Genomic DNA, 57671 nt, shown 5'->3' on the forward strand with positions numbered 1-57671 from the left:
GCGTGCTCCTGCAGCGCCAGCACAACGCGGACGCACTGCCAGCCGGCATGGTCACGGCGACCGCCTATTGATTCTCCCCCCGAAACAAACGGGCCGGCGGTGGGTTCCCTGGAACCGCCGCCGGCCTTTTTTCTCTTTTTTCCCGGTTTGCGGATGATTTCGGATGCGGAGTGCGTTTTTCCGGATAGCATTGACGGTGACCGCTTCACGATCTGCCGTGGGACGCGGCAAATAAAATTATCCCCCGTGGCATAAAAATTGCTGCAATTTTCAAAAGAGACTCTTAAATGACGTCGGGCATCAGCAGGTGCCCGCGTCATCCATGGCCGAAGCTTCTCTACACCAGTCACTTTCCCAGCAGCAAACGCTTGCGCCTCAGATGCGCAAGAGCCTTGAGATCCTCCAGGCAAGCACGCTGGAGCTGACCCAGGTGGTGCGTATGGCGCTCGAAACGAATCCGGTGCTGGAGGACATCACCGAATCCGTTTCCCTCGACGAGGAAGCTCCGGATGCGGAGGAAGCGGACTCGATGGAGTATCTCAACGAGACGGACGATGACTGGCGGGACCGCTCCATCATGGAAGGCCGCTCGTCCCCATGGACCACCGAGGACGAGGAACGCCGCCAGCGGCTCTACGACTCCATCGTCGCGCCGGAGACGCTGCAACAGCATCTCCAGAACCAGCTCGATCTTTCGATGGTGGATCCGGAGGTGAGGGAAGCCGCCCAGGCGATCCTCGGAAACCTGGATGAGCGGGGCTTCCTCGACATGCCGGTGAAGGATCTGGCCATGCGGATGGACATCCGCCCGGCGAACATGAACGCCGCGCTGAAGCTGGTGCAGTCCTTCGACCCCGCAGGCGTCGGCGCGAATGGCATTCCGGAGTCCCTGCTGCTGCAACTGGAACGCGCCGAGGGGACGGAAACCATCGAATACAAGATCGTCCGCGACCATCTGGAGGATCTCGCCCGCAAGCGCTACCCGCAGATCGCCAAGGCGCTCGGGACCAGCATCGAGCGGATCACGGAAGCGGCGTCCCGCATCGGCCGCCTGAGCCCGAATCCGGGCGGGGATTTCGATCCTACCGGCAACCCCTACATCCTGCCGGACGTGATCATCGAAAAGGATGACGAGGGCGACTGGAGCGCACGCCTGACAGGCGAGCATCTGCCGAACCTGCGCATCAACGATTTCTACAAGGACATGATCGGCCGCAATGGCACGGACTCGAAGGCCCGCCAGTTCCTCCGTGACCAGATCCGCGAGGGCCGCAGCCTCATCCGCTCCATCTCCCTGCGGCAGGAAACGATCCTGGCGATCGCCCACCAGTTGATCAAACACCAGCCCCAGTTCCTCACCAAAGGCCCGCGTTTCCTGCGCCCGCTGACGATGAACGACGTGGCGGACGAACTGAGCCTCCACGCGACGACCGTGTCACGGGCGGTGGCCGGCAAGTATGTCCTCACCCCGCACGGGTTGATGGAAATGCGCGCGTTCTTCGCCACCGGCTACCAGACCAGTTCCGGGGAGGAAGTCTCCAATGCGGGCGTGCGGGAGGCCATCCAGCAGCTCGTGTCCCAGGAAAATCCGTCGAAGCCACTCTCCGACGACGCGCTGGCGAAAAAGCTGGCCGCACAGGGCATCAAGGTCGCCCGCCGCACGGTGGCGAAATACCGGGAGCAGCTCAACATCCTGCCATCCCATCTGCGGAAGTCGTTCTGATTCACGTGCGGACCCAGAGGGGGCTAATGTGGGAAGAATTCAACCACAGATGAACGCAGATGGACGCAGATAAGAGATGGGATTAAGTTTTTCAAGATGCTCTGGTGCGCCGAATCAGCCGCATTTTAGGCAGGGACCCATCACAAGCCACGGTACGCCGACCTTGCGGATTCCGTGTTGCCATCTACGGTAGCGCGCCTCCGGAATTTTCCCCGGCCACCCGTCCAGCCATGTTCGTCATCTCCATTCCCGCGCTCCAGCGGAACACCGCCATCCTCCGTGAAGTCCGGGAACAGTCCGGCGCGCGCCTCGTGCTCGCACTCAAGGGGTTTTCCTGCTGGAAAGCGTTCCCCCACATCAGCGCGGATCTGGACGGTTGCTGTGCCTCCGGCCTGTGGGAGGGCTTGCTGGCGCACGACCATTTCAAGAAGCATGTGGTGACCTACTCCCCGGCCTATGATGACGAGGACATCGCCGCGCTCTGCGAGTTCACCGACCATCTCGATTTCAACTCCCTCTCCCAATGGTTCCGCTACCGTGACCGGATTATGGCCCACCCTCGCTTCATCAACGGGGAAATGAAATGCGGGCTGCGTGTGAACCCGGAACACTCGACGGGGGAAACGCCGATCTATGATCCCTGCATCCCCGGCTCCCGCCTGGGCATCACGGCGGACCAGCTCCAGGGCGCGGACCTCACCGGCCTGTCCGGACTCCATTTCCACACGCTCTGCGAACAGAACTCCGACGACCTGGAGACGACGCTGGCCGCGGTGGACGCGAAATTCGGCCACCTGCTGCGCTCGGAGCAGTTCACCTACCTGAACATGGGCGGCGGCCACTGGATCACCAAGCCGTTCTACGACCGGGAAAAGCTCGTCCGTCTGGTCCGGGAAGCGCGGGAAAAATACAACGTCGAGGTCTGGCTGGAGCCGGGCGAAGCCATCGCCATCCACACGGGCGTGCTGCGCGCGACGGTGATGGATGTCTTCGAGTCCGCGGGGCACAAGCTCGCCATCCTCAGCATCTCCGCGACCGCCCACATGCCGGATGTGCTGGAGATGCCCTACCGCCCGGATGTTTTCCTGGTGGAACCGAGCGCGGAACAGGACGCATCCGCCGCCACCCCTGCGGTCACCTTTGCCGGGGAATCCTACCTCCCCGCCGCGGAGGAAGGCGCACACCTCTACCGCCTGGGCGGGCCGACCTGCCTCGCGGGGGATGTCATCGGCGACTTCGCCTTCCCCCGTCCGCTGGAGACAGGTGATGTGCTGGTGTTCGACGACATGGCGCACTACACGATGGTGAAGACCACCACCTTCAACGGGGTGAAGCACCCGCCCATCGTCCTCCAGCATGAGGATGGCACGCTGGAGACGATCCGTGAGTTCGGCTACCCGGACTTCCGCGACCGACTGTCCTGACTCGCCGTCCAGGGCCACCTCATTTCGGAAGCTCCATCCGAAATCTGAAAAGAATTACCACTGATTACACTGATTTACTGATTTGAAGAAGAGAGGAATGGACCGTCTTCAGAAATATTGCCGGATTCTGAATCAGTAAATCAGTGCAATCAGTGGTAATCCAACGGCTTTCCTCCAGCAATGCCCGAAATGAGGTGGCCCTGAAGGTGCCGTCCGTTCCCACTTGATCCCCCGGCCCACCCGCAGCACATTCCCGCGCGCGATGTCCTTTTCGGAAGTTTTTCCCCAGCTCATGTCCAGCCCGACGCCCCTGATGCGGCGGTTCATGGCGATGATCTCCGAGGAAAGCGGTCCGCCCCTGGAGACGCTGGCAAGGCAGAGCCAGCAGGTCACGCGCCGCCACTTCGGCCGGACGATGCGGCTTTTCGCCCCGCTCTACGTTTCCAACGAGTGCGTGAACAACTGCAAGTACTGCGGCTTCTCGCGGGATGCCGCCATCCTCCGCACCACCCTCACCGTGGACCAGGTGGTGCGGGAGGCGAAGCACCTGCACGGCCTCGGCTTCCGCAATATCCTGCTCGTCGCGGGAGAGCACCCGAAGTTCGTCTCCGACGGCTACCTGCAGGAATGCCTGGACGCGCTCAAGCCTTTCATCCCCACGCTCGGCCTGGAAGTGGGTCCCATGGAGGATGACCAGTATGCGGAGATCGTCAGCCACGGCGCGGAGGGTCTGGTGGTGTACCAGGAAACCTACCACCGCGAAACTTACGAAACGCTCCACACCGCAGGACCGAAGCGGAAGTTCGGCTGGCGGCTGGACTGCCCGGAGCGCGCGTATGCGGGTGGGTTCCGCCGCATCGGCATCGGCGCGTTGTTCGGGCTGGCATCATGGAAATATGAGGCCCTCGCCCTCGCCGCGCATCTGGAGTATCTCTACAAGCACTGCTGGAAGGCACAGTTCACCGTCGCCTTTCCGCGCATGCGTCCCTACGCCGGAAACTACGAGTATGAGCCGGACGCGGCGCTCTACCTGCCGGACCGGGCCTTTGTCCGCCTGATCTGCGCGTTCCGGATCCTTTTCCCCCAGGTGGGCATCGTCGCCTCCACCCGCGAACCGGCCGGACTGCGCGATGCCATCGCCACGCTGGGTGTCACCCATATGTCCGCCGGTGCCCGCACGGAGCCGGGCGGCTACACCGGCGCAGGGCATGATGACCTGCATCTCACCGTGAAAGGCCGGCGTGTGGAGCTGACGGAAAAGTCCGGCTGCGAGAAAGCCACCGAGCAGTTCCAGATCACCGACCACCGCTCCGCCGCGGAAGTGGCGGCGATGCTCCGGGAACAGAAGCTTGATCCGGTCTGGAAGGACTGGGATGAGTCGTTGCTGGGCGTGTGACGCGCCTGCGGAATCACTTCCAATGCCTCCAAGGATTGGAATCCGATGGTAGGAGGTCCCTTTTTCCAGCGCAGATCAAGGGGACTAAGAATGGATTCCGCGGATTTAGGAAGAAGAAGGAATCATCGCGCGGTCAAAGCAAACTCTCCGGAGAATCAGAATCTGCGAAATCCATTCTTAATCCTTTAATTTGGCTCAACTACCAAACTCCAGTTCGCCCATCTCCGCTGCGCTCCGATTGCGGTTCGAAAAATGCCGCTTTGCTATGATGGTTACCCCTATTCCCAAAGGCATTGGGGATCACTTCCGGAACTTCAGCACCTTCTCCCCTTCTCGGTAGAGGCCCCAGCGGTCGCGGGCGTGGACTTCCAGGAATTCGGGATCTTCGCGGAGAGCCTTGTGCTCCGTGATCATGTTGTCCCGGTCAGCCAGGGCCAGCCGCTCCTGCTCCTTCGCCTCCTTCAGGCTTTGTTCCATCTCATCCAGCCGCTGCCGGTGGGGGAAAGCCATCGCCACGCAGGTGAATCCGGACGCGGCACAAAACACGACGAAAAGCATCCGGCGGAGGCTGTTGAACGCCTCCGTCCTCGCTTCGATCCGGGCCAACTTGCCCATCACTGGTTTCTTCACCGCCATGGTCTCCACCGATTGAAGCTGAACCTGCCGGGATTGTCAAGATTGCCTGAGTTTCCCGGTCGGGATTCATCTCCCGGCCTGCTCATGGACAAGAGGAAAGGCACCGCGCATCGCGCGGAAAGGAAGAGCTTTCTCCGAAAGCTCCTGTGCGACGGCCTCCGCCCCATCCGGCCCGGGGGGAAAGGGAACGTATCCAACTTGGGAGGCATCAAGGGCGATGTGCCATCCACTCACGGCCCTTTCGGAGAAAGCGCTTCCGTTCCCCGTCGGCTTCGCCGCGGGGGGCAAGATGGCACCCCTCCACCCGGCCGGGACGGCGCAGCCGCTCCGCTACGGAAAGGCCGCACAAAGGCCTTTTCATGGTTCCCTCCGCTCCACAGAATCCGCGGCGATGCAACCAACCCTCCTCGTCCTCGCCGCCGGCATGGGCAGCCGCTACGGCGGACTGAAGCAAATGGACCCGATGGGACCGAACGGAGAAACCGTCCTCGACTACTCCGTCTTCGACGCGATCCGCGCGGGTTTCGGCAAGGTGGTCTTCATCATCCGCGAGGATTTCGCGGAAGCTTTCAAGCAAGGGATCGGCTCGCGTTTCTCCGACCGCATCGAGGTGGGTTACGCCTTCCAGAAGCTGGATGACCTCCCCGCCCCGTTCAGTGTGCCGGAAGGACGCACGAAACCGTGGGGCACCGCCCATGCCGTGCGCGCCGCGAGGGATGTGGTGAAAGAACCCTTCGCGGTCATCAATGCGGATGATTTCTACGGCAGGGACGCCTACCGCGCAGCGGCCGCATTCCTCCTGGATCCCACGCCCTCCCATTATGCGATGGTGGGCTATCCGCTGGAAAACACCCTGTCCGATCATGGCGAGGTCAACCGCGGGATCTGCTCCCGGGATGCCGCCGGGCTGCTCACGAACGTGGAGGAATACGTGAACATTTCACGCGGCGAAGACGGCGTGGTGCGTGGCACCGCCTTGGATGGAGAGCGAAAAGTGATCGCCGATGGTACGCCCGTTTCGATGAATTTCTGGGCGTTCACCCCGGACTTCTTCCTTCATCTGGAATCCCACTTCACCTCCTTCCTGGAAAGCCAGGGCGATGGCGGGAAGACGGAGTGCTACATCCCAACGGTGGTGGACGCCCTCATCCGCCCCGGCGTGGCGGACTGCCGCGTTCTGGACACCAGCAGCCATTGGTTCGGGGTGACCTATCCGGATGACAAGCCCCATGTGGTCGCCTCCATCAACCGCCTCATCTCGGAAGGGGAATATCCGGCGTCGCTCTGATCCGCGCGACGGTTCACGCCTGACCGGCGGTCCCAATGAAACGGTGAGGAAAGACAGGTGGCTCCTCCCGGCAGGTGGCCACGTAGTCGTCCCACGCGGCCAGCTTCGGCAGATCCCTCGCCGCTCCACGGGCGATGATCCGGCGCTTCCGCTCGTCCGGCGGGCACCAGATGAAGTGAAACTCAGGCACTACCCCCAGCCGCCGCTCCAGATGTGAGGGCCAGTCCGCCTCCCCGCCCTCCCGGGTGAATGGACCGGCGATGACGACAGGCACGTTCGGCAAATTCGAAACGGCCAGATCAAAGAGCGTCTCATAGACCGGGGCCCGGAATGCCTGCTTGTAGGCCGCCGAATGGCGGTCGTCCGGATCAAAGCCCGCGAGTTCCAGCCCCGCCCTCACCATCCGCTCGGTCACCTCATCACTGTCGAGCAGGCAGGCTCCAAGCGTGGCCGCCAGTTTCCGGGCATAGACCGTCTTTCCGGCGGCAGGAGGCCCGAAAACGATATGAAGTCTGCCGGAAGCGGGCGTGATCACGGGCGCAGCGAACCCCGGATGCCGTGCGGGGAAAAGTCAAAAGGCGCGGACCGTTTCCGATCCGCGCCTTCAAATGAACATTCCCCCCAAATGACCCCGGCTACTTCACTGTTCCATCGCCCGAATTCCCCCCGGATATCGAACGACTCCTACATTGCTATGACCGGAATCTGGAAATGTCTGAAAGGCATTGCTGCCTTCCGTTGACAAAGAGAATGCGATAATCCGGGTGTCTTTAAAGATCTAAATTATCCCAAAATCGGCCATAAGGACTCAAAAACGGCCATTTGTACCATTATTTCCCAATATGGGGTCCCTTCCGTGGATTCCCCGGCATTGCCGGGGGAATTTCCACAAATGCGTGCAATAATCAGGGAGAGCTTTCCGTATCCATCATGCCCACCGTGGGATTCCAACCCCATCGGGAGTTTCCGAACCATCGCATGAAGCCCGCCTTTTTGATTTTCTTCCAACTGTCCGCCATGATTTCCGGAGCTTCCGGGGCGACCTTGGCCACCTACCTGACCGGCACGCAGAGCTTTGCGGCGAGTGATGTGGCGGATGGGATCACCGCGGGAAACATGACCACCACCGGCGGGGAATGGCGTAATTCCTACGGCACCCCCGGGAACACTCCCGCCGGTCCGAACCTGGGCACCGGCACCGGCACCTACTGGCGGTTGTTCCATGGGAACGTCACCTCCACCACCCTCAGCCCGACGTCCTCCGCGCTTTCCGCCACCATCGCCACATCCGACGGGTATTCCTTCGTCCCGGCGACCCTGACGTTCGATTTCGCCAATGCCATCCACGCGGCGGCGGCTTCCTCCGTCACCTCCACGGTGGGGGTTTATGTGAACGGCACGCTGTTCACCCCGGTCTTCACGCTCACCAATACGGACAACAACAAATACAAGGTCCAGACCTACAGCGTGGATCTCAGCAGCCTGGGCGAGATCACCAGCCTGTCCTTCGCGATCGCCGTGGCGGACGACTATACCCCAACCACGGGGAACGTGGGCAATTTCATCCAAGGGGTGAAACTCGAAGGCACCATGGTGCCGGAACCTTCCGGAGTCCTGTTGCTGGCGGGCTGTGCCGTCCTGCCCGCCCTGCGCCGCCGCCGCGGAAGGGACGCCTGACTTCCCCGCTACCGCGTCCAGCGTTCGCTTTTCAGCAGCCCCCAGCTCCAGGTCGTCCGGGCGGCACGGGTGAAACCGGCCCGGCCCAGCGCGTCATCCGGCGGATGGAGCTTCCGCGCCGTGACGCCCGCCACCATGCCGAAGAACAGATAGAGCGACCGGAGGATGAACCGGCCCCGCCACCGTGCGGCACCCCGCTCCGGCAGGTCGAACTCCGCGATCCACCATTCCGCCTGCGGGGCCGCGCATCCAGCGAGCTTTTCCACCGCTTCCTCCATCCCGCGCCGCGGCAGGCAATCCAGCAGGAAATTGGTCACGATCAGATCAAAGCGCCGGTCCGTCTCCCAGTCCTCCAGGCGGGCATGGACGAAGGCCACTCCCGTATCGTCCCCCAGCCTGCGGCGTGCGATCTCCAGCATTCCCGCGCTGCCATCCACCACGGTGATCTCCGCATCGGGAAACCGTGCCCGGAATGCCTCCAGGAAACGTCCCGGTCCCTCCCCCACCATCAGCACCCTTTCAGGACGGTGGCTTCCTTCCATCAGCCAGAGACGGGCACGCTGCATGCACCACCCGGCCAGGAGATGTTCCATCGGACCATAGAATGGCGCGATGCGGTCGAAGCTCATTCCGCGGCTTCCGCATCCCTTTCCGCGCCCCCTGTCTCCCGCAGGCCTGAGCGGAGACGCTGCAGCAGTTCACAGGTTTCCGGGCAGAGGGACGCCTCCCAATCCCGCACGCCGGGGTCCTGTGCCATCGCGGGGACCGTGGCGGTGGTGAGCCGGTGGCCTGCCAGGAACTGCTCCGCCTCCGCCCCGGTCGCGGTGCTGAAAAGCCCGGCGTAGAACCACGGCTTGGGATCTCCTCCCTCATTCCAACACCGGATCATCTGCCGGGCGGCATCACAGGAGGTCCGCAGGCGCAGCGGGTCCGTCTCCGCCAGATGGTTGATCCAGTCCTCCGCCCTCTTTCCCAGGCCCCGGTGGACGATCCACCGCTGGTTGATCCTGGTGGCCCACTCCACGGGGCGCTTCATTTCATCCTCTTTCATTCAGCTCCGGGTTCGACCGCAATCCAGTCACCCTGAGCCAGAAGATCCTTCGCGTCAAATGGTCCGATCCATTCCCATACCCATGCGGAAAGCGTCTTCCCGCCCGGCCGGAACACGACGGCCTTCACGCGGCGGTATTCACTGCCCTCGATCTCGCCCGCGGACAGGCCCTCGAAAGCATCCAGCTCCAGCAGTTGGCCGGCATCCACGGAATAGACCTCGCCTTTCACCTCGCCCTCGTCCCCCAGCACCAGCCCCGGATACCAGGAGATGCGGTAGATCCTGCCTTTTACGATCCCCTCCGTCACCAGGTCCGCGCCGGACATCCGGAAGTGGTTCGTCCCGCCGCGTCTCAGCGTGCCATAGACGAACACCAGATCACGGGTTCCGGACATGGGCGTGGGAAATCAGCGGCCGCCAGGGCGATGGCCGACCTCGTTGTCGAGCATCTGCTTCAGGTCATCCAGGCCTTCTTCCAGGTCGGCGGAGATGGGCAGTACCTCCGCCTTCGGGAAACGGTTGCGGAACGCTTCGAGGTTCTCGGCGGCTCCTTCGAGGTCCATCTTGTTCGCCACCACCTTCCATGGGAAGCGGGCGAGTTCCTCGTCATATTCCTTGATCTCCGTGCGGAGGATCTCGAAGTCGGAAATGGGATCCCGTCCCTCACTGCCGGCCATGTCCAGGACGAACAGGAGCATCTTGCAGCGGGTGACGTGGCGGAGGAACTCATGGCCCAGACCGCGGTTGTCATGCGCTCCCTCGATGAGGCCGGGGATGTCCGCCACCGTGCAGCGGCGGAAGCCGGGAAACTCCACCACCCCCACCATCGGTTGCAGCGTGGTGAACGGGTAGGAGGCGACCTTCGGCTTGGCCGCGGACAGCTTGCCCAGCAGCGTGGATTTCCCGGCGTTCGGGAAGCCGACGAGACCGGCGTCCGCGATGCGGCGCAGCTCGAGATAGAAAACTCCCTGGTCGCCGGGCGTGCCGAGCGTGTGCTCCACCGGCGCACGGTTGGTCGGCGTCTTGAAGTGCCAGTTGCCCTTGCCGGGTTCGCCACCCTTGCAGAGCACGAACTGCTGGCCTTCCTCGGTCAGGTCGGCGATGGGTTCGAGATCGATGCCCTCGTCGCTTCGTTCGGACTCGACGGCTTCGTTGATGGTCACAGCGCTGCTCCGATAAACCACCGTGCCCGGAGGCACCTTGCCGATGATCTTTTTTCCGCCCTTGCCGGTTTTCCGGGTGCCCGCACCGTTTTTCCCGTTCTCCGCGATGAGCTTCGGATCGTAGTGGTACTGGCGCAGGTTGTCGGTCGAGTTGTCCACGATCAGAATCACGTCTCCGCCCGCGCCTCCGTCTCCGCCGTCAGGGCCGCCGCGTGGGACGAATTTCTCCCGGCGGAATGCCACGACGCCGTCTCCGCCGTCGCCCGCCTTGGCCAAAATCCGGATGTGATCAATGAACATGCACGCCTGCCATGCCATCCCCTTCCGCCGCGGTCAACGGGAATGAGGCGTCCTTTCCACACCAAGGCTGCTCATTTCAGGACCGGACGGAACAGGAACGGAAAATCCATGGTTTGGGGAAAGCCATGAAACCACTGATTACACTGATTTACTGATTCAAATACTGATTTCAGAACCGGAAAATGCGCTCACAATCTTCAGCTTATGGTGATGAATCTCCACTCTTCAAATCAGTTGAATCAGTGCAATCAGTTGTAATCCAACTACTTTTCCCGGCAGACTCCGAATTCAACTGCCCTGCCGTCCACCGCCGTTTTTGCTTTCCGGCGTCCGGTCCTGCCGGTTGAATCCCGCCATGCTCCACCGGATCAAAACCCTCGCCGCGCTTTTCCTGCTCTGCCTGGCCCCCGCCGCGGATGCCGGCGGAAAAAAGGAGGACACTCCGGTCATCTCGTTCCACATGGAGACGGATGCCACGGACAACCCGAAGATGATCACCCAGGTGCCCATCGGTGGCAACCAGGTCAAATATTTCCGCCGCCTGTCCGAGATCACCATGAAGGATGTGGTCGCCTTCGGCCCGTTTCCGGATGATCTGGGCGGCAACACCTACGGCATGGCGCTCGTCCTGAAACCGAACGCCAAGCGCCGGTTGGCCGCCAGCACCGCCGTCAACATCGACCGCTGGATGATCGCCCGCGTGAACGGCACCGTCCGCGACGGTGTCCGCATCGACAAGCCCGTCGAGGACGGCGTGCTGGTCATCTGGAAAGGCGTGTCCATCGACGAAATCAACCTTCTGGACAAGACCCTGCCCCGGATCGGCGCTGAGGCTGCGAAGAAGGCGGAAAAGAAGAACAAGGAGGACTGACTCTCCCATGGCCTTCCGTTTCCTCTACCCGTTCCTGGCGCTCACCCTGTCCGCCACCGCCCAGCCGGTCCCCACGGACACCCCGCCGCCGATCGACCTGCGCCTGCCCACGGAAAACACCCACCTTTTCTCCGGTGAGCCGGAGAAGTTCTACATGTATGTGGACCGGAACTTCGAAGGCCAGCACACGAAGCCATGGGAAGCGGGGGCCTTCGGCTTCGTCCGCACGCCCATCCGCGTGAATGAGGAGATCGTCCTCACGAAATTCCACGAAGGCATCGACATCGCCCCCATCAAACGGGACAAGGCGGGAAATCCGCTCGATCTGGTGAGCAGCATCGCCGATGGCACGGTGGTCCACATCAGCCCGCTGGCGGGCCGCAGCAACTACGGCAAGTACGTGGTGGTGGAGCACCGCTGGGAGAACTCCTCCGTCTATTCCCTCTACGCGCACCTTTCGAAGATCACGGTGAATCCCGGTGACCCGGTGAACTCCGGATCCGTTCTCGGCCAGATGGGCTTCACGGGTGACGGCATCAACCGCGAACGCTCCCACGTGCACCTGGAGATCACCTTCCTGATGAGCCGTCATTTCGACGACTGGCAGAAGAACAACGGTGGCGGCGTGAACTACCAAGGAGCCTTCCATGGCATGAACCTGTCCGGAGTGCCCGTGGCGGAGTTCTACCTGGCCCACAAGGCGAAGCCGGAGCTGACCTTCAGCGAGTATGTCCGGTCCATCCCGGTCTATTTCAAGGTGTCCGTGCCTGCGCCGCAGACGGGCACCTTCGACTTCATCGAGCGCTATCCATGGATCGTGCAGGGGGATGCGAAGGACGCGGTCTCCTGGGACATCGCTTTCAGCGCGACGGGCCACCCCATCGCCTTCATCCCGGGGACAAAGCCGGTGGTCGCCCCCATCCTGTCCAGCATCCGTCCCTCCGCCGTCCCCCACCGCCTGCTGACACGCGGGCTGGTCATCGGAGAGGGCAACCAGGCCTCCCTTTCGCCCAACGGGAAGAAACTCGTCGCCCTGCTGACGGATGATTTCCCGAAGACCCCGGCCCAATAATCCTCTATGTCCACCATCACCGATAAACTGGCCTCGCTCGGCCTCACCCTGCCCGCCGTCCCCGCTCCCGTCGCCGCCTATGTGAACTGCGTCCGCACCGGGAACCTCCTCTTCCTTTCCGGCGGTCTGCCCATCGACGGCGACAGGAAGGTGATCGGCAAGGTGCCGACGGACGTCTCCATCGAGGAAGCGCAGGAAGGCGCCCGCATCATCGTCCTCAACAGGCTGGCCATCATCCAGGAGGAGATCGGCTCGCTGGACAAGCTGAAGCGCATCGTCGCCCTCAACGGCTTCGTCAGCTCCGAGCCTGACTTCTACGGTCATCCACAGGTGGTCAACGGCGCGTCCGAGCTGCTGGTGGAAATCTTCGGTGACAAGGGCAAGCACTCCCGCACCGCCCTGGGCGTCGCCGCCCTGCCGCTGAACGTCGCGGTCGAGATCAACCTCATCGTCGAGGTGGAGGATTGATGCATGGCTGAAGCCGGAAAGCGCAGGGGCTTTGAATTTTCCGAAGCCACGAAGGCTGAGATCTTCGCCCGTGACCGGGCCACCTGCGCGTTTTCCGGCAAGTCCCTCTGGATTCTGGATTACGGGATCTCCCCCCTCTACGACGTGGACTGGGCGGACCACCGCAAGCCCCGCGCGAGTGGCGGGACGTCCACCGTTAGCAACGGCATCTGCGCTTCCTCGTTCCACAACTCGAAGAAGAGTTCGAACGGCCGGGATAACTGTTACCTGTTCGATGAGGGGGAGCCGACCGATTACCACTTCTGGAATGTAGGCACCGTTTCTCAGGATCAGCTCCGGCAGTTGAAGCGGCTCTCGCGGATCCAGGCATCCGACTGGTATTTCAACCGCGCGATTTACCAACTGTTCAAAGCCGCCGGAGGTGACCGGAGCCATCAACGGGGCGTGGCCTACTACAAGAAAGCCGCGCGGACCTTCCTCGGGAAATTCATCCAGCTCAACCAGAAGGCGGACCTTCCGGATTTCACCGAGCGGAAGCTGGTCCTCCATCCCGCCCAAAGTGATGTGAAACTCCTCCTCCAACTGCAGGGAGGCGAAGCGCCGAAGTTGTTCGATTCCATCATCCGCATCTATCGGTTCAATCTGAGGACGATGGAACGGTTCTGGGATTGCGAAGAAGCGGACGCTATGCGGGAGGTGATCGAGCAAGCCGCCGATCATCGTGATTTCTCCCCCCTCGTGGCGAAGGCTCTCCGGAGCCAGTTGGAATTCTGGAAAGATCAACCGGCCGACCCCGCCCCGTGAATGTGGATCGACTCCCACAACCATCTGCAGGATCCCCGGTTCGCTGATGGGTCGGAGCTGATCCGCGCCATGCGGCGGGCGGGAGTGGAACGCTGTGTGGTGAACGCAACCCGCGAGGCGGACTGGGCCGCCGTCAGGCAGTTGGCGGAAGACCACCGTGACTTTGTCCTGCCCGCCTACGGCATCCATCCGTGGTACGCGCACACCGCCACCACCGGCTGGCAGGACCGCCTGCGGAGCCTTCTCCTCGCGGATACGCGTGCGACTGTCGGGGAGATCGGCCTCGACCAATGGATCGCGAAACCGGACCTCGGCACGCAGATGCCGGTGTTCCTGGACCAGTTGGAAATCTCCAGGGAACTCGACCGGACCGCGACGATCCATTGCCTGAAGGCATGGGACGCCCTTTTCACGGCGTTCAAGGAACAGCCTCCGCCCGCCCGTTTCCTGATGCACTCCTTCGGTGGCTCCATCGAGGTCGCGCGCAGGCTCATCCCGCCCGGCGCATTCTTTTCCTTTTCCGGCTACTTCCTCCAGCCGAGGAAAGCGAAAGTGCTGGAGGTTTTCCGACAGTTGCCGGAAGACCGCATCCTGCTGGAGACGGATGCTCCGGACATGGCCCCTCCCCCGGAAGCCATCACACACCCGCTGCCGGAGGGCCACAATCATCCGGCGAACCTGGCGTCCATCGCCAGTGGGCTTGCGCGTGGTTTTGGGGTCTCTCCAGAGGAGCTGTCGCGCAGGACCGGGAATAACTTCCGGCGTTGCTTTCCTTGATGATCCTTCCCAAAGGGGAAGTCCCCAGACGCGGCAGCGTCATGGAGTGCGGCGGTCCTCCGCCGCTTTGGGGAGAGAACATCACCTGCCGGACAATGTGGGAGGCCCCCCCACGTCCCAACTTGCGAATGGCATGTTCACTTGAGGGAAAATCTGGCCCACGACCGATAGCGGCAGAGACTGCCGCACTCCATGACGCTGCCGCGCCCGAGGTGAACGCCCCGGATCGACAGTAACAATAATCCAGCGTTCAAGGTTGGACGTCACGCGTCTGATGTTCATGCTCCGGCCATGAACCTCGCTGATTTCCGCAAAGAATATTCCGGCCGCGGCCTGCACCGGTCCGAGATCCATGACGACCCCATCGCGCAGTTCTCGGCATGGTTCGCCCAGGCGGTGGAACTGGAGGTCCATGAGCCAAATGCGATGACGCTGGCGACGGTGGATGAGACGGGCATGCCGTCCCAACGCACCGTCCTGCTCAAGCGCTTCGCCGCGAGCGGCTTCACCTTCTTCACGAACTACCAGAGCCGGAAGGGCCGGGAACTGGCGGGCAACGCGAAGGCCAGCCTGCTCTTTCCATGGCTGACGCTGGAGCGGCAGATCATCGTCCAGGGAACCGTGGAGAAAACCAGCGAGGAGGAGTCCAGGGAATACTTCCTGGCACGCCCGCGCGAGTCCCAGATCGGTGCGTGGGTGTCGGAGCAGAGCGAGGTGATCCCCGGCCGGGAGTTCCTGACGGAGCGCCTCGCGGAGTTCGGCGAGAAATTTTCCGATGGCCCCGTGCCCCTGCCCCCGCACTGGGGAGGCTACCGGGTGATCCCGGAAACCATCGAGTTCTGGCAAGGCGGTCCGGCACGACTCCACGACCGCTTCCTCTACCAACGGGACGCCGATGGCTGGAAAATCGAACGTCTCTCCCCCTGACCCTCCACCCGCTCCCATGACATCCCTGTTCTCCCGAATCCCACTCCGCTTTCTGGCGGTCATCGCATTGCCGGCTCTCTGCGTCCTGCTCCCGTCCTGCGCGGGCGAGGACGAACCGATCCCCGTCACGAAAAGCGGCGAGGTGATGCGCCCGCGGTTGGTCGGCAGGGTCGCCAGCGTGCCAGCCGACAAGCGCTTCATCCTCATCCAGAGCTACGGTGAGTGGAAGGTCGCCGCCGGCACCGTCCTCATCGCCCACGGTGCGGGAGGAAGCACCGCCAACCTGCTGGCCACCGGCGAGGTGATGGGGCAGTACGCCGCCGCCGACGTGCAATCCGGCGAAGTCCAGCGCGGCGATGCGGTCTATATGAGGGAGCTGGGCAAGCCGCTCGCTCCGGAAAACCCTGCGCCCCCCACCTCCGGGGCACCGGAGGTTCCAGCCGCTGCTCCCGCAACGGACGAGGTTCCAGTGCCTTAATATTAATTTTAAAAAATAGTTAGCTTTTCCCAATTTCTTTTCTTTCCAAATTAGCTGCTTTTTTATAAAAGGTTTTCGTCCCGATTGAAAACAGTGCAGCCATTTTGGAAATCCTTTAACTTTAGGGTTGATAACTATCCGGTTCTCCGGGTAGCTTCGGTTTCGCAATGGCTGTGCTCCCTTACATGTCCCCAAACATGAACACTACAACCAGCCATAATGAAACTGAGTACATCGAGCGCCCCGGCCTCGTCGGTGAAAGCCGACGCAGACCGACTTGCTGACTTCGTCCTGTTCACACAACGAAGCTGCATCCTGAACCTGTCAACAGAACTCAACAAAGGTAACATCTCGTTTCCGCAGTTCTTCCTCCTCACCTATCTGTCCAGCGAAGATTATCTGACCATGTCCGACATCGCGAAGAAGATGGGCCACTCGACCGCAGCCGCCACCGGCCTGGTCGATCGGTTGGAGAAACTGTCCTATGTTGAGCGCATGCATGCCGCTGAAGACCGCCGCAAGATCATGGTGCGCATCACCAACAAGGGAACCGAACTGGTTTCCAAGATGCGCAAGGAGATTGCGACCGATCTCGCCGGTATTCTGGCAGGGATGGATGAAGATGAGGCGGAAACCGTCGAGCATACGAAGCGTGCCATCCATGGCCGCGCGATCGCATGACCGCCGCCCGCCCCTGAAAACAGCTTGGCGAAGCTTCAGTGCCTCCGTTACGGTCCCCGCGTGACGGAGGCGCTCCCATTTTTAGACCCTATCAACGCCATCCCCGGCGTGCGGGCCGCATGGATCGGCCGGATCCCCGGACTGGAGATCATGGGTGACCGCACCGTGGCGATGGAACAGCTCCGGCCCATCCATGAAGCGGCCGTGGAGGAGTTCGCGGGCATCGGGGCAGCTTGGTGGCGTGCGGAGCAGGTCCACGGCACGGAGGTGGCCATCGTCCCCGGCACCGCCACGATGGACGCTCCCGACGGCCTGCCGGTGGTCTCAGGTGTGGACGGCCTGCTCACCAACGAACCCGGCGTGGTGCTGGCGATCTACGTGGCGGACTGCGGTCCCATCTGGCTCGCGGACAGGGCGACGGGTGCCATCGGGCTGCTGCATTCAGGGAAGAAAGGCACCGAGGGCAACATCCTCGCCCATGCGCTCGAAACCATGCGCCTGAAATTCGGAACACGCCCGGAAAACGTCACCGTCGTGCTCGGTCCGTGCATCCGGCCTCCGCAGTATGATGTGGATTTCGCCGCGGAGATCGGCAGACAGGCGGGTGCCGCCGGCGTCCGGGATTTCCACGACCTCGGGGAAAACACCGGCGCGGATCTGGAAAAGCACTACAGCTACCGGATGGAGAAAGGCATCACCGGACGGATGATGGCGCTGATCCGCAAGGAGGAGGTCCACCACCTGCCATGACGCCTCTCACCCTCGACGCCCCCGCCAAGCTCAATCTCTCCCTGCGCATCCGCGGGAAGCGCCCCGATGGCTACCATGAGCTGGAGACGCTGATGGTGACGCTCCCCGGACTCGCCGACCGGCTCACCGTCACCCCTGCGGAGGCATTTTCCTTCACCTGCGATGATCCTTCCCTGCCGGTGGACGGGACCAACCTCGTCGTCAAAGCCGTGCGCGCCTTTGAGGCCGCCGCCGGCAAACCCTGCCCTTTCCACCTCCATCTCGAAAAGCGGGTGCCGCATGGTGCCGGTCTCGGCGGCGGCAGCAGCGACGCGGCCCACACGCTCATCGCCCTCAACACCCTGCACGGTGACCCACTGGACATGGCGGCGCTCATGGACATCGCGGGCGGGCTCGGCTCGGACATTCCGTTTTTCCTCACCCCGGAGCCATCCTGGTGCACCGGGCGGGGTGAGATCGTTCAGCCCGCGGCGGCTTTTGATCCCCTCCCCGTCCTGCTTTTCAAACCATCCTTCGGCGTGTCCACCCAGGACGCCTACGGACGCTTCGCCAGTGGCACGGCCATCCCGGGCATCCGCTATCAGCCCATGGAGTTTCCCTTCGGGGAACTCGTCAACGACCTGGAACGGCCGGTCTTCGCGAAGCACCGCTTCCTGGCGGAGCTGAAGCAATGGCTGCTGGATCACCCCGCCACCGAAGGTGCCCTCATGAGCGGTTCCGGCTCCACGGTTTTCGCAGTCCTGAAAGACCCATCCCATGCGGAAATCGTCGCTCATCAGGCCCGCGCCGCCCTGGATCCCCATCTGTGGTCATGGAGCGGTCTCACCGGTGCCTGATGCGGGAGTTCCACCGTTTCCGTGCTCATTCCAGATGGCGCGGTTTTCGATCCGGATCGGGCGTTTTTTTTGAATCGCGGGTATGTGCGGGGGAAAAGTCGGGGATCGACACGGATGGAAAGCACTCCTCGGGCAATACCCCCCCTCCCCCCATGGGACAGTGACCTGCCTGCATGGAGTTGTGGAAGAGGGTGACCCTCCGCACCTTGTTTAGGGTGGCGTGCGGACCTAGCCCCTGCCACTCGGTTGTCCTCCCGTTGATGTTGTCGAGGTGGGAGGGATATGGAACTCGGCCGGTTTCCCCGCGATGTCATTGAAGGCGGGCCAACTCGCTCGGAACCCGTCTCCCTTGAACGAACCGACCCGTTTTCACGGGAAATGCGGGCGTTCGCGGGAAGCTCGTCGCGATGAATCCATTGAACCCCAATCCAAGCGCCGCATCAACGGAAACTGATCAAAAGAACACTAATCTTATTCACACCTGCGGCCGCCCATGCAGAGGCATCGCTGTAGGAAGCATCCGGAAAGTCCCATCAATCTATTTGCTTCCAGTGAAATGGGGATTCTGTTTTACTGCCCGGATGCCTGAGTGCCCTTGATTGCACGGTTCACCCCCAAGTGACCTCCCGCCAACCCAAGGCCATGAATACCCTGCCAAAGTATCTATGTCGGATGGTGAGTTTCCTGGGACTCGCATGTGCGCTGTTCTGCCTCTGGTATGTCGCTGTCGCCGCCTCCAGCATCTTCTCCTCGCCACCACCGGATACGCCTCCCCGGTTCACTGAGTGGTACGTGACCCTTTCAACGATCGCGGCAATCATCGCGATCGGTGTGGCGGTCGGCAGCATCGGATTGATGCGCCTTCATATTCGGGGCGTTCGGATTCTGACGATTTGCTCGCTTCTGCCACTTGTCCTCCTGGTGATTGTAGGCATGTCGTGGCTGTCGCCCATGGGCATGAGTATCGCCGCAGCCACAGGAGTCAGCTTGGGCGGCCTGATGCCGATGATGCTCTCTTTGCTTCCGGTATGGGCAGGCCTTCTGTGGACTTTCGCTTTCCGCCCACATCAGCCTCTGAAGCCAAGCAACTCATGACAGCGACTTTCCCGAAGCAGCCCTCAAACACAGCCCACACGGGCTAAATCTCCGAAAACAAAACAACCTGAACCCATTGAGGTTCAGGCCTTTGAAATGGCTCCGGCGGTTGGGATCGAACCAACGACCTATTAAACATCAAGCCCTAACTACCTGCTACTTATGAACCATGTAGACACTTTTTGGTTCATTTTTGTTCATTTGTGTCTACAGATTACGGGCATGGCGACGCTCTACAAAAGACCCGGTGGCGAGACGTGGATCGCCAAATTCAAAACATCGGATGGGATCCGTACTTCGAGAGATACCGGATGCTCGGGCAAACGGGAAGCGCAACGGATTGCTGCAGGTTTTGAGACGGAGGAACGAGATTCCGCCAGAAAAGCATCAACCCTTCCACGCGCTTTCGCCAGGATCATCGAAACAGCTGCTCGAGAAGCCGCAGCCGGTGAGCTGACTTTATCGCGTGCCGAGGAACTGGTGACTCGCCTTCATCGACTCTCAAATCCGAATTTCAGGGTCGTGAGCCTCGCGAACCACCTTGAGAACTGGATTCAGCAACAGAAGCCCAATGTTTCTGTCAGCACCGCCGGAGTCTACGCAGACATGAAACGCCACGTCACCAACGCGCTCGGGCCGAAGACGTCTGCGGCCGCCGTAGGTGATCTTACCACAATCCAGATCCAGAAAGCACTGGCGAAACTCAAGGAGTCAGGCCTGAAGGGGTCAACTGTGAACATGGTCCTTGCCGCACTGCGGCGTGCTCTCCATACGGCGGTGACCGCCGGGTTGGCCAACGCCAATGCAGCGACGGGTATCAAGCCTCTCCCGCAGGACGATTCGACCGAACGAGCACCGTTCACCGCCGAAGAAGTTCGGAGAATGATCGATCATCCGCAAACATCCACAGAATGGCAGGGGGCTATCCTTGTTGCCGCTCACACCGGACTTCGGCTCGGAGATGTGGTTTCCCTGTCCCGCGAGCACATAGATGGCACGAAAATCGTCATCCGTCCCCAAAAAACAAAGCGCAGCAAGAAGACCATCACCGTTCCTCTGACTCCCCCCTGCCTGGCGTGGATTGCAGGTAAGCAGGGGCATTTGTTCCCCGTTCTCTCAAAACGGGTTCCCGGCACCCTGAGCACAACCTTCACACGCATCATGAAAAGCGCAGGTGTTCCCCGGGACGTGGTGCTGCCGGGCGGAATCAAGGCCAGACGCTCGTTCCACAGTCTGCGGCACACGTTCGCGTCATGGCTCGCCGAGGCCGACGTCCACGCGGATGTCCGCCAGAAGCTTACCGGTCACGGGAGCAGCAAAATACACGCAAAATACACCCACCACGACGAGGCATTAGATCGAGCAATTTCGGTCCTGCCGGATCTTGGGATGCCGCTTGAGACCGGATTCGGGTCGGGCCATTGATCAAGCAGATAACCTCTATGTCGGGGCCGGTGACCATATGCTCAAGCCTAGGAGGATGATGATGGTCAACCGGGCGGAAAAGCCTGTCCCTTTTAAACCAGCCACAGCCAGGAGCGGCAGAGATTCGCTCTGGATGCATTCTAGCATTCTCCGGTTCCTCTAAATTTCGTTCGGACTTTCCAACGCGTCCTTTGTCACCTCTTTTCCCGCATGACATCCTTAACACGAGGAGGAATGAACTCGTCGGATCGAGAAATTCTTGAATCACCATTGAAGCCGAAGCTGGGGAAATAACGCGACCATGTATGCATGGTCGCCCAAACTGCGGACACTTTATCAAGACCATTGACACTCTTTTTAGTTCATTTTCACATGGTGGCTTGAACCCTCCCTCACTAGGGCAAATTATTTCCCTATGAAAAGTCACCTTTGGCAGGCCAGCGAAAATACACGAGGAGGTGTAGTGTGAGCATGGATGATGCCCGCTTGAAAAATGCACCCGAATCGCAAACGACGATCCTTATCGCCAGCTTGCAAAAAATCATACGGCGCTTCAACGGACCTCCGGAATCCTGGTGGACTGAGGAAGAGTTGCGCTGGGTCGCCAGTCTTGAAGGTTTCGAGGACGTGACCAGATTGAAAGACTTGGCGAAATCTGAATTGGAACCGGAAGAGATCGACGAAGCGAGGACCCGGTTCGCACGAGGAATATGGCGAGCTGTTTTGTACAGGGAGGCCATGGCACGAGGGGCGCCTTTCCCAGAGAAGACTCTCGGGGGACGGGAAGACGGGCACTTTACTCTGGACGAAGCGAAAGAGGCACTTCGGATTTGCGTGAAAGATGGCATCATCGCTGAAAGCATTGCGAGATCGATGAGCCTGGCAGAACTTGCCGAGACTTTAGAATGCAAAATACCGGAAGGCTCGTTCGAAGGTAACATGCCCGCGTTCACCGGACTCACTACTCTGCTTCCGAAAATCGAAGATCTCGTCAGTCATGCGGATGCAGTATGTGGTATGAGCGCGGCGTTGGGCCTGCGGTGGGGCGAATTCAAGCGCGCCATGATTGAGAAGTGTCAGGCGAGGAGCGTGGTAGCACTTCGTGAAATATTCTTGGTTCCCGAATGGTTGCACGCAGAAATCACCGAAGAGATCGTTATTTATGCCATAACCGGTGATCCAAAAATCTTAAAACGCCAGATTGGTGGGCTTGATCATCCCGTCCCTCTCTATATCCCGTGCGCTAGAGGAAATGATCAAAAGTTAGTAAACTTCGATATAGGACGATCAACCGAATTCTTCGGCTGGAGCATCTTAGAACTTCAAGAAAAGGCGGCGAAGAACAATTCCACCGCGAAGCGATTTCTCAAGGTGATTTCAGACCCTGCAACCTTCGATGAAAAGCTTGGAGAATTCCTTGCAGCTTGGAAGGAGCGTTGCAGAAAAATAGGCAACGTTACCCCGGGCAGGTTACTTAAGCACACCCGTCAACTACTGGGGCCAACAACCGATTACCAAAAACTTCGGGATTTCATGTTTGTTGTGAAACCGTCAACCGGAGAACTGTTCGTCGGTCCCGATCAGGTGCACAAGTACACCTTGGCCAATGAAGCCACCCTCCGCAGAGCATTCAGGGACGCATTCGGCAGAATGCCGGATTGAGTCAAGAACTGATTCGGGGAGTTTTGCCGAAGGCGGGCTGATTGACAAATAACTCCCCTACAGTCGTTTCGATCCCTCCGGATAATACCCGCACCTTTCTCCCGTGAGATTCAAAGAACGAAAATCGGCATCTGTTGAAAGAATTGAGCCCGCATTCTTCTCTATACCTCAGGCTGGCCGGTATTCGGGCTTTAGCACGCCCACGGTTTCGGCAGCGATAAAATCCGGCATGCTGAAAGCCTATCGTGTTCAACCTTCCGGACCGGGAACACGTGCCTCCGTGCGGATAGCACGCGACGACCTCGATTCATGGATACGGAGCGAGATCATAGACTGAATAAGATTAATGTTCATACGAATCGTTCTCCTGAAAACGACACCATATCCAGAAGCATCCGGACCCACAGCCCCAAAAAATAAAAGAGGTGATAAATATTGAAGCTTCCCGGAGCATATCTTGACTACAATCTATTTGCCTTATCTACTTAGTCCACCGCGCGATTCCCGGTTGGGCGAGCGATAAAGGGCGGGCGCAGATCTCTCAATGCCCCGCGGGGTCCGACCCATATCGGACATTGTCACCACTGCGCACTGCTTACCCAGGCGCACGGGTGACAGGGAGGAGGTTCCGCACCCTGAAGGAAGTTGAAGGTGCGGGTAATCAGTGTGACCGCTTGAATTGCTTGAATCCGGAATACCGCCACAGTCCCCGGATAGGTTCGAGTGCCTGCTATCACAGGTGTGCTTAAGGGTTCCCATTGCGGCTCCATTATACGGAACGCTCTCGGCATTCGCGCAGTTTGGCCAGCAATGGTCGAACTATGCCCGAGAAACCCTTGCTCACCATTACCGGTGGACAGCTGAATGACCGGCAACTTACCAATGAAGAAAGAGCAGCACGGAGGAACGATTCAACTAGCCGATCAGAAAAGTATACTGCTATAAGAAGACCGCCGTAAATTAGCATCGATCCGATCCTATCGAACACAGAGAATCGCCTATTGATGTAACGGGCGATCCGGTGCGCATGACACCATCCTCCTAGGTTGAATCGACATTCACTTTAGCCAGATCATAGTCGCTGCGAGATGAAGGACTCCCATGAAATGGCAATCGAGACGGTCAAACCGTGTGGCGATGCGTCTGAAATGCTTGAGCTTGTTGAAGCATCTCTCCACCAGATTCCGTTGTTTGTAGATCTCCTTGTCGTAACGGATGGCACGCTTCCGGTTCGCCTTTGAAGGGATCACCACGCGCATCCGTTTGGCGCGCACAAGATCGCGCAACGCCCGGCTGTCATAGCCTTTATCGGCGATGACGGCCTTTGCTTTCAGCCCTGCCAGAAGCTCGGGTGCGCTGGTAATATCAGCCGCCTGCCCCGGAGTGAGAAGGAACCTCAACGGGCGGCCCGCACTGTCGGCCACCAGATGGATCTTGGTTGTCAGTCCTCCTCGGGAACGCCCCACAGCCTGGTCCGAGCCCCCCCTTTTCCTGTGACTGCCTGCTGGTGGGCCTTCACGATGGTAGAATCAAGCATCAGATACGGATTGTCCCTGTCCTTGACGAGCGATGCGAAGACTTTCTCCCAGACCTCCGCCTTGGCCCAGCGGGTGAAGCGCTTATGCGCGGTTTTCCATTTGCCGTAGCGCTCAGGCAGGTCGCTCCAGCGTGCCCCGCTGCGCAGGACCCAGAGCACTGCATTGACGAAGTTGCGGTTGTCCACCGCCGTCCTTCCCGGATCGCTCAACTTGCCAGGCAACAACTCCCGGATCTGCACCCATTGCGTCTCACTCAGTTCATAGCGTTTCGCCATGACGAGGTTGAAGCAAAGCCACGGGTAACGTACAAGTCTGAATGTCGATTCAACCTAAGAATGGCGTTGCCCGACATTCAATGAGCGGATTCAACAGTTTTCCGATCCTTGGTGATCCGTGGGCAAATTAGCCATCGACCCGCGCAGAGAAAGGATCGGAAACCTCTGGCCGCCGTTGAGTTTTTGGTCCAGGCGGAGTGAGAAGATTCGGGGATTCATCTACGCTGGATGACCTTCCGGTTCAAGCTTCCTCTTGGCCCTCGATGAGGCCGGGCGGAGGGGCTTGCGGCGAGAATGGGTTCCATCGACTCGTCGGAGCCGGAAGTGCCGCAGCCCGGCCGGCCAACAATCCCAGCGGCACATTTCGCCGCGAATTCCGCGGGTGTCAGCATTCCCAGGCTCCGATGCGGACGCACGTGGTTGTATTTCCTCCGCCAGTCCCCGATCACCACCCGGGCTTCCCCGAGCGTGTAGAACAGCTCCCTCGCGAGACATTCGGCGCGGAATTTATCGTGGAAGCTCTCCACGAAACCAATTCTGCCAAGGGCTGCCCGGCTCGATATACAGCGTCCGGATCCGATTCCACCCCAGCCATTCCTGCAGATGCCGGGCCACGAATTCGGGGCCGTTGTCCGAACGGATGTAACCGGGAGGTCCATGCTCGGCGATCAATCCCTCCATCACCTCACGCACCTTGCGCGAGCCGATGTGCCGGTCCACATGCAACGCGAGCACCTCGCGGGTGTGTTCGTCCACCACGCTCAGCACCCGGAACGCCCCGCCTTTCAGCGTCCAGTCGTGGATGAAATCCCACGTCCACACATGACCGCGGTGCGTCGCCTTCTGTGGATGCCTTCCGGTCGATTCGCCCCGCCGGCTTTCCTTCGGCTTGCGCGGCGGAACCGCCAGGCACTCCTCACGGCGGAGCCGGCGGGCACGCTGGTTGCCAAGACGATGTCCCTCGCGTCGGGCCATGCTGGCGATCTTGTCGGCTCCGAGCTCCGGGTGTTCCAAACTCAGGGCGACCACCGCCTCGTCGGCGGCGGCGCGGGGCGGACGGGGAAGCTTCGTCCGATAGCGGAAAGTGGCGCGGTGCAGCGAAAACAACCGGCACGCCTGCCGCTGGCTGCATCCCCTGCGGACCGTGGCCTGACGAGCCATCTCACGTCGCCGCCCCGCGCTCAGAGCTTTTTTTCCAAGGCTTCCTTGAGGATCTTGTTGCCCAGCATCGCTTCGGCATACATCCGTTTCAGCTCGGCGTTTTCCTTCTCCAGGGCCTTGAGACGTTTCGCATCGGCGACGTCCATCTGGCCGTATTTCTTCCGCCAGCGGTGCAGCGTCGGAACCGAAATCTGCTTCTGCTGGCAGAACTTTTCCTGGCTCAATCCGCTCGCCTCGCTCTCGCGAAGCAGCCGGATGATTTCTTCGGGTGTGTGTCTCTTCTGTTTGCTCATGGTTCGGATTTGAGTTCATCAAATCCTCTCACTCGCCGTGGACCAGTTTTTCAGGCGGCGGCCAATGGCATATCGAATCCTTCATCGGCGGGATGAAGCGTCTGTGTGGATCAGCCCTGACCGCACGTCTCGACATTACCCAACGCCACGAAACCTTGCTTCGACTCCTTGCCTACACCCTCTACCGGTAGAGGCATCAAATCTCACAGAATGGTTTCAACACACCAAGGTTCCTTCTCATTCCTGGGCAGGCGGCCGACATCAGCAGCGCACCCGAACTGCTTGCAGGCATGAAAGCCAAGGCGGTCATCGCGGACAAAGGCTATGACAGCCGGGCGCTGCGTGATCTGGTGCGCGCCAAACGGATGCGTGTGGTGATCCCTTCAAAGGTCAACCTCAAGCGCGCCATCCGCTACGACAAAGAGATCTACAAGCAGCGGAATCTGGTGGAAAGATGCTTCAACAAGCTCAAACACTTCAGGCGCATCGCCACACGGTTCGACCGTCTTGATTGTCATTTCATGGGCGCACTTCACCTCGCAGCAGCCATGATCTGGTTGAAATGAATGTCGATTCAGCCTAGTAGCTCTGCGCTCCGGGAACTCCCTTGATGGTAGGATTTTTCAGGATGTCTTCGTAGGATGTGATCCACCTCCCGCCTGATCCGTTCTTGCCGACCGCAGGGAACTTGATGAATGCGGGCTTGCCCGACGGGAGTTTCGCGGATTCCGCCGGAGGGGCTCCATCGGTGGCGCCTGGCTCGGAAGCCACCAGCGTGTCCGCAGACGACGGCAACAGGAACTCGGGGCGGTCGAACGGTGCTTTCTCAAGTACGATCCTCTCATCCGTCAGAGTTTTCAGGAATGCCACAAGAGCCGCTTTGTCCGCGGGGGAAAGCGGCAGCGGCAGCATCTCCGGGTGCATGTCCCCGGTGGCGAATGGAAGGGGATCGGGCTTGCCTGCCGCCGGACGTTGCCCGAAATGTCCACCGGCGGCGTAAAATTCGATGACCGCCTCCAGCGTCAGCAGGCTGCCGTTGTGCATGTAGGGGCCCGTCAGCTCGATGTTCCTCAGGGTCGGCGCGCGGAAGGCGGCCGCGTCGGATATGCGTTCCTTGTTTGCCTTCAGCTTCCGGAGCCCGGCAACCTGCCGATTCCAATAAACCTTCCGCCCCCCCGTAGCCGCCGCCGCGTTTTTCACAGCCTCACCGATGGTTTCATCGATCCTTCCGACCCAGCGGCGTGCCATGGAGTAGTCCGGAATCTCATTCAGAACGGGGACAGGTTTCTCTCTTTTCAGCAGCATCTTCTCGATCTGCGACTCAGCGAGGCCCAGTGCTATCTCCGGGATCTGGGTGGAGTTAAGCGCCGTCCGAGGCAGCACGGCGCTCTGCACTCCGTCAACCTGCACTCCATCAACCTGGGGTATAAGACCGGTGAGCTCCCTCAGCTTGACCTGACGGTGCATCATAAAATCCGTCCTCGCCAGGTAGTTTTGTCCCTTCTTCCCCTCTCCCAGGATCTCCACCAACTCTTGTCCCCGGGTGCCATTCTTCAGATAGTTGCCGAACTGTTTGAAAGCCACGCCGAAGGGAGATTGGTAACCGACAGGCAGTTCTTTCGCCAGACTGGAGTACCCTGGGGGGATGAATCTGTTCCCAATGCCGCTGTCCTCCATACGTAGCTCCGTCCATGCCTCCCCCGCCGTGCCGTCGGCGTAACGGGACGCGCCCACCACGTAGTTCCCTGCATCATAGAAAGCGAGCATGCGGCCTGAGACCGCCAGCGCCTCGATGCCATATGGGGTCGCATCCACCGGGTCCAACGGTCCGTCCAATGGCTCGTCCTCCTCCACCGCAAAGTCATCCTCAACGTCTTCCTTCGAAAGATAGGGATCCACGGTCGGTCGTTTGGTGGTCATTTCTTCATCCGCCCAGACCCACGGGGGTATCAAGCCTATTTCCGTAATGCTGCCGCCGGCGAACTCCGCGCCCATGTGGCATTCATTGCAACCATGGCGGGCGAAGAGTTCCCAGCCCCTTTGTTCCTGTGCGGTGAAGCGCGGGGCTGGAGGAGCGGACGGGGCGGAACCGAGCGCACGCTGGACCTGGTCGAAGCGGGAATCGTCCGAAACCAGGGTGGACTGGTAGAGTTGCAGCGCCAGCCCCCAGAAGAGGCCGAAGTTGGCCTCCATCAGGGTGTAGTCGTCTTTCATAGAGACAGGCAGGCTTTCCAGTTCTTCAGGGGAGAGCGGTGTCCCGGTCCTTTGCCGATCCTTCATGTCCCCGGTTGCACCATCGGTGGTGGATTCCCCGGTGTGGACGTAGCTGATTTTCGGCAACTTCACCTTTGCCATATCATCCCACCATTCCTTGCGGAATGCTGTGCGGATGAGTTGCCCATACTCCACCCGGCTGGCCGCGTAGGGAGAGAGGCTGCTGTCATCCTCCGCTATCGCCCGCCCCGTGAGGATTTCGCGGCCGAGCGTGCGCCGTGCGATGTGGTGAAATCTGCGTCCGGCATGGGACATCTCCCGGTCGCTGATCACCGGTTCCACCGCCTGGGAGGCGAGTGCCGCGTTGGTGATGTAGTAGGGGTTGATGTTGTTCTTTTCTTCATTCCGCCTGCCCTGACCGTCGATCCATATCCTGAACGGACTCCACGTGGAAACCTGCTCCACTCCCGCCGTACCGGACCGATAGATGAACGGCCCTCCCAGGTTCCCGTTCTCGTCCTCATACACCCCTGCGGAGGTTTGGCCGTTGAAGATCATGCTGGCCCTGCTGTCGTGGAAGTTTCGGGTATTGAACACCGCATTGATGACGGTGCCCGCATTCCGCGGGGTGATCTGGTGGTATACCCCCTCCACCCGGGTGATGGCATTCATCACGTCAACGGGCAGGAATGTGTCCACATTCGTCTCCGGGAATGAAACCCAGTTCTCCCCGCCGCCATCCCTGACGCCACTGAAAATCCTGCGCTGGATCCCTAGGGATCCGATGATTTTACCGGTCTTGAAGCCGACCATGCTCACCGGGTCGAACACCCCCTTGCCATCGTTCGGGCGCGGCGTCTCCACGTTGCCAGCCAGGTCGCTGGCATCGAGCTTGTAAGGGGTATATCTGTTCCGGTGGTCCGGCTTTCTCATGTCCGGAAAAGGGATTCGCAGCCCCAGGTTGGCCGGCAGCCCGACCACACCATCGATTCGGTGGTCCGTACCGGCCGCATAGTGGCAGGTCCCGCAGGAGATGGCCCCATCACTGCTGAACGCAGGGTCCCAGAAGAACGCCTTGCCCAAGGCGATGGCGGCCTGCAGGGCGGCCGTCCGCTGTGCCTCATCCTCTCCGGTGTTGAGGAAGGCGTCCAGGTTGCTCGGACGGAAAACGGTCAGTTCCGTGCCGCCGGGCATGGCCACATCCTCAAAAGCTGATTGTGACCGGTCTGCTCCGCCGACGTCTTTCAGCCACTCCACGACGGAGCGGAGGTCCGGGTTATTCTCCGGAGTTCGCTTCGCCGCCATGTAGTGCATGGCCCGTTTGTGCTCTTCCCAGCGCTTTTTCTCCTCCGGTTTCTGCCCCTCTCCGGATGGCATGGGAGAGTGTGGTCTGTCGTAGATCTCCGCCTTCTTGTAGGCGGGGTCCTCCTTGAGCTCCCGGAAAGGCTTCGGCTTCGGCTCCACCGGCTTTTTCACAGGGTCTTCCGCCGCCCTGAGGAGGAACGCCGCCGAGGAAAACAGGAGGACGGTGAATGCCAGCGGAACAACACCCGGGAAACGGCCGGGGAGGAAGCAGGAGCGGGATCTCATGGCGAATCGGGGTTATAAAGATGGGATTGAAAATGTTCAGAGGCAGCGCGACAGCGTGGAGCGCCATTGCCGCGAGGAGGACTCTGCGGGCAGTGAAAGCCAGCGGTGGGTCCGGTCATTCCCCATCATGACCATGGCCGCGTGCAGCCGCGGGTCCGCATCCACCGCCGGGTCCAGGTCGTAGAAGCCGACGAAGTGGCGCAGCCGGGTGATGTCCGCCAGGGCCCCGGTCAGCAGATGCCAGTCCGCACCGTCCGGCACCGTGTCAGACGCCCACTCCACCAACGCGGCCGGGGTGTCCAGGTGTGGCTCCACGGAGACGGAGATGAAGCGGACGCGCTCACGGGTTGCAGGCCCCATGGCATGCCAGAGATCGACCAACCTGCCGGTGGTGGCGGGGCAACTGCCTTTGCAGTTGGTGTAGAAAAAAGTCAGCACGACCGTCTTTCCCTGGATGAGGTCGCGGTGGAGATCCACCACGCGGCCCTTTGCATCCGTCAGTGCAAAGTCCGGCCATGTCTCCATGCTCAACAAGGCACCCGTCGCGGGATCCAGGCGGGTGATACCCTCCGCCGGGCCGCCAGCCTGCGGGGCGGGAGGGGTGAGAGTTTCCTCCGTCTCATTCCCCGCAGCCGCCAGTACGGATGAAGCGGCCAGCCACGCCACCGGAGACAACAGTGCGCGGCGGTTCAGCTTGTTCTCAGGAAGGATCGTGTCCATGAGTGATGTCGGTGGAAAAGATAGGTCAATGATGGGCGGAGGCGTGCGGAAGAGTTCAGGGATGGGGGGACGTCACAGGTGCTGATCCCACCCACCCCAGATGGGGTGGGCTCGTGGTGTCTCATCCTTGCCGGGAGGCGGCTGGTCCCAGGCGGGGGTCTTGCCCACCTGCCCGCCTTCCAACCGGTCGGCATGCGGACGTTTGTCGTAGTCCGGGCCTTCCGTATTCCCGTTGCGGGTGAATCTCCACGGGTGCCTGTAGATCACCGGCACATCATCATTGCTATGGCGGTCGCCGTTGCCGGTAGGTGGTTGCACCGAACTCACCGGCTTCGCGCGTGGGTCCACCACGAGCATCATACGCATGTCCTCATGCTCCAGATTATGACAGTGGAAGACGAACGGACCGTCAAAGGTGCGGAAATGCATGAACACCTTCGCCCGCGTGCGCGGCCCAAGCACCGTCGTGTCCGACTTGTATCTATACCACTCCGGCACTTCGATGTCCCGCCACAGGCGGAAGTCCTCCACGCGCAGGCCTGCATCGAATTGTTTCACCACCTCATCCAGCGGTCGGATCATACCGCCCCCGGACGTGAGTGTCTGGAGCCGGATGAAGGCGTCCAACGCCCGCACCCGCTCCCGGGTGTAGCCCATCTGTGGGGAAGGATTGTCATTTTTCCCATCCTCGGGGTTTTCCCGCATCTCGCGCAGTCCGGACTCCAGATCCGAAAGGATCGCTTCGAGTTGCCTGCGGGCATCCGCATCCGCAGGCAGTTGGTTCCGGTATTGGCCGATCACTTTGCCAAAGGTATCCCGCGCCTCGTCGATCCCGGACTCCTCAAGATATTCGAGCAACTGGTGGGACTCCAGATGGATGTGAATGGGGTGCCACCACCCGCCCCCGCCATTCTCCAGCACCCAATATTCCCCGGCATCCAGCTTCGGGACGAAATTGCTCCGGAACTCATCAATGATCCTGTCATTCACTTTCCAGATACCTCCGCCGCGGTGGAACAGGACATCCCGGACACGCGGCGGTTTCCCCGGGACAGGGACATGGCTGTCATGCCCGCGGTGGGGCCGCAGGATGGCCCCGCCCTCGCCCGGTCCCTGCGCGGAGCCCAGCGCCACCGACGCGTCCGGGATTTCCGCCAGAGCCGTATAGCCCATGCCCGAAAGTGTCAGACCTTTGGGCAGACTGACTTTCTCCAGATTCTCCGTGATGATGAATTTCATGACCGGCCATGGCTGGCTGAGTTCACCCTTCGCCCCGTCACTGTCACGCTCCACCTCCGACACCATGGGGACGCCGATCGCCCCCCCCAGCCCCTGCGCCGGTTCCCGCCCCTGCGCCTCATCCAGCTTTACCTTCGGACCACGGCCGTTCTCCTGGTCAAGCAGATTGCAGAGATAGACCGCCACCTGCCTGTCCGCAGGGATCTTGCCTCCCAGCTTTGATTTCACCCAGTCCTGTATCGCGCCGAAATCCACGATCATGTCCGCCCGGTTCGCCATAGCCAGCAGGACATTCCTCTGCGCCACCGGCCTGGGGTAGAGCCAGGAGTCCGCGCCGATGCGGAACCACTCCGGCTTTTCCTTCGGCATCACCTTCCCCAGCCGGATCAGGCCCGCGTTCCCGGAACCGTATCTTCTGGTGTCCGGGTCCTTCCCGTCGATCGGGGAAGAACGGTATTTTCCATCCCTGCCTTCCAGCCTCAGAAAGAGCGCCATCTTGTAGATGCGGGCGTTCGACCCATTCAGCATCCTCAATCGCAGCTTCCTGGGCAGGACATAACTGTGGGGGGTGAGGTTTCCATTCGCCAGCACCACGTTGCCCAGGTGGCCGTTGTGCCCTTTCGCGGAATAAAGCAACTGGTTGCCGTCCACACCGGGCGTCTTCCCTTTGACGGAAAGACACTTGTCATTGAACACCATGCACAGATCCAGGAAGTTCCCCCTCTGCGCCTCGAAGATCTCATCCAGTGCGGCCGCATCCGTCCCGTCCCCCGCATCCTTGTCATGGGCACCCTTCAGGTTTTGATAGACCTTTCCTTTCCCCGGACAGAAAGGCAGAACCCCGTTTCCCAGAAACCTGAGTTCCATATCATCAAAGATGGGACAGAACCCCGCCAACCCCAAGTATGCGTGGGGCCCGGTGACATCCATGGAATGGTCATGATACCACATGGTGGAGGGACTCTCCGAATAGTCCAGATGGTCGGTGTCTTTCTGGCTGCCTGGCACCCCCTCCCCCTCCTTCCTTTCCATCCCCTGCTTCGCCGGAACGGTATGCGGGTAGAAGTAATCCCGGAAATTCGACCCATATCCCAGCTCTCCGTCCTTTGCGGAGTGTTCATATTCCTTCGGGATGACAAAGGCGGGATGACCGTCCGAATGCGCCGGCCCATGCATGCCGTGGAGATGCACGGACATGTAGTCCTGGACCCGGTTGATGAAGCGCACCACCATCGGCCTACCCAACCGGGCCTGGAACATGGGTCCCGGTGTCTGCGGTGCCTCCTTCCATCCATGGTAGCCCAGGAACGCCGTCGGCGTCTTCATATCTCCCGTGATCTTCTGCCGCTGCTTATCCGTCAGGATATGTCCTTCCCCCACAGAAATCCCCATCTGATAATATTCCACCGGCTTCCGCGCACCGCCGTTCTCCGGATGTTGACCGAACTCTTTCACCAGTGAAAGCAAACGCTGTGCCTCCTGCGGGTCATCATCATCCAGGAACTCCGCCATATCCGTCTCTCCGGAACCCGGCTCCCCCCGGTGCGGATGCGACGGGCCCCACTCTTTGGCGATTCCGCACGGCCCACCGCCAATCGCAAATCTCCCCGTCCACCCCTCCGGAAGTTCCGGCCCGATGGCCCCGCCACCCAGATCATTGAGCGCCTTCATCGGGATCTGGCGAGCTATCTCGTTCCCATCGGTAAAACTATCTGCCACCGTGGAGACGCTGCCATCGCAGGTTTCCGCCACCCTGATCTCGGCTGCAGAAAGAGAACTCACCGAACCTGCCGCAACCGAGGCGGATGCAGCCTGAATGAAACTTCGCCGGGAAATTTTCATATGCTTTTTCTCAGTGACCAGAAAGCCAATCGGACATAATTATCCAATTAATAACATCCTTCGGCCTTACAATACCACTTAACTTTTTTGCCTTAGAAAAACAATAACAATCTACAATCTAACGGTGCGGTGTCCTCCGGAGAGATCGAGTCCTACGGGACGGTGATCTGGAGGGATGGGAATCTGGTGAGAAAGGCGTGGACCGAGTGGCGGGGTTACATTGCGGCGACCGGAAAGACGCTGGTAGATTGGTTGGAGATGGCGGCCATGCATGACGGCAAAGTGTGACTGGGTTCCCATAAAGTCTCCCTTTTTCAACTCCAGGGCGAAGGAGCTGAAGGCGACCGGCCGCTTCCACCTGTCCGTAGAGCGACTTCATGTTTCAACCCGCCCCCCGTGAAGGGGCGACTGATGCATTTTTTACAGGTTCCGCGCCTTGGATAGTTTCAACCCGCGACCCCGGTGAAGGGGCAACAAAGGTGTGGACGCCGGAGGATTTCCTGCAGGTGTTTCAACCCGTTTCCCCGTAAGGGGGCGACTGTAAGCGACCAGATAGATCAGACCCTTTTTCATGTTTCAACCCGCGCCCCGGTGAGGGGGCGACCGTATGCAATCCAGGCAGCTCATGGCAACCACCTGTTTCAACCCGCGCCCCCGTGAAGGGGCGACAGAAGACGGCGGAGGAACGCGCGAAGCTGGAGGAGTTTCAACCCGCGCCCCCGTGAAGGGGCGACTCTGGGCGACCTCTACAAGATCACCGGATCCACCGGTTTCAACCCGCGCCCCCGTGAAGGGGCGACTCGCGGCGGACGCAATGAAATGGCGGTGTCGTGGGTTTCAACCCGCGCCCCCGTGAAGGGGCGACCAGCAGCCCGCGAGGAGGAGGCCAAGAAGGAGGCCGTTTCAACCCGCGCCCCCGTGAAGGGGCGACCTTCTATTCGCGGTGTTCTACGGACTCAAGAAATGGTTTCAACCCGCGCCCCCGTGAAGGGGCGACCACCGCTGATACCCGCGATATACCTTTCCTTCTGGTTTCAACCCGCGCCCCCGTGAAGGGGCGACGCCGTCCCGTGTAGTGCGAGGGCTTCCCGACGTTGTTTCAACCCGCGCCCCCGTGAAGGGGCGACGAATCTTGGCATTGACGACCGCTGGGTCCCCGATGTTTCAACCCGCGCCCCCGTGAAGGGGCGACAGGTTGGGATGCGGGAGGGGTATTCTGGGCGCGAGTTTCAACCCGCGCCCCCGTGAAGGGGCGACGTACTTATACGTCTTGGCAACCAACGTCTTACATGTTTCAACCCGCGCCCCCGTGAAGGGGCGACAAAGTCTTCACGAAGGTCCTCCTGACTATCCACCTGTTTCAACCCGCGCCCCCGTGAAGGGGCGACGAAGCCGTGAAAAGCCGATCGGACATCGCTGAAGGTTTCAACCCGCGCCCCCGTGAAGGGGCGACCGCCGGTGCTGGGATAGAGCGATGCGGTATCGGCGGTTTCAACCCGCGCCCCCGTGAAGGGGCGACCCTTGAGCGCATCATCTGCCACCCGGGGAGGGAGTTTCAACCCGCGCCCCCGTGAAGGGGCGACCGAACCACGGGCCAATGAAAGCGGAGATCTTGTTGTTTCAACCCGCGCCCCCGTGAAGGGGCGACTCCAGTCGGGCAACGGCGGCCACTACCTCGCCGAGTTTCAACCCGCGCCCCCGTGAAGGGGCGACGCTCACGAAGTCCGGCTACGTCGATGTCAGCGAGTTTCAACCCGCGCCCCCGTGAAGGGGCGACCAGTCACGCCGAAGCAGATCCTCGCCCGCGCGGAGTTTCAACCCGCGCCCCCGTGAAGGGGCGACTCCCGCGTAGCCGCGGCCATCAACGAAGAGGTTGAAGTTTCAACCCGCGCCCCCGTGAAGGGGCGACATCTCGAAAACAACGTCGTCGTCTCCATTGAGGTGTTTCAACCCGCGCCCCCGTGAAGGGGCGACCTCGACTGACGATGGATATAATGAAGGAGCGCCAGTTTCAACCCGCGCCCCCGTGAAGGGGCGACGATAGAACTCCAGCAAGCGTGAGTGCGAGATGGTGTTTCAACCCGCGCCCCCGTGAAGGGGCGACGGCGGCGTTCCTCGGCTTCTCCGTTCGGGGTGATGTTTCAACCCGCGCCCCCGTGAAGGGGCGACTCAGCCAGCCCTCGACATAACGCTGCGGGTTCGCGTTTCAACCCGCGCCCCCGTGAAGGGGCGACACGCTCACCTTGAATGCGCCCAGAACCTGGGCGAGTTTCAACCCGCGCCCCCGTGAAGGGGCGACCCGCTGCGCCGCTCACGCTGTCTCCGGAGGGTATGTTTCAACCCGCGCCCCCGTGAAGGGGCGACCCGTCGAGATGCAGGACCTGATGCTGGCCGAGGTGTTTCAACCCGCGCCCCCGTGAAGGGGCGACTGAGAGTCTGAGTCGCGACTCCTCTACGTCGATGTTTCAACCCGCGCCCCCGTGAAGGGGCGACCGCACTGTTACGTGAGAATACCCGGTGCGTCATGTTTCAACCCGCGCCCCCGTGAAGGGGCGACCGCACTGTTGCGCGAAAATACCCGGTGCGTCATGTTTCAACCCGCGCCCCCGTGAAGGGGCGACGGATCCGCCGGCGGAATGCCGTGTCATCCTCGGTGTTTCAACCCGCGCCCCCGTGAAGGGGCGACTCGAAGCCGTCCCTGCCAATGACACCGGGATTCCGGTTTCAACCCGCGCCCCCGTGAAGGGGCGACTGAAGGGGTGCCGGAAGGACGGCATCGCCCCGAAGTTTCAACCCGCGCCCCCGTGAAGGGGCGACTTTCGGCGCGGCGGAGGATCTCTGTCTCGGCATAGGTGTTTCAACCCGCGCCCCCGTGAAGGGGCGACGGCACACTTCCGCTTCGTGCATGCGGAATGCGTGTTTCAACCCGCGCCCCCGTGAAGGGGCGACGTGACGCGGTTTCCGGGATCCGGGGACGGGTGAGGTTTCAACCCGCGCCCCCGTGAAGGGGCGACCACCCTGGCCCGGGACGGGTCACGGGACAGAGTGTTTCAACCCGCGCCCCCGTGAAGGGGCGACAATACGTCACGGAATACCGGACCTGGATGAGCCAGTTTCAACCCGCGCCCCCGTGAAGGGGCGACCGTGGTCTCGTCATACGGGCCGCCGCGGACGATGTTTCAACCCGCGCCCCCGTGAAGGGGCGACCCCACCGCTGGCGGTCACACCCTGGCCCGGGGAGTTTCAACCCGCGCCCCCGTGAAGGGGCGACTTGGAAGGAGCATGGATGAGCCGGATTTCAACCCGCGCCCCCGTGAAGGGACGACCGTGAATCTCGTCATACGGGCCGCCGCCCGGACGATGTTTCAACCCGCGCCCCCGTGAAGGGCGACCCCACCGCTGGCGGTCACGCACCTGGCCCGGGAGTTTCAACGCGCCCGTGAGAAGGGGCGACTTGAAAAATCAGAGATAACGCCACCATATTATGTTTCAGCCGCGCCCCGTGAAGGCGACGAAGTAAGCGGACACCACGTTTGCATGAAGGCGGTTTCAGCCCACTTTATTGAAGGGGCGACCGTGCAGGAGGGCGAGGGAACTATTAGAAATTTGTTTCAGCCCGCGCCCCCGTGAAGAAGGGGCGACGTGGCTCGGTCGCGGAAAGCCCCGCAATACGGAATATGTTTCAACCCGCCCCGTGAAGGGGCGACGGGTGGAGAGGAGGGAGTGAGAACTCAGTGATCCCGCCAGCCGATCATGTTTCAACCCGCGCCCCCGTGAAGGGGCGACGAAGTAAGCGGACACCACGTTTTGCATGAGGCGGTTTCAACCCGCGCCCCCGTGAAGGGGCGACCGTGCGGGAGGGCGAGGGAACTATTAGGAATTTGTTTCAACCCGCGCCCCCGTGAAGGGGCGACGTGAGCGGTCGCGGAAAGCCCCGCAATACGAATATGTTTCAACCCGCGCCCCCGTGAAGGGGCGACGGAGTGGAGGGAGAGTGAGAGGACGTTGGAGAAGTTTCAACCCGCGCCCCCGTGAAGGGGCGACACCACGGTCCGCATCAACGACTCCGCCGGCCTGTTTCAACCCGCGCCCCCGTGAAGGGGCGACCCCATTGATCAGGAAAACCAGCGTTTCCCCGATGTTTCAACCCGCGCCCCCGTGAAGGGGCGACTGGACGTTTCCGCCGTTGCCATCCATTCCAAGCTGTTTCAACCCGCGCCCCCGTGAAGGGGCGACGGCGGGGAATGCTGAGGCGTAGTTAAGTCGTTAGTTTCAACCCGCGCCCCCGTGAAGGGGCGACGCGTCTTATTCGTCAATAACTCGGTTTACGCTACGTTTCAACCCGCGCCCCCGTGAAGGGGCGACCGGCGCATTGCCCGGTTCATCCATGAGACTTTCAGTTTCAACCCGCGCCCCCGTGAAGGGGCGACTTCCTGCGGCGGCCATCAAATCCTTTACGAACTGTTTCAACCCGCGCCCCCGTGAAGGGGCGACCCAGTCCTTGGTCGTCCTTCGCCGAGGCGTAGCAGTTTCAACCCGCGCCCCCGTGAAGGGGCGACGAACCCCGTCGATCCGGGATGACAGGACCGCGGTGTTTCAACCCGCGCCCCCGTGAAGGGGCGACGCCGGAAGGACTGCCACCACTGAAATTCTTGGGACGTTTCAACCCGCGCCCCCGTGAAGGGGCGACCAGGAACGGGAGTGGTCGCTCGATGGGGTCAAGGTTTCAACCCGCGCCCCCGTGAAGGGGCGACCATCATCCAGCCGAAGAACGATGACGGCGATGAGGTTTCAACCCGCGCCCCCGTGAAGGGGCGACCATCAGGATTGGGGCGATCCCGTCAGAGACCCATGTTTCAACCCGCGCCCCCGTGAAGGGGCGACTGCGGCATGCTGAATTCCTTCTGCCATCTTGGAAAGAGCAGATATCCGCGCGAACCCACCCCTTGCCAGGGCCATCGTGGGTGGTGGATTCGTTTCTGGTTATGTCAAAGAACTGATCGGAAGGCATTTACGACAAGCGCGAACCCTGCGGGAATATTATGATCACTCGGGGTTCGCGCCTACCTCTTCCGGGCATATTACCGATGCCAGACCACAGAGGTAAGAACGGCTAAATGATGAGGGGACCATCCACATCATAGCCGGGTCTCGCACCATGATGCTCCACTCTGTTCTTCCAGTTCGCCCCCAGATGGTAGAAACGGAGGCTGTCCAACTCCGGATCGATGATGTCCATGAGCTTCGATTTCACCCCCACCAGTTGCCCCGGATCAACCTTGCATTCGAACACCGAATTCTGAACCCGTTGTCCGTAATCAAGGCACGTTTTGGCGATCCGACGCAACCGGGATTTCCCCGCCGGAGTCGTGGTGTTCACATCGTAGGTCACGAGCAAATACATGTGTGATGAGGAGAGCGGGGATTATTCATTTGGACAGAAAGGCAGGGTAAGCATCCAGATCCCCGCGCAGGTGCCGGGCGAGCAGGCGCGCCTGCAGGTGGGGCAAAAGCCCCAAGGTGACCCTTTCATCCAAGAAAGGGTGGATTATCTCGTCCTGTTTGCGCTCCTGCCAGGCGGCCAGCACCTGTTTCCGTGAATCGTCTTTGAGCAGCACCGCTCCTGACTCCGCAGTCCGGAAATCCGCAAAGGTGATCTGTTTCCGGTTCAGGAGGGTAAGCGCCACTCTGTCCGCCAGGAACGCCCTGAACTCCTCCATCAGGTCCAAGGCTAGGGATGGCCGCCCGGGACGGTCGCGGTGGAGGAAACCGCACTGCGGATCCAGGCCGCAGCTCTCCAAGGCGCTGCGGCAGTCATGCATCAGCAGGACGTAGAGGAAAGACAGCAGCGCATTGACCGGATCCAGCGGCGGCCGGCGGGAGCGGCCGGAGATCCTCACCAATGGGTCATGGTTCACCAGCAGATGGCGGAACACGGAAAAATAGGTGGAGGCAGCATCCCCTTCGATCCCGCGCAGCGAATCCAAGGTCCCGGCACGCCCCAACAAGCCTATCCTGACCGCGATGGCATCAGCCGCCTGCCCCAGGGCGGAGGCCCGCTCCGGGGATTTCCCGCCGTGGTCCCGGGCGGCGCGCATGAGCACCTGGCGGGCATTCGCCAGCTTGGCCGCCAGCATGTTCGCCGCTATGGCCACGGACGCCGCCTCATCGTCCGCACGGCGGTATTGCTCCCTGCGGAGGAGGATGTTCCCGGAGGTGAACCCTCGCGTGGCGGCGAGGAATTTCCCATGGGGGGTATGGAAGGAAATGCTCACCCCGGCCTCCGCGCACGCTGCCATGAGAGCCGCTGAGGCGCCGATGTCCCAGCCGAAGCATGAGATTCCCTCCAGATTGTGCAGCGGCACGCGCATCTTCGTCTCCCCCTCATGCCGGATTTCCACCGCGGCTCCATCCTTGCGAAGATAGGACCCATCCAAGGTGACGAAGAGGGTGTTCAGGTGGCGTTTCATGTTTCCTCGGAAAGAACCGCCCGGAGGCGCTGGCCAAACCAGGCTCCGGCACCCCGGCGGAACCTCAGTGCCTGCGGTTGGCAGAGATCCAGAAGAGAGCACGCGCCACACCGTCTCGTCTCATACTCGGCGGGTGGGGTAAACCCGTCGCGAATGCAATCATGCACCGCAACCGCGGCAGCCGCCACCAAGTCCCTCAGATCAGCATCGAAAGGGATCTCCATCCGCCTGCGCCGCTCTCCGTAGTAGAGGCAGCCGCCGGGAACGGAGGCGGACAGCATTTCCTCGAGACACAGCGCCTGGGCGCAGAGCTGCACCTCGTCCGCCCGGTGGGACTTCGGCTTTCCCCTTTTGTATTCCACCGGAAGGATGCGTCCTCCGGGGTGGAATTCCACCACGTCACATTCTCCAGCCAGTCCAAGCCGCAGCGAACGTACTGGCAGGCCACGCGTGATCCGCACTCCTTGGCGGGACTCGTCCGGGCCATCATGCGCCCGGGCATGCATGACCCTCCCCTCCGCGGTGAATCGGTTCTCCGCCCAGGCCCTCTCCACATGGATCAGCGCACACTGCCGGGGGCAATACAGCCAATGCTGCAACGCCGATATGGGGATGAGCTGGTCCTCTCCGAACATGGGGTAATCCGGGCGCGGTCCGTTACAAGCGTTCGATGACTTCTACACCCGCCGGGATGGCAGTGCGGTCGATGGAAACCACGTAATCAGAGAAAGACCGGGGTGCCTCCACCCCGTCTTTCTTTTTCACGGACACCGCGTCGAACAGCTTGTGGCTGGGCGCTGCCCCGAGGGCCGTGTCATGTTTGAAAACGATGAGGCTGCGGGGGCTCATACTCCCCGCTGGGCGGGCGGCGGACTGGTCGAACTGAAACGCGTTCTCCAACGCCTGGAACAGGAGTTCCAAATCCTCATCCCCGAAGCCTGTTTGCTTCGCCAGAAACGGATTCACGAAACCGTGCGCCTTGTAGAGCCCGTATGGCACCGTGAACTTCCTGCCCATGGTCCGCTCCTTCTCCGCGTCCTTTTCGTTGGTCACTGAGGAACGGGTGATGGCGTGCTCGCTGGACACGATGGGGTCGATGGAGCGCGCGAATGAGATCTGCACCGGTCCCCGGACCTGGCCGCAGTTGACATCGGTTGACATCACCGCGCCGAATGTTCGCACATCGTAGTAATTCTTCGCCATCCATTGGGTGGCCTCATCTTTCTTTCCGTCCTTCGGGGTTTTCGACTCTTTCTCGGGAATGCCCACCGCCTCATGCGCTTCCTTGTGCTGGTTGTTGAGGACGGCGCCATCGGTAAAATAAATGCGCTTCCCGTCCGCACCGTCTGCAGTCATCGCGACAAAGTTGCGGATCTTGCGCTTCAGGCAGACATCGGTGACGAGACCCTGGCCGGTCTCCACGTCGATGCGCGGCAGGTTGCCAGCGTCAGGGTCTCCGTTCGGATTGGCATCCTGCGCGTCGAAAAGGTAGAGGAAGTCGTAGCGATGGTTCATGGTTTCGGGAATGAAGTGAGAGTGGTTGCGTGATTCAGTGGGGTTGCAGGGAGGATCAGTCTCCCTTGTTTCCTTCTTTCTTGGTGAAGAAGTCCTTTCGCTGGTGGTAGTAGCCGATCGCGAAGATACCTTGGTTTTTCAGGGAGAGCTGGTTGGGGAAACCTCTGCCATCCAATCCTGCAAGAACGTCCTGAATCAATCGTTCACGGTTCAGCTTAGCACCACCGTTCAGCTTGGCCAGATGGTGCTGGTACGTCCGGAGAATCCTCGGAAAAACACTGGCCGGCGTGGCGGAGGCGCTGCTGTAGAACTTTTCGCGGATGCCTGCATTGATAGGGCCTAGAGCATCTTCCTGGGTTTTCTCCAGCACGGCGAAAAGCCTGCCAAGGCGATAGGGGGGATCGGTGTTTTCTGGATCTAACATGACGGGTATATCGATTTGATGATTGCGGACAAGGACGGCCTTCAGTGTGGCGGAGCGGAGGTAATTGATGGTCCGGTCCGCATGGATCCGGCGGATGACCGCCGAGAAGAGTCCCTCCGGATACGACGTACCCTCCACGATGGCCCGGGTGAGCGCACCGCCAAGGAGGGGCGGAATCTCATCCGCCACACGGGCGGTCTCACGCAGGATTTGCCAGATGGCGGGAAACGCCGGATCTGCGAACCTTTTTCCGATTGGCTCCGTGAACTGCCGGACCATCTCGATACAACGGTGATGCTCATGCAGTTTCTCCAGCAAATCCGCCGTGGTGGACCGGTGGAAAAAGCGGATGGAGACACGCGCCGCGTTCGGTGCCAGACCCAGGATGAAGAAGGGAGTTTCGGATTCCCCTTGTTCCACATATCCACCACCGGATCTCACAGCCTCCAGCAGGTGCCGCATCTGGTCGCGTCTCGTCGCATCCTGGGTTTCCTCCACCGCCTGGGAGCCTCCGGAAAAAACGTCCGCAAGTAGATCTTCCAGCAATGTTCGCTTCTCCGTCCAGAAAACCGCGGTGGTGTCCCCGATGCGGAGGCGATGTTTCTTCGCCTGTGGCCCGGTCAGGAGAGAGTTCAGTGCGGTGCCGTATTGGAAGGCAACCTCACCGCTGACGGGGGCATTGAAACTCTGGGTCTTCCCGTAGGATTCATAAGCGGCGGCATTGAAGGATACCAGCGATGCTCCCGCAGCCTGCGAGCCTGTCACGCCCTTGATCTTCGGATGAAGTCGGGCGGGAGACGACATACTACCGGTCACCAGACACTGCTCCGCTTCCTGATCCCCTTCCCCACCCTTCTCCAGCGTTCCGCGCCACCATTCCTGGACCTTTTTCGACTCATGCACCGCGCGCTTCTCTCCCCGGATGCCGAAAATTCCGAAACCCGTTCCAACCTCATTGAGCCTGGGATACTCCGCGATCCGCACGGGATCCCACTGCTCCAGAAATCGGCAGACCGCGGAAAACCCCGGATCCTCGATGGTTTTTTCCAACTCAAGGTGGCGTTGACGCAGTGCCTCGAAGCGCTTCTCCCCGAAGCCCGCGGGCTTGTCCTCCGGTTGTCGGCCCAGCAGATAAGTCTGGTTGTCCCATAGCAGCCCGGGATTGATGCCGGAGCCGGACGGTTTTGCCTCCCCCGGTACCAGCATCACCGTGTTCTGCGGCCTGCCTCTCTCATCCGGCGTGCGGGCGTCCTGGATGTCATGGAGAGTGCCATCCGCCTCCAGTACGATCCGGAAGCTGATCTTCTGAGGGGAGAAGCCCGGTGGGGCGATTTCATAGGCGGCATCGCCCGCCAACCGGTCGTAGAGTTCGTTGAGAGCCTGGAGGATCATGGCCTGATGGCGAATGGGAGTTCCGGCACGTGGATCACGCCGTCCGTCATCACGGGACGGAAGAAATGCGGTGTGGTGGAGCGGACCCTGTTGGTGGAACGGTCCGCATCGAACTCAATGTCATGGAGCATGAAGCCGAGATCCTTCGGCCCCATGAGTGAGACATCAGGCGGAGGAATGTCCGATTCATCCTCGATGAGTTCGAAACGCACCGGGAACTCCCGGCAGCCGAAATACGGCTGGTGGAATGCCTGCCCTTTCCGCGCCCGCCGCTTGAACATGTCCAGGTGTTTGCCCACCGCCTCATTCTCCGGCGATGGAGCGCCGCCCTTTTCCACCCGCGGGTCCAGCACCCGGATGTGCGCCCGGATCAGGTAGGCAACATCCTTGAGCAAAAGGGACGCCCGCTGCTGGCGGTCACCCGCCACGTCCAGGGTAGGTCGTATCTCCGGGTTCTTCATCGCCGCATTCACCCCGGATGCGCCCTTCACCGAAATTTTCGACGCGATCTCATTGCGGCGGATATTGGTGAACCGGATCGGGTTCAGCACATGGATCTCATCAATGGTCCACCGGATCTGTGGCTTCCAATAGATTGCCTCCAGAATGCCCCGGGCGGCGGAAGGCGTCATCACATCATAAGAAACGCGCTCCACCTTCATCTCCGGCCGCGAAAACAGGGCGTAGTCTCCGGAAACTTTGAGAAATATGCCAAACTTACCCATTTCCGATAGATCAACTGACAGGAAAGCATTCCGTCAAACAATTCCATCTCCCGATCCAACGAAATATTGACTACCAAATTTTCTACCGGAGCAGACTCGCTCGCTCCGGCAGAAAATAGGGCGAGAACCAATTAAAGGATTTACCGAACGTGTAGGGGGATCAGCAAAAGTCGCAGCCCTCTTGCCATGATTTCATATGATCAGTTTCTTTCGTGACTCTTCCGCATCATCAAAAATCAGCCCATACCCATCCGAATAATTCAATTCTCTGGAAACCAGGACATGGAACTGTCCGTCCCGCACCGCCTCAAGCGAACGGATGTTCCGGTCCCTCTCACTCTCACGAATCTGGACGGTGTATCGCTGTAGCCCGCGGAGTAGATCCCTGTTCAGCGGGACAGCCGGATTACGCAGTTTTTCAATCAGCACGTGGGCCTTCTCATCGAAATCAATGATGACAGGAACCTGACCTCCATCGATCAGCCAAAACTTCTCCGCGACGGTTTTGTATTGGAATTTGAGTGGCAAGCTACGGTCTTGGGGTTCCATGCGGAAACTGTCCCCTTCCATAATCCCCTTGGAGTCCCACCGGCCCTTCTGGCGGTAGTAGTACAGGTCAAAGTAGCTCCGGATCGCATCTTCACCCAAGAGATCGGGAAAGAGCCCAATGACCTCCTTGGCAACTTGCGCCGTGTCCCTGAAATAGGCTTCACCTCCGTCATCCTCCGGCTCGAAAACATAGGTTTGGCAAAGGGGATGGTGTCCGTTGCGGTTGCACCGGCCTGCCGCCTGCGCGATGGAGTCCAACCCGGCGAGCGACCGATAAACCACCGGAAAGTCCACATCCACACCCGCCTCGATGAGCTGGGTGGAGATCACCCTAACCGGCAGGCCGTCCTGAAGCCTTCCCCGGATTGTGCGGAGGATCTCCAGGCGATGCGCCGGGCACATGAGCGCGGAAAGATGGAAATTCCCCTCACCTTCGCCCAACAGGCGGAACAACTCCTGCGCGTGCCTCCTGCGGTTGACGATGCACAGCACCTGATGATGCCCTGCCAGACGTCCGGCAAGCTCTGCATCAGACATCCTGCCGACCGGGACCACCTCCACCCGCTTCAGCGCATCGAAGAGTGCAGTGGTGTCCCGGATGATCTCCCGGCAGCCGTCCAGGCCTATGGGAAACTCCTTTTCATCCTGCCGGATGGCCGGCTGCGTGGCGGTACATAGCACCACCGTCGTCTGGTAATGTGAGGAAAGCTCACGTAGCACACGGAGGCAGGGACTGAGAAAATCGACCGGCAGGGTCTGCGCCTCATCCAGGATCACCACGGAGTTCGCGATGTTATGGAGCTTGCGGCATCGGGAAGTTTTCGCGGCGAAAAGGGATTCGTAGAATTGCACCGCCGTCGTGATGATGATCGGCGCATCCCAATTTTCCGCAGCCAGCCGGGAACGCTCCGTATCGTGCTCCGGCGAAAGGTTCGAATGGTGCTCGATGAGCGGGAGGAAAGAGTCGATGCGGAGCGGATCGACGATACTGCGGATGACCTCCGCGTTTTGTTCGATGATCGAGGTGAAGGGAACCACGAAGATCACCCGCTTCTTTCCGTGTGTGATCGCATGGCGGAGGGCGAACACGAGCGACGAAAGAGTCTTCCCTCCCCCAGTGGGCACCGTGAGGGTGAAAAGGCCCGGCGGCCAGGATGCCGCTGACCGGCAATCCTCCGCGACGCGCTTTCGCTGGACAGCCACCACATCTTCCGGAGCAGGCTCACCGAACTCCCGTATCCTCACCTCCACTCGTTCCAGAATATCCGGTAACGCCGAATCAGGAATTCGGTTCCGAACACCCCTGCGATCCGGATCCATGAATGCTTCCGTCGCCAGGAAATCCGCATCCACCAAGCAGGAAAACAGCATGCGTGTGAAAAACCCCACGGAAAACGGATCCCTGTCGAGGAAAGGCGGGAACGGCGGGATGGCAGGAGATGTGATCTCCACAGGAAGATCCCCCACCTCCGGCAGATCTCGCTTCTTCAGCCTGGCATCCAGACACGCTTTCCCAAGCTCCCCCGACGTCGCATCCAGAAGCCCCGAATGATGGGAGGCGATCACATTGGCAAGGACCTGCCCCGCGAACCAGTGTTTCCCGACCGCGAAGCGGGCTCCGGCGGTGGCATGATCAAGCTTCCCGTTCACATCCGCCTCATGTGGATCGCACTTTGAGAGCAGATAGGCCTGCCATTCTTCGGGAAATTTACCCAAATCATGCCACAATCCGGCCAGATAACCCCAGCCTGACGCGGCTGCGGAGTCGTCTCCCCCCGGGAACAATGCTCCAGCAAATGTGGCACATAAGGATGCCACTTTATTGAGATGTCCATGATCCGGAAGGAGCAGCCGGCATGCTTCGCAAGCTCCACGATCACCGCTGCTACCGCTGTCCGCGCAGGATGTGAAAAGCGGCTCCATCTCTCCACCCTCCGGAGCGCTGTGAGCGAATCGATTCATGAAATCATATCATTGACCGAAACACTCCAATGCAAGTCTCCCTGATTCTTCGATCCGGTGAAATCCGAATCTCAATAGTTACCAATGCCCTCTATAGATCGCCGGCATTGGGTTTCGCTCTCCAAAATCACCCATGGAGTCATAACCTGGGGCACGGAACCCAGGGTCCGATGTGCTGTTCACCTTCGCTCCCGATTCCGACTGAGACTGCTTCGGCTACCTGTCCAGACCAAGGACATCACTGTATCTCCGTAGGGATAATGCGATGCCGTGGAAGGGATTGCCAGGACCGCATAGTTCCGGTCCTTCATCGTGGCGTTCCAAGCCCTGAGCGCCTCGTTGTTCAGATCCTCACGGCTTTTCCCACTGGGAGCCTCCACCTGTTGCGGGGAAGAATTTGCACTGCCAACCCCATAGAAATGGTCGAACGGAGAGCAGCTGTTACTGTTCCTGTATTCCGGATCAGGCACCGAAACATCCATTTCCTGCCCTTCACTAATGGGGCGTATGGTAGTCCCCCGGATGACCGACTCCTCCAACTGCCTGGCGTAGGCATCCACGATCCGGAGTTCATCCCTCCAGGCCATCAAATCACCGTCCTCTTCCCTCCCCTCATTCAGACCGGACACGATATCCTCACGGCTCATATGGCGCATGGCGGATCGTGTGCTCTCAGCGACCATGCTGATGTCGTCCACCCAGTTCGGTCCCGCGACGGATTGTAACGGAAGCACCACCTGGGCTCTGAACTCCCCCTCCTCAGTGAGGCTCGCAGTCAGGGTGAAAGTCAGCACCACCACGCCTGTGTACCGGCAGATGGCAGCCGCGATCCTCGCCCAACGAAGCAGTTTCTCACGGTCCAATTTCATCGACTTGGAGCGGATGTGGTTTTCGCGGAATCATCCGACAGCTTCCAGAGTCCCCAGCAGACTCCCCCGATCAGGAAGCCGATCCACGGGAAAATGAGGGAGAAGACGAAACCACCAATAGCAACGACCGTATCGAGGCCGTTGTTCTTCCGCTTGATCTTCTCGATCAGGGTTCCAGCGTGATAGGCGAGGAACACTCCTGAAGTCAGACGGAGCAGGGTCTGGAACACGTAGTAGAAGAACCCACGCTCCCCTCTCCTTTCTTCACGCTGGGCTCCTTGGTAGCCGTAGCCGTATGTTTTGCCACCGGACCTACCTGCCGCTGAGAAAAGGTCATCCAGGAAGCTGAATCTGGAGGCAAGGTAGCTAGGAACATGGACCTTGGCGGAGATGGTGCCATTTGGCCCTCCAGAGGCCTCACAAGGGCCTGTCAGGCAGAGGGTGGCACAGAGTACCACAATGACGGCCATCAGCCTGGAGACGCTGCTGCAGTCCATTCCTTGGCGCTTGGTTTCTTCGTTCGCTTTCATGGTTGATCGGTCCGTGGATTCCCCCACTTGTCCATCCGCTGACCGCACTTTTCGCAAGTCCATCCTCCCCACATGAACTCCTCCTTGTCCTTGGGCTTCCGGAAGGCGGGTGCTTCCGTTCCACATCCGCAGCATTTGACCCGCTTGAGATTCACTCCAGCCGCTCCCTTTGATCGTGTCGCCCTGACCACCAGCACGATGCCTCCCACCACCAGGGCGAGTTTCACAATGCCAATGAGTATTCCGAAGAGGTCCATAGCCGTGGTTCATTCCTCACCGAACAGGTCATCCGGAACGTCGTAACGGGCCTTCCGTCCCCTGAGTCCGTCCGAAAACCCTTCCTCAAACCAGCCGCGGTCCTCCCGTGGCATCTGTGAGAGAACTCCCTCCAATGTATCCCTCTGGGTCGTCCGATCCGCATCCTTGGCGATACCACTCAATGCCCATCCACCCCGGTAGGTCACGATCTCGTCGTTGGAGGGACCGCTGAGACGGAAGCTGCCGGTCGCGAGAGGCAGGGCGAGAACCGGAAGGAGCCGGGATCGACCCGGACGACACCAAGGCCGTGCGCCGTTTCGACAAGAAGCGCAAGGGCCGCAAGACCTCCAACGAAGAATGGGTCAACCCCCATGATCCGGATGCCAAGGTCGGCATGACCAAGCACGGAGCCTGCGACATGATCCATCCCAAAGAGAGCCAACTCGCCAACGCAGTCTGATGAACTCCTGACTGCTCGGAGAACCACTGCAGCCCTTTGTCGAAATCTCTCCTGAGCAGTTCACCGAAAAGAGGAGAGACGATGGAATGCATGCCACCATTATGTAACAGTTTCGGATCTTTGAGGCCTTCGCCCAGAGCAGCTATGAGTTCCTCATCGGAGTAGTCAGCCAACAGCTTGTTGCGTTTGTCGTGTGGGTCAGGACTCTGAATCCCAGCAGCATACTCCTCAGCAGCCCTACGGAAGTCACTTTCGTCCCATACGGCACCGGAATTAGTCTCGCGCGCCGGGCGCGGTTGTCGCCTGGTAGGTGAGCTGGATTCTTTCTTCTGATCTTCGGTTAATCCACTCCGATCGACCGAAATCCATCCGATAGCCACACCTCAGGGAAGACAAACAAGCAGCAGCGCGGCAGGCTTCACAGAGGGTTCTTTGGATCAGTAGCTGTCATATGATCACAACCTCCCTCAAGGGAAAGCTAAAAATCACATATCACCGTCTTTGCCTGTTAGGGGTTATCGTGCTGCGATTCCACATTGCTCGTCGCACCACGCCTGAATTTTGGTGGAGATCAGGCCTCTAACCTGCCGCATCCGTTCAAGCTTCTCATCGTCACCACCTTCGTTCAGAGCAGGATTGGGAAATTCCCAATGATGCCTGAAACCGTGACGAGGGAGAACGGGACAACGACCTTCGCTTGCCTCTTCGCAAAGTGAGATCGCATGAGCGAACACCTTCCCCGTTTTGACGACATCAAAAGCACGGCGTGTTGACTTGGCCGAAATATCGATCCCGATTTCGGCCATCGCCAGGACCGCGTATGGATTCAAGGCTCCCTCTTCAAGGCCAGCACTTTCGGCAACAAAGTGATCAGGACAGAAGTGATTGAGAAGCCCTTCTGCCATTTGGCTTCTGGCGCTGTTGTGGACGCAGATGAATAGCACGCTCCTCTTCATGATTTCTGGCGTTCATTGGATTTGAGGCCATCCTTTCTTCCCTCCGCATAGGCGGTGAAGACGGCCCGGATCTCATCCCTGACACGGCGGAACACAGTCATCTGTTCCTCCTCGCTGCCGGTGGCGTGGGCAGGGTCATCGAACGGGAAATGGTGGCGGTTCATCTGACCGGGGAACATGGGGCAGGCCTGGTCCGCATTTCCGCAGACCGTGATCACCGTCTCGATGTCGTCCGCCAGGAACTCGTCCAGGTGCTTCGAGCGGTGGGAGCTGATGTCGATGCCGATTTCCGCGAGCGCGCGGATGGCCAGCGGGTGGACGTAACCGGCGGGCTTTGAGCCGGCGCTTTCGATGCGAAAGGCGTTGCCGAGGGCGGACTTCAGGATGCCTTCGGCGAGGTGGGAGCGGCAGCTGTTGCCGGTGCAGAGCACAAGTAGGGTTGGTTTCATGGATCGGTGGTTGGTGCTCCGCAGCATTCCTTGCCGCGGATGCATGAACAGAGGGGAACGGCGGCCACCGCGCCGAGGCTGGTGGCGACGAGATAGAGCCAGAGATGCTGCAGATTTCCACCGACAAGGGCGGGCGCTAGGGAACGGGCCGGATTCATCGAGGCTCCGGAAATGGGGCCCGCGAACATGGCCTCGAAGGCGATCACGGAACCGATCGCCAGGCCCGCGGTGATCCCCTTTTCCTTCGCTCCGGTGGATACCCCCAGGATCACCATCATGAGGATGGCGGTGAGGATGAGCTCCAGGACCAGCGACTGCATCACCGGCCCGGCGGGGAGCGTCTCCCCCAGCGTCCCCGCACCGGGAAACAGAACCGCAAGCACCCCGCTGGCCGCGAGTGCCCCGGCGATCTGGGCGGCCACGTAGCCCGGCAGGTTCCTGGCTGGAAATCTCCCGGCCACCACGAAGGCCAGCGTGACAGCCGGATTGAGATGCGCCCCGCTGACGTCCCCGAAGGTGTGGATCATGGCCGCGACGACGAGGCCGAACACCAGTGCGATCCCGGCGTGGCCGATCGCCCCGCCGCTCACCGCATCGACGATAATCGCCCCCGTGCCCGCGAACACGAGGACGAAGGTTCCGCACGCTTCCGCCAGCCAACGGTTCATAGCCTCAGCAGCATCCCTTCGGCCCGCAGCAGGCGGAGGTTGATTTGATCTTTCCCGCTCCTGGCAGTGGCGGCAGGCCGCAAAGCTCCGGTGCCAGGCACTCGGTGTGCTTGTGGGCGAGCTTCAGCACCACCGCGTCATCAGTCAGCTCATGGCCTTCGATGGTATATTGGGAAATGACACGGTCCTCATACTCCACCTCCACCGGGATGGATTCATCCGGCAGGTAGGCACGCGCCTTGTTGAGGATGGCCGCCATCTTTCCGGTCTCTATCCGGTGGTCGTAGTCCTCCCCCACCCAGACCTGGAGCTGGCATGTCAGCGATTCCCGTAGCGTGCCGCCGCAATCGAGGAAGGTCTTCTGCACCCGGCCCACCTCCGTGACGTGGAAGGAAACGGGCACCGCAGCCCCGTCAGGAAGACTGATGCGGAAGTAACGGCCGGAGTGCTCGGCGAGCAGTTGCTTCAGTTCGGAAAGGATCATGGCTTGGTAGTGGTGGTGGAAGTTTTCCGGCTCTTGAGGAGTTTCGGCCCCGGGCAGCAACTGTCCCGACGTTGTGCGAGCCGGCTTTCCAGGCGTGCTTCATCCTCCTGGCACTCCTTCGCCCCGTCGGGAAACAGCTCCACCATCTTCAGCAACAGCTTCAGGTAGGTGGAGCGCACGCGGAAGTAGGTCCACTTCTCCGCCTTCTCGCTCTCCAGCAGCCCCGCCTTGCGGATGATCTGGACATGGCTGGACACGGAGGACTGCGGCATCCCCAGCACATCCGCCAGCTCGCAGACGCAGAGAGGCTCGTTCATCGCCATTCGGACGATCCTCCAGCGGGTCCGGTCCGCGAGCGCTTTGTTCAGTTCGACAACCGATGGCATGCGGGAACAAGAACACGCATCGGCAATTTTCGCAACGTAATTTTTCGTTACGAAATATTCAGGATCATTTCCCGGCACCTCTGGAGGCCACCTTGCCGATCAGATCCATCGCCCTCTCCCGCTCCGCGGCGTCAGGCAGGTCCATCGCCCACTTCCTCGCCTCGTCGGGACTCGATTCGGTGACGGAAGTCAGAAAAGCGGCAAAGGCCGCGTCGCGGGTGGGGCCGGGATCCGCACCCCGGAGCCAGTTGGAGGCACTCAGGTAATCCGCCTTCGTCCAACTCGCCATGAGGTTGGAAATAGTCACTCTCCCGGCGTCGGGTTGGAATTGGACACCGATCCACCCCATCCAGTCACCAACCTCCTCACCCTTCATATTGCGGTAGTCGAAGGCCGGACCATTACCGAGGCTCTGCTTGGAAAATCCGGCATCCGAGATCCAGCGACTGCCATTCCCGAAACCCTCCCGGACCGCCTTATCAAGGAGGGTGATCGTGATACGGTTCTCAAGTCTCGTGCGCTCCATCGACGGTTCCAAGGTGGCTGCCAACTTTCGCATTTCCGTGAGCACCGCTGTCCGTTGTTCCGCGGTATTTGCCTCCTGGGCCAGACTTCCCACGGCATCGTTGTCGTAATCACCAAGTTCCTCCAGCATTCTGAAACCTCGCGCCACATCAACCGATCCCGCTCCAGCCACCAATGCCGCCTTCACGGCCGGTGTAGCCAGATCCGGGCGATCCTTCAATCTCCGAATCCAGTCCAACGCGGCGTACGGATCGACTTTCGCCCACGACCGCATCGCAATCTCAACCGCATCGCGACCCATCGAGTCCCGATCTCCCGACACCAGCTCCGGAGTTTCCCGGAGGACTCGCAGCACGAACCTGGGATTCTCCTCCGCCGAGACCCTCAACAGCATAGAGAGCAAGCCCTCTTTTATATCCACCCCTACACCCGGGTGATTCTTGATCCTGTGGAAAAGCCGCACCCGGCCATCACCATCCAACAGAAGGATGCCTTCCAGAAAGCGACTGGCAACCTGGCTCATCATCTCGTTTCTGGCTGCTCTCGCCGCTACCATACGAACAGCTCTTTACTTCGATGCCCCCCTCTACCTGGTAATCCGTGAATCTCCCTTCATGCTTGCCAGGTTCGGATGGCTGATGGGGCTTCTTCTGGCTCCCGCTTTCGTCATCTCTTCCATTCTTCTCCGGCTTCCCCCGGGACACCTCCTATGGCATCGCCCACGCTGGTCATGGCTGGTTGGAGCGGCATCCGGTCCACCCGCCGTTTGGATATGGTTCCAGATCCTCCACCAAACAGGAATCGTAGAAGGAGACTTCTTCGGGAGTGCTTCATTTGAAGCGGTGTTCACCTTTACCTTGGCGATCATAGGCGGATCAGCCTTTTCATTCCTTCATTCTTACCTGGTCCGCCGCTCAGTCTGTTCGGCTGCCAGCTCCCGATGGGAATAGCACCGGATCCAGCCCATCTACAAATGTAGGCAGATTTACCTTGCCTCCATCTACAAATGTAGGTAGCGATGATTTTATGAGTGAACCCATCCTTCCCGCACTCTCCTCCGCCGAGCAGACGCTCATGGACCTGATCTGGTTGAAGCAACCGGTGACCGTGGCGGAACTCCTGCTCCATGTGAATGCCGGGCGGGAGAACCCCATTATGCGGAACACGCTCCAGACCCAGCTTGCCAGACTGGAGCGGAAAGGATGGCTGGCGAGGGAGGGTGAGCTGGGCGCACTGCGCTACCGGTCGAATGTGGCGGAGGAAAAGGGCCGCCGCAGCCTGCTGCTGGAGCTGAAGAAACGTCTCTTCGGCGGCTCGACGGTTTCGATGGTGAGGTGCCTGGTCGAGGAGTCGGGGATCACCGGCAAGGAGATCGAAGAACTGCGGGCGATGCTGAACTCCAAGGGGAAGGGAAAGGGAAAATGAGCGCCCTCTCCTCCATGCCGGCCTATTGGCTCACGCTGGTGTTCCACATGGCTCTGGTCTCCGTGGCCGTCTGCGTGCCGCCGCTGCTGTTCAGGGATCCTTCCCGGAAGGCCTTGGCCGCAGCCTGCGGCGCGGTCGTCCTGGCCGTCCTCCCATGGTTCACAGCGGTGACGGTGGATGCACGTCCATCTGCGGAAGTGCAGCGCACGGTTTCCCATGACCCACCAATGCGGATGCCGATATGGACCGTCCATATCGAGCATCCGGAGCAGGAACGCTCCCTTTCCCCCTCATCTGATGAAACCCCACGATCCTCCGGGTGGACCGGATTGCCCACCGTCCTCGGCAGCTTGTGGCTCGTTGGGGCGGCGGTGGGCATTTCCGGTGTCCTTGTCAGACGCGTGCGGCTGGGGCACTGGATCGATGGACAGCGACCACCCTCCGCGGATGAATGGGAGCGGCTGGAACCCATCACCGGATTGGTCGCCCGGAGGCACCGCATCCGCATCAGCGCGGAAACCACCAGCCCCTGCGTGGCGGGTGCACGACGTCGAACTCCTCGCGGGATGGTCCGGGACGGATGACAAGGACATCGCGGTCCATGTGACGGTGGATTTCGGCGGCGAGATGGATGCCGCCATGGTCTGGGACCGCGCGGACTCCAGTTGCCACCCCATCATGATGGGTGGGCAACGCGACGGCAGGACGCGAATCCTTCTCCTGAAAGTTGACGCGCTGTCCCACTGAAGCAGGCCGCGCGGAAAACCCCACAACCACCGATGCCAATCATGAAAACCCGGGTCATATCCGCCATCGGCGGAGTGCTGGTCATCACCGCGGCGGTGCTGCTGCTGCGGACAAAGGGCACAACTCCCGCCGATGAGCAGGGAAAGGCAGCGACGGACACCTCCGGACGCCACCCCGGCGGAAGCCGTCCCACCGCATCCGCGCCAAAGACACCCGCCTCACCTGTGGATCCCGCGAAGGCACGGCGCGAATACCAGGAGGAACTCCGCCAAAGGCTCACCAGGGATGGTCTCGCCGCGAGCCTGAAGGAGGCGGCGGAGAAGCCGATGTCGGACTACATGCGGCAGGATCTCTTCATCCAGTTCATCACCCAGTCCCTGGAAACGGATGGGCTGGAGAAGACCGTGAACGGAATCCTCGCCGGACTGGAACCCGGGACCCAGCGGGACAGATGCATCATGCTGGCCTTCGGCAACGCGAAGGATGACCTGCCCATCCTCCACCGCAGGCTGATGGCGCTGGAAAGCGAAGAGGAGCGGAAGAGTGCGATGGAAGGCATCCAGTCCGCCATCGCGGACCGCGACGTATCCCTGCGGGATCTGCTCGCCACCTTTCCGGAACCTTTCCCACGGGATATGCTCATCGCCGGGTCCGCCAATGCGACGGGATCTCCGTTCAATCCGACCACCGACCGCAGGAAATTCATCGACCGCAATGTTTCCGACCTCGTGGATGCCATCCGGAAAGGTGATGTGGAAAAGGGGGCCATCGGCAGGTTCGTCAGGGATGCCAGCATGAACGCCCGCGGTGAGGCTCCGTTCCACCTGTGGGAATCGATCAACAGTGTGGAGCGGATGGAGGGACTGAGCATCCACCCCACGACCTACAAGAAGCTCGCCGGCTCCATGATGTCGACGGATCCAGCACGGGCCTTTTCCTCGCTGGCCGCCTCCAAGGTCACCCTCCCCCCGGACGTGATCTCAGAGTCGGCGAAGAACTGGCTCAATCACCAGAACGCAAAACCGGTGGAGTGGCTGCGGACCAAAGGGAATGACCTCGATCCCGCCTTCAAGGACGCCTTCATCACCGGCCTGGTCGACTACAACCTGGAAAGGGGCGGCGTGGCCGAGAGCCGCCAGTGGTCCGACCAGATCCAGGATCCGGAACTGAAGCAGAGGATCCGGCAAAGGATCGATGGGGCGGACAAACGCTGAATCCGGAGACCCCTGCGATCACCTGACCGGCTGGGCTTTTCTCCACTCCTCCGCCGCTCCGGGATCCTTCCCTTTCCACAGGATCTCCAGACGCTCCGCACCTGCCGTCCGCATTTCTGGGTTGTCGATGGTGCCGAGGATCGACGCGGCCTGCGCGAAACGCTGCTGGGCCATCAGGCTGGTTGCGATCACCGATCCCATGGCATCGCGCTGCGGTGACCGGGGTTGTTCCTGCAGCCACTGCATTGAGACCTCCGGCTTGTTCCTCGCCCAGGTGACCAACGTCCTGCCCAAGGGCGGAGGGAGAACAGCGGAATCCGAATAGCGCTCCATCCACCATTCCAAGGCAGGTTCGTTGTATTCCCGCAGGATGGCCGCGCCGACGGCTTCGGCGTCGATGCGGGGCCGCACCTCCGGCGGAAGGTTCATGCTTTCAAGATGGTCTTTCAGATCCTCCAGATGCCCCATCAGGCCCAGCGGATCGTTCTCCGGCCACGACTTCATCAAGCCCCTGTTGAAGGCTGCATGGTCATCCGGACTGCCGGACTCCATGGACAAGGCGGAAAGCCTCCCCCTCATGGCCGGGTCTTCCACATAACCGTGCCCCCAGTGCTCCCATACCGTCTGGACATCCCCGGGACTCATCTTCGCGAAGGTCGCCTTGGCCAGTGGAAAGTCCGCCTCCGCCAGGGCGCTGACCACTTCGACGCGGAACTGCCCTTTCCGCTCCTGGAACTCCGCGATGAGATCCGGTGCGTCCAGCCACTCCAGCGCCTCCGCCGGATGGTCGGCGGCCCATCTCCTGAAGATGCTGGATGCCAGATACACTCCCCTGTCCTTTGACCTCGCGAGGGCGGCGTTCATGGCAGCCGTGGGGTCCAGCGTGGCCCACCACGCCCCCACCCTGAGGTAGAGGTCGTCGATCCCGTTCGTTTCATCGAGCGCGTCGAGTCCCTGGAATATCCGGGAAAGCTGTTCCGCGGAAAGACCGCCCAGGATCCGGTCCACCTCCGCCTGGGCATCGAAGCTCAACCAGAGTTCGTTGCGGGTCCGGTAGATGTCGAGAAGCCGGGCGAGGATCGGGCCGGTGTCGTCCGTCCCTTTCGTCGGGGACACCCTCTTGCTCCGGGTTTCATGGTCCGCCGCAGGCTTCGGTTGCTCCGGATCGGTGGATCTGAAGTACCCCGCCCTGGCCAGATACTTCGCGGATTGGTTGCTGGAGAAACCAATCGCTGCGATGGCCAGCAGCCAGCAGACGGAAACCCGGAGTGACTCACCTCGCCTGCCCATCCGCTCCCCCTTCCCTGATGAATTTCCGCATGTCCGCAGGCACCGACTCCAACCATGCACCGGCGGCTCCGGCATCCTGCTGGTGCCACGTTGCGTAGCGGGCAGGCAGATCCGCCCCGAAGCCCGGCTGCAGGCCCATCTGCCATCCATTCTCCAGCATGGCACCTCCTTGGTTCCTCACACTGGCCGCGATGAAATCCGTCCTGCCACTCCTGATGGCCCAGCCTGCCGCATCCTCCCACCGCCCCATGCCCGCCCAGGTTTCGAACAATGAAATCCGCTTCTCCGCGGAGACGCCGGCTCCCTCAGTCATCGCCCATTCCATCGCCCGCTCCTGGTCGATGCGGACCAACCGGTCGATCAGCCGGTTCTTGTATCCCTTCAGCAGATCCGCAGGCAGCCCTTCCCCGTCCAGCCCGTCCAACAGCTTTTCCACATCCTGCTCCGGCGCCGCCAATACCAACGCATAGGTGGCCTGATACCACTGCATGGGATCGCGGTACTCCGCCAGACGCTTCAAAAACTCCTTCCGTGACTCCGGTGTCGCACCCGACTTGCTCGCCTGCACCACCAATGCGGCCCGCAGCGCCTCCGGCCCGACCGCTTTCGCCTTCTCCAGCCCGCCTTCCGGATCCTGGTAGTGGATCGTCTTGCCCACGATCCGCTGATACGCCGTTTTCAGGTCGCTGGAGCCGTTCAGCTCCACCCACTTCGCCGCGTTTTCCGGATCACCGGAGATCCATGCTCCCATGATGGTGAATGCAAGGTCACGGTGCTTGGAATACGGCGGCTTCATCGACCCACGGGCCGCCGCTTCAGGTGCCAGTTGCGCCCAACGGTGGAAGACCATGAGGGCGAGCGTGCCATTGACCGCCTTTCCGTTGTCCAGCGGCAGTTCATCCAGATACGCGATGAGCTGCTGCTCGCCAAAAGTCCTAATGATCTCCCAGCACTCCCGGCTCTCTCCGGAAGTCAGGTCCATCCGGCCCGCCCGGTG

The 57671-nt window shown here is 60.7% G+C and carries 56 protein-coding genes and 2 CRISPR repeat arrays (2 of these 58 cut by a window edge); of the genes, 26 read left to right on the forward strand and 30 right to left on the reverse strand.

Annotated elements, in window-relative coordinates; all coding sequences use genetic code 11:
* From KF712_20965 to thiH, 4 genes are all read left to right on the forward strand, one after another.
* Positions 1 to 71: the 3' portion of a hypothetical protein gene (locus KF712_20965; GenBank protein ID MBX3743470.1), read on the forward strand. It extends 274 nt beyond the left edge of the window; 71 of the gene's 345 nt are visible here — the last part of the coding sequence; its start codon lies beyond the left edge, outside the window; the stop codon is at positions 69 to 71.
* Positions 72 to 379: 308 nt separating this feature from the next.
* Positions 380 to 1723 carry an RNA polymerase factor sigma-54 gene (gene rpoN / locus KF712_20970; protein ID MBX3743471.1) on the forward strand — a complete coding sequence of 448 codons (1344 nt, stop codon included), beginning with the start codon at positions 380 to 382 and terminating at the stop codon, positions 1721 to 1723.
* A gap of 230 nt (positions 1724 to 1953) precedes the next feature.
* The gene (gene nspC / locus KF712_20975) at positions 1954 to 3147 is read left to right on the forward strand and encodes a carboxynorspermidine decarboxylase (GenBank protein MBX3743472.1); all 1194 of its coding nucleotides are present in this window, start codon (positions 1954 to 1956) and stop codon (positions 3145 to 3147) included.
* Between the two features lie 262 nt (positions 3148 to 3409).
* Positions 3410 to 4543, forward strand: a complete 1134-nt coding sequence (thiH, locus tag KF712_20980) for a 2-iminoacetate synthase ThiH (protein ID MBX3743473.1) — start codon at positions 3410 to 3412, stop codon at positions 4541 to 4543.
* A gap of 300 nt (positions 4544 to 4843) precedes the next feature.
* Here the strand turns inward: thiH and KF712_20985 are convergent, their stop codons facing one another.
* Complete coding sequence (locus KF712_20985; GenBank protein ID MBX3743474.1) at positions 4844 to 5158, reverse strand: hypothetical protein; 315 nt, start codon at positions 5156 to 5158, stop codon at positions 4844 to 4846.
* Positions 5159 to 5603: 445 nt separating this feature from the next.
* Between KF712_20985 and KF712_20990 the strand changes: the two genes are divergently transcribed.
* A complete protein-coding gene (locus KF712_20990) occupies positions 5604 to 6467 on the forward strand; it encodes a nucleotidyltransferase (protein MBX3743475.1) in 864 nt (287 codons plus the stop codon).
* Between the two features lie 13 nt (positions 6468 to 6480).
* Here KF712_20990 and KF712_20995 read toward each other — a convergent pair whose 3' ends face one another.
* Complete coding sequence (locus KF712_20995) at positions 6481 to 7002, reverse strand: ATP-binding protein (GenBank protein MBX3743476.1); 522 nt, start codon at positions 7000 to 7002, stop codon at positions 6481 to 6483.
* A 443-nt stretch (positions 7003 to 7445) separates the two neighbouring features.
* On the opposite strand from KF712_20995, the gene KF712_21000 reads away from it, so the two are divergent.
* Positions 7446 to 8144 carry a hypothetical protein gene (locus tag KF712_21000; GenBank protein MBX3743477.1) on the forward strand — a complete coding sequence of 233 codons (699 nt, stop codon included), beginning with the start codon at positions 7446 to 7448 and terminating at the stop codon, positions 8142 to 8144.
* An 8-nt stretch (positions 8145 to 8152) separates the two neighbouring features.
* On the opposite strand, the gene KF712_21005 is transcribed toward KF712_21000, so the two are convergent.
* The 4 genes from KF712_21005 to obgE are packed head-to-tail and all read right to left on the reverse strand — an operon-like array spanning position 8153 to position 10658.
* Positions 8153 to 8773, reverse strand: a complete 621-nt coding sequence (locus KF712_21005; protein MBX3743478.1) for a class I SAM-dependent methyltransferase — start codon at positions 8771 to 8773, stop codon at positions 8153 to 8155.
* Positions 8770 to 9195, reverse strand: a complete 426-nt coding sequence (locus KF712_21010; GenBank protein ID MBX3743479.1) for a hypothetical protein — start codon at positions 9193 to 9195, stop codon at positions 8770 to 8772. Before KF712_21010 ends, KF712_21005 begins: the two co-directional genes overlap by 4 nt.
* Positions 9192 to 9590 (reverse strand): gamma-glutamylcyclotransferase, encoded by a 399-nt coding sequence (locus KF712_21015; protein ID MBX3743480.1) that lies wholly within the window; start codon positions 9588 to 9590, stop codon positions 9192 to 9194. Before KF712_21015 ends, KF712_21010 begins: the two co-directional genes overlap by 4 nt.
* A 12-nt stretch (positions 9591 to 9602) precedes the next feature.
* Complete coding sequence (gene obgE / locus KF712_21020; protein ID MBX3743481.1) at positions 9603 to 10658, reverse strand: GTPase ObgE; 1056 nt, start codon at positions 10656 to 10658, stop codon at positions 9603 to 9605.
* Positions 10659 to 11013: 355 nt separating this feature from the next.
* Between obgE and KF712_21025 the strand changes: the two genes are divergently transcribed.
* The 13 genes from KF712_21025 (at position 11014) to KF712_21085 (ending at position 22504) form a co-directional block, all read left to right on the forward strand.
* The gene (locus KF712_21025) at positions 11014 to 11529 is read left to right on the forward strand and encodes a hypothetical protein (GenBank protein ID MBX3743482.1); all 516 of its coding nucleotides are present in this window, start codon (positions 11014 to 11016) and stop codon (positions 11527 to 11529) included.
* Between the two features lie 7 nt (positions 11530 to 11536).
* Positions 11537 to 12601, forward strand: a complete 1065-nt coding sequence (locus KF712_21030; protein ID MBX3743483.1) for a M23 family metallopeptidase — start codon at positions 11537 to 11539, stop codon at positions 12599 to 12601.
* Between the two features lie 6 nt (positions 12602 to 12607).
* Positions 12608 to 13069: a RidA family protein gene (locus tag KF712_21035; protein MBX3743484.1), complete on the forward strand. Its 462-nt coding sequence runs from the start codon at positions 12608 to 12610 to the stop codon at positions 13067 to 13069.
* Between the two features lie 3 nt (positions 13070 to 13072).
* Entirely contained in the window at positions 13073 to 13873 is an 801-nt protein-coding gene (locus tag KF712_21040) for an HNH endonuclease (protein ID MBX3743485.1), read from the forward strand.
* On the forward strand, positions 13874 to 14650 hold the full coding sequence (locus KF712_21045) for a TatD family hydrolase (protein ID MBX3743486.1): 777 nt from the start codon (positions 13874 to 13876) through the stop codon (positions 14648 to 14650). It abuts the gene before it with no gap.
* 291 nt (positions 14651 to 14941) lie between these two features.
* Complete coding sequence (gene pdxH, locus KF712_21050) at positions 14942 to 15577, forward strand: pyridoxamine 5'-phosphate oxidase (GenBank protein MBX3743487.1); 636 nt, start codon at positions 14942 to 14944, stop codon at positions 15575 to 15577.
* A 16-nt stretch (positions 15578 to 15593) separates the two neighbouring features.
* Positions 15594 to 16055, forward strand: a complete 462-nt coding sequence (locus tag KF712_21055) for a hypothetical protein (protein MBX3743488.1) — start codon at positions 15594 to 15596, stop codon at positions 16053 to 16055.
* Positions 16056 to 16274: 219 nt separating this feature from the next.
* Positions 16275 to 16736: a MarR family transcriptional regulator gene (locus KF712_21060; GenBank protein MBX3743489.1), complete on the forward strand. Its 462-nt coding sequence runs from the start codon at positions 16275 to 16277 to the stop codon at positions 16734 to 16736.
* 24 nt (positions 16737 to 16760) lie between these two features.
* Positions 16761 to 17486, forward strand: coding sequence for a polyphenol oxidase family protein (locus KF712_21065; protein ID MBX3743490.1), 726 nt, complete (start codon positions 16761 to 16763; stop codon positions 17484 to 17486).
* Positions 17483 to 18322, forward strand: coding sequence for a 4-(cytidine 5'-diphospho)-2-C-methyl-D-erythritol kinase (gene ispE, locus KF712_21070; protein ID MBX3743491.1), 840 nt, complete (start codon positions 17483 to 17485; stop codon positions 18320 to 18322). Before KF712_21065 ends, ispE begins: the two co-directional genes overlap by 4 nt.
* 642 nt (positions 18323 to 18964) lie before the next feature.
* The gene (locus tag KF712_21075; GenBank protein ID MBX3743492.1) at positions 18965 to 19417 is read left to right on the forward strand and encodes a hypothetical protein; all 453 of its coding nucleotides are present in this window, start codon (positions 18965 to 18967) and stop codon (positions 19415 to 19417) included.
* A gap of 222 nt (positions 19418 to 19639) precedes the next feature.
* Positions 19640 to 20842, forward strand: a complete 1203-nt coding sequence (locus tag KF712_21080; protein ID MBX3743493.1) for a site-specific integrase — start codon at positions 19640 to 19642, stop codon at positions 20840 to 20842.
* A gap of 471 nt (positions 20843 to 21313) precedes the next feature.
* Entirely contained in the window at positions 21314 to 22504 is a 1191-nt protein-coding gene (locus tag KF712_21085; protein ID MBX3743494.1) for a hypothetical protein, read from the forward strand.
* Between the two features lie 1058 nt (positions 22505 to 23562).
* Here the strand turns inward: KF712_21085 and KF712_21090 are convergent.
* From KF712_21090 to KF712_21105, 4 genes are all read right to left on the reverse strand, one after another.
* Positions 23563 to 24317 (reverse strand): IS5 family transposase gene (locus KF712_21090; GenBank protein MBX3743495.1). Its coding sequence is split into 2 segments (ribosomal slippage): positions 23563 to 23978 and positions 23978 to 24317, totalling 756 coding nucleotides; the frame shifts between segments, so codons are not numbered across the junction.
* A gap of 215 nt (positions 24318 to 24532) precedes the next feature.
* Positions 24533 to 24844 carry a transposase gene (locus tag KF712_21095; GenBank protein ID MBX3743496.1) on the reverse strand — a complete coding sequence of 104 codons (312 nt, stop codon included), beginning with the start codon at positions 24842 to 24844 and terminating at the stop codon, positions 24533 to 24535.
* Entirely contained in the window at positions 24825 to 25478 is a 654-nt protein-coding gene (locus tag KF712_21100; protein MBX3743497.1) for a transposase family protein, read from the reverse strand. The genes KF712_21095 and KF712_21100 overlap by 20 nt, the downstream gene beginning before the upstream one ends.
* 20 nt (positions 25479 to 25498) lie before the next feature.
* On the reverse strand, positions 25499 to 25771 hold the full coding sequence (locus tag KF712_21105) for a transposase (protein ID MBX3743498.1): 273 nt from the start codon (positions 25769 to 25771) through the stop codon (positions 25499 to 25501).
* 200 nt (positions 25772 to 25971) lie between these two features.
* Here KF712_21105 and KF712_21110 point away from each other — a divergent pair, with 200 nt between their 5' ends.
* Positions 25972 to 26337, forward strand: coding sequence for an IS5 family transposase (locus KF712_21110; GenBank protein MBX3743499.1), 366 nt, complete (start codon positions 25972 to 25974; stop codon positions 26335 to 26337).
* A gap of 13 nt (positions 26338 to 26350) precedes the next feature.
* Here the strand turns inward: KF712_21110 and KF712_21115 are convergent, their stop codons facing one another.
* From KF712_21115 to KF712_21125, 3 genes are all read right to left on the reverse strand, one after another.
* The gene (locus KF712_21115) at positions 26351 to 29575 is read right to left on the reverse strand and encodes a hypothetical protein (protein MBX3743500.1); all 3225 of its coding nucleotides are present in this window, start codon (positions 29573 to 29575) and stop codon (positions 26351 to 26353) included.
* A 36-nt stretch (positions 29576 to 29611) separates the two neighbouring features.
* Positions 29612 to 30295 carry an SCO family protein gene (locus tag KF712_21120; protein ID MBX3743501.1) on the reverse strand — a complete coding sequence of 228 codons (684 nt, stop codon included), beginning with the start codon at positions 30293 to 30295 and terminating at the stop codon, positions 29612 to 29614.
* 72 nt (positions 30296 to 30367) lie between these two features.
* Positions 30368 to 33316 carry a multicopper oxidase domain-containing protein gene (locus KF712_21125; GenBank protein MBX3743502.1) on the reverse strand — a complete coding sequence of 983 codons (2949 nt, stop codon included), beginning with the start codon at positions 33314 to 33316 and terminating at the stop codon, positions 30368 to 30370.
* Between the two features lie 189 nt (positions 33317 to 33505).
* On the opposite strand from KF712_21125, the gene KF712_21130 reads away from it, so the two are divergent.
* Positions 33506 to 33664, forward strand: coding sequence for a hypothetical protein (locus KF712_21130; GenBank protein MBX3743503.1), 159 nt, complete (start codon positions 33506 to 33508; stop codon positions 33662 to 33664).
* A 91-nt stretch (positions 33665 to 33755) separates the two neighbouring features.
* Positions 33756 to 36830: a CRISPR direct-repeat array (repeat unit 31 nt; unit sequence GTTTCAACCCGCGCCCCCGTGAAGGGGCGAC).
* A gap of 90 nt (positions 36831 to 36920) precedes the next feature.
* A CRISPR array of direct repeats spans positions 36921 to 38260; the repeat unit is 31 nt; unit sequence GTTTCAACCCGCGCCCCCGTGAAGGGGCGAC.
* A 229-nt stretch (positions 38261 to 38489) separates the two neighbouring features.
* On the opposite strand, the gene cas2 is transcribed toward KF712_21130, so the two are convergent.
* The 9 genes from cas2 to KF712_21175 all read right to left on the reverse strand — a co-directional run bounded on the left by cas2 (position 38490) and on the right by KF712_21175 (position 47812).
* Positions 38490 to 38780, reverse strand: a complete 291-nt coding sequence (gene cas2, locus KF712_21135) for a CRISPR-associated endonuclease Cas2 (GenBank protein MBX3743504.1) — start codon at positions 38778 to 38780, stop codon at positions 38490 to 38492.
* A 25-nt stretch (positions 38781 to 38805) separates the two neighbouring features.
* Complete coding sequence (gene cas1c / locus KF712_21140) at positions 38806 to 39846, reverse strand: type I-C CRISPR-associated endonuclease Cas1 (protein MBX3743505.1); 1041 nt, start codon at positions 39844 to 39846, stop codon at positions 38806 to 38808.
* Positions 39843 to 40481, reverse strand: a complete 639-nt coding sequence (gene cas4 / locus KF712_21145; protein MBX3743506.1) for a CRISPR-associated protein Cas4 — start codon at positions 40479 to 40481, stop codon at positions 39843 to 39845. Before cas4 ends, cas1c begins: the two co-directional genes overlap by 4 nt.
* Before the next feature lie 22 nt (positions 40482 to 40503).
* On the reverse strand, positions 40504 to 41361 hold the full coding sequence (gene cas7c / locus KF712_21150) for a type I-C CRISPR-associated protein Cas7/Csd2 (protein ID MBX3743507.1): 858 nt from the start codon (positions 41359 to 41361) through the stop codon (positions 40504 to 40506).
* 55 nt (positions 41362 to 41416) lie between these two features.
* Complete coding sequence (gene cas8c, locus KF712_21155) at positions 41417 to 43177, reverse strand: type I-C CRISPR-associated protein Cas8c/Csd1 (GenBank protein ID MBX3743508.1); 1761 nt, start codon at positions 43175 to 43177, stop codon at positions 41417 to 41419.
* Positions 43174 to 43902 (reverse strand): type I-C CRISPR-associated protein Cas5, encoded by a 729-nt coding sequence (gene cas5c, locus KF712_21160; protein MBX3743509.1) that lies wholly within the window; start codon positions 43900 to 43902, stop codon positions 43174 to 43176. The genes cas8c and cas5c overlap by 4 nt, the downstream gene beginning before the upstream one ends.
* A gap of 192 nt (positions 43903 to 44094) precedes the next feature.
* Positions 44095 to 46269: a CRISPR-associated endonuclease Cas3'' gene (locus KF712_21165; GenBank protein MBX3743510.1), complete on the reverse strand. Its 2175-nt coding sequence runs from the start codon at positions 46267 to 46269 to the stop codon at positions 44095 to 44097.
* 323 nt (positions 46270 to 46592) lie between these two features.
* Positions 46593 to 47282, reverse strand: coding sequence for a hypothetical protein (locus tag KF712_21170; protein ID MBX3743511.1), 690 nt, complete (start codon positions 47280 to 47282; stop codon positions 46593 to 46595).
* Positions 47279 to 47812: a hypothetical protein gene (locus KF712_21175; protein MBX3743512.1), complete on the reverse strand. Its 534-nt coding sequence runs from the start codon at positions 47810 to 47812 to the stop codon at positions 47279 to 47281. The genes KF712_21170 and KF712_21175 overlap by 4 nt, the downstream gene beginning before the upstream one ends.
* Before the next feature lie 565 nt (positions 47813 to 48377).
* Here KF712_21175 and KF712_21180 point away from each other — a divergent pair.
* Positions 48378 to 48530, forward strand: coding sequence for a hypothetical protein (locus KF712_21180; protein MBX3743513.1), 153 nt, complete (start codon positions 48378 to 48380; stop codon positions 48528 to 48530).
* A 515-nt stretch (positions 48531 to 49045) separates the two neighbouring features.
* Here the strand turns inward: KF712_21180 and KF712_21185 are convergent.
* The 6 genes from KF712_21185 to KF712_21210 form a co-directional block, all read right to left on the reverse strand.
* Complete coding sequence (locus KF712_21185; GenBank protein ID MBX3743514.1) at positions 49046 to 49486, reverse strand: arsenate reductase ArsC; 441 nt, start codon at positions 49484 to 49486, stop codon at positions 49046 to 49048.
* Complete coding sequence (locus tag KF712_21190; GenBank protein ID MBX3743515.1) at positions 49483 to 49962, reverse strand: arsenate reductase ArsC; 480 nt, start codon at positions 49960 to 49962, stop codon at positions 49483 to 49485. Before KF712_21190 ends, KF712_21185 begins: the two co-directional genes overlap by 4 nt.
* A complete protein-coding gene (locus KF712_21195) occupies positions 49932 to 50603 on the reverse strand; it encodes an aquaporin (protein ID MBX3743516.1) in 672 nt (223 codons plus the stop codon). The genes KF712_21190 and KF712_21195 overlap by 31 nt, the downstream gene beginning before the upstream one ends.
* Positions 50604 to 50607: 4 nt before the next feature.
* Positions 50608 to 51087: a hypothetical protein gene (locus KF712_21200; GenBank protein MBX3743517.1), complete on the reverse strand. Its 480-nt coding sequence runs from the start codon at positions 51085 to 51087 to the stop codon at positions 50608 to 50610.
* Positions 51084 to 51473 carry a winged helix-turn-helix transcriptional regulator gene (locus KF712_21205; GenBank protein MBX3743518.1) on the reverse strand — a complete coding sequence of 130 codons (390 nt, stop codon included), beginning with the start codon at positions 51471 to 51473 and terminating at the stop codon, positions 51084 to 51086. Before KF712_21205 ends, KF712_21200 begins: the two co-directional genes overlap by 4 nt.
* A 64-nt stretch (positions 51474 to 51537) precedes the next feature.
* Entirely contained in the window at positions 51538 to 52461 is a 924-nt protein-coding gene (locus KF712_21210; protein MBX3743519.1) for a hypothetical protein, read from the reverse strand.
* Positions 52462 to 53024: 563 nt separating this feature from the next.
* Here KF712_21210 and KF712_21215 point away from each other — a divergent pair.
* From KF712_21215 to KF712_21230, 4 genes are read left to right on the forward strand one after another with little or no spacing between them, the layout of a single operon-like run.
* Complete coding sequence (locus tag KF712_21215) at positions 53025 to 53423, forward strand: BlaI/MecI/CopY family transcriptional regulator (GenBank protein ID MBX3743520.1); 399 nt, start codon at positions 53025 to 53027, stop codon at positions 53421 to 53423.
* The gene (locus tag KF712_21220) at positions 53420 to 54007 is read left to right on the forward strand and encodes a hypothetical protein (GenBank protein ID MBX3743521.1); all 588 of its coding nucleotides are present in this window, start codon (positions 53420 to 53422) and stop codon (positions 54005 to 54007) included. The genes KF712_21215 and KF712_21220 overlap by 4 nt, the downstream gene beginning before the upstream one ends.
* Entirely contained in the window at positions 53964 to 54170 is a 207-nt protein-coding gene (locus tag KF712_21225) for a hypothetical protein (GenBank protein ID MBX3743522.1), read from the forward strand. Before KF712_21220 ends, KF712_21225 begins: the two co-directional genes overlap by 44 nt.
* Positions 54171 to 54211: 41 nt before the next feature.
* Positions 54212 to 55384, forward strand: coding sequence for a hypothetical protein (locus KF712_21230; protein ID MBX3743523.1), 1173 nt, complete (start codon positions 54212 to 54214; stop codon positions 55382 to 55384).
* 18 nt (positions 55385 to 55402) lie between these two features.
* Here KF712_21230 and KF712_21235 read toward each other — a convergent pair whose 3' ends face one another.
* Complete coding sequence (locus KF712_21235; GenBank protein ID MBX3743524.1) at positions 55403 to 56674, reverse strand: hypothetical protein; 1272 nt, start codon at positions 56672 to 56674, stop codon at positions 55403 to 55405.
* Positions 56658 to 57671, reverse strand: partial view of a hypothetical protein gene (locus KF712_21240; GenBank protein MBX3743525.1) — the 3' portion only. It continues 204 nt past the right edge of the window; 1014 of the gene's 1218 nt are visible here — the last part of the coding sequence; its start codon lies beyond the right edge, outside the window — the gene reads right to left on this strand; it ends in the stop codon at positions 56658 to 56660. The genes KF712_21235 and KF712_21240 overlap by 17 nt, the downstream gene beginning before the upstream one ends.

The sequence above is a fragment of the Akkermansiaceae bacterium genome (genome assembly GCA_019634595.1).
GTDB lineage: Bacteria > Verrucomicrobiota > Verrucomicrobiia > Verrucomicrobiales > Akkermansiaceae > Luteolibacter.

Bases quoted from the DNA above. Each gene is read 5' to 3' on its own strand.
- cas2 (MBX3743504.1), bottom strand. From the start codon at position 38,780: ATGTATTTGCTCGTGACCTACGATGTGAACACCACGACTCCGGCGGGG.
- pdxH (MBX3743487.1), top strand. From the start codon at position 14,942: ATGAACCTCGCTGATTTCCGCAAAGAATATTCCGGCCGCGGCCTGCAC.
- cas4 (MBX3743506.1), bottom strand. From the start codon at position 40,481: ATGTTCGGAGAGGACCAGCTCATCCCCATATCGGCGTTGCAGCATTGG.
- KF712_21120 (MBX3743501.1), bottom strand. From the start codon at position 30,295: ATGGACACGATCCTTCCTGAGAACAAGCTGAACCGCCGCGCACTGTTG.
- KF712_21015 (MBX3743480.1), bottom strand. From the start codon at position 9,590: ATGTCCGGAACCCGTGATCTGGTGTTCGTCTATGGCACGCTGAGACGC.
- KF712_21080 (MBX3743493.1), top strand. From the start codon at position 19,640: ATGGCGACGCTCTACAAAAGACCCGGTGGCGAGACGTGGATCGCCAAA.
- rpoN (MBX3743471.1), top strand. From the start codon at position 380: ATGCGCAAGAGCCTTGAGATCCTCCAGGCAAGCACGCTGGAGCTGACC.
- KF712_21100 (MBX3743497.1), bottom strand. From the start codon at position 25,478: ATGGCTCGTCAGGCCACGGTCCGCAGGGGATGCAGCCAGCGGCAGGCG.
- KF712_21005 (MBX3743478.1), bottom strand. From the start codon at position 8,773: ATGAGCTTCGACCGCATCGCGCCATTCTATGGTCCGATGGAACATCTC.
- obgE (MBX3743481.1), bottom strand. From the start codon at position 10,658: ATGTTCATTGATCACATCCGGATTTTGGCCAAGGCGGGCGACGGCGGA.
- KF712_21175 (MBX3743512.1), bottom strand. From the start codon at position 47,812: ATGAAAGCGAACGAAGAAACCAAGCGCCAAGGAATGGACTGCAGCAGC.
- KF712_21075 (MBX3743492.1), top strand. From the start codon at position 18,965: ATGAATACCCTGCCAAAGTATCTATGTCGGATGGTGAGTTTCCTGGGA.
- nspC (MBX3743472.1), top strand. From the start codon at position 1,954: ATGTTCGTCATCTCCATTCCCGCGCTCCAGCGGAACACCGCCATCCTC.
- KF712_21055 (MBX3743488.1), top strand. From the start codon at position 15,594: ATGACATCCCTGTTCTCCCGAATCCCACTCCGCTTTCTGGCGGTCATC.
- KF712_20985 (MBX3743474.1), bottom strand. From the start codon at position 5,158: ATGGGCAAGTTGGCCCGGATCGAAGCGAGGACGGAGGCGTTCAACAGC.
- cas8c (MBX3743508.1), bottom strand. From the start codon at position 43,177: ATGATCCTCCAGGCTCTCAACGAACTCTACGACCGGTTGGCGGGCGAT.
- thiH (MBX3743473.1), top strand. From the start codon at position 3,410: ATGTCCTTTTCGGAAGTTTTTCCCCAGCTCATGTCCAGCCCGACGCCC.
- KF712_21190 (MBX3743515.1), bottom strand. From the start codon at position 49,962: ATGCTGCGGAGCACCAACCACCGATCCATGAAACCAACCCTACTTGTG.
- KF712_21010 (MBX3743479.1), bottom strand. From the start codon at position 9,195: ATGAAAGAGGATGAAATGAAGCGCCCCGTGGAGTGGGCCACCAGGATC.
- cas5c (MBX3743509.1), bottom strand. From the start codon at position 43,902: ATGGGTAAGTTTGGCATATTTCTCAAAGTTTCCGGAGACTACGCCCTG.
- KF712_21215 (MBX3743520.1), top strand. From the start codon at position 53,025: ATGAGTGAACCCATCCTTCCCGCACTCTCCTCCGCCGAGCAGACGCTC.
- KF712_21170 (MBX3743511.1), bottom strand. From the start codon at position 47,282: ATGAAATTGGACCGTGAGAAACTGCTTCGTTGGGCGAGGATCGCGGCT.
- KF712_21060 (MBX3743489.1), top strand. From the start codon at position 16,275: ATGAAACTGAGTACATCGAGCGCCCCGGCCTCGTCGGTGAAAGCCGAC.
- KF712_21105 (MBX3743498.1), bottom strand. From the start codon at position 25,771: ATGAGCAAACAGAAGAGACACACACCCGAAGAAATCATCCGGCTGCTT.
- ispE (MBX3743491.1), top strand. From the start codon at position 17,483: ATGACGCCTCTCACCCTCGACGCCCCCGCCAAGCTCAATCTCTCCCTG.
- cas1c (MBX3743505.1), bottom strand. From the start codon at position 39,846: ATGAAACGCCACCTGAACACCCTCTTCGTCACCTTGGATGGGTCCTAT.
- KF712_21025 (MBX3743482.1), top strand. From the start codon at position 11,014: ATGCTCCACCGGATCAAAACCCTCGCCGCGCTTTTCCTGCTCTGCCTG.
- KF712_21040 (MBX3743485.1), top strand. From the start codon at position 13,073: ATGGCTGAAGCCGGAAAGCGCAGGGGCTTTGAATTTTCCGAAGCCACG.
- KF712_21185 (MBX3743514.1), bottom strand. From the start codon at position 49,486: ATGAAGAGGAGCGTGCTATTCATCTGCGTCCACAACAGCGCCAGAAGC.
- cas7c (MBX3743507.1), bottom strand. From the start codon at position 41,361: ATGAACCATCGCTACGACTTCCTCTACCTTTTCGACGCGCAGGATGCC.
- KF712_21205 (MBX3743518.1), bottom strand. From the start codon at position 51,473: ATGCCATCGGTTGTCGAACTGAACAAAGCGCTCGCGGACCGGACCCGC.
- KF712_21220 (MBX3743521.1), top strand. From the start codon at position 53,420: ATGAGCGCCCTCTCCTCCATGCCGGCCTATTGGCTCACGCTGGTGTTC.
- KF712_21045 (MBX3743486.1), top strand. From the start codon at position 13,874: ATGTGGATCGACTCCCACAACCATCTGCAGGATCCCCGGTTCGCTGAT.
- KF712_20990 (MBX3743475.1), top strand. From the start codon at position 5,604: ATGGGCAGCCGCTACGGCGGACTGAAGCAAATGGACCCGATGGGACCG.
- KF712_21195 (MBX3743516.1), bottom strand. From the start codon at position 50,603: ATGAACCGTTGGCTGGCGGAAGCGTGCGGAACCTTCGTCCTCGTGTTC.
- KF712_21235 (MBX3743524.1), bottom strand. From the start codon at position 56,674: ATGGGCAGGCGAGGTGAGTCACTCCGGGTTTCCGTCTGCTGGCTGCTG.
- KF712_21200 (MBX3743517.1), bottom strand. From the start codon at position 51,087: ATGATCCTTTCCGAACTGAAGCAACTGCTCGCCGAGCACTCCGGCCGT.
- KF712_21030 (MBX3743483.1), top strand. From the start codon at position 11,537: ATGGCCTTCCGTTTCCTCTACCCGTTCCTGGCGCTCACCCTGTCCGCC.
- KF712_21035 (MBX3743484.1), top strand. From the start codon at position 12,608: ATGTCCACCATCACCGATAAACTGGCCTCGCTCGGCCTCACCCTGCCC.
- KF712_21000 (MBX3743477.1), top strand. From the start codon at position 7,446: ATGAAGCCCGCCTTTTTGATTTTCTTCCAACTGTCCGCCATGATTTCC.
- KF712_21085 (MBX3743494.1), top strand. From the start codon at position 21,314: ATGGATGATGCCCGCTTGAAAAATGCACCCGAATCGCAAACGACGATC.
- KF712_21230 (MBX3743523.1), top strand. From the start codon at position 54,212: ATGAAAACCCGGGTCATATCCGCCATCGGCGGAGTGCTGGTCATCACC.
- KF712_21115 (MBX3743500.1), bottom strand. From the start codon at position 29,575: ATGAGATCCCGCTCCTGCTTCCTCCCCGGCCGTTTCCCGGGTGTTGTT.